The sequence below is a fragment of the Antarctobacter sp. genome (assembly GCF_048262615.1).
Taxonomy (GTDB): Bacteria; Pseudomonadota; Alphaproteobacteria; order Rhodobacterales; family Rhodobacteraceae; genus Antarctobacter.
Genome location: NZ_JBLXFB010000009.1, coordinates 115344 through 172539, shown reverse-complemented (window position 1 = coordinate 172539; position 57196 = coordinate 115344). Strand labels below are relative to the sequence as shown.

The window sequence follows — 57196 nt, the reverse complement described above, 5'->3', positions numbered from 1 at the left end:
CCACGGCCATCGAGAGCCAGGGCAACGCGCAGGCGGCCTGGCGCACCGATCCCACAAAGAACGGGCGCGGCGGGTCCATCGGGGATATCGGCACCCACGCCTATCATCTGGCCGGGTTTGTCACCGGGCTGAAACTTGACTGTCTGACCGCAGATCTGGCGACGTTTGTCGACGGGCGGGCGCTGGATGACAATGCGCATGTGATGATGCGCTACCAAGGCGGCGCGCGGGGCCTTTTGTGGTCCAGTCAGGTCGCGCTGGGCAATTCCAACGGTGTGCGCCTGCGGGTCTTTGGTGAAACCGGGTCGTTCCAGTGGTTTCAGGAACAGCCGAATGAATTGGTCTACGCGCCGCTTGACGGCCGGGTGCAGATCATCAAGCGCGGCGCGGGGGATGTCTCGGAGGATGCGCGCCAGCGTTCGCGGACGCCGCCGGGCCACCCCGAAGGATACCTCGAAGCCTTTGCCAATCTTTATGCCGGGTTCGCAGAAGCGATCCGGGCGCGGCGCGAAAACCGCGCGCCGGGTGTTCTGGGTCAAAACCTTCCGATGGCTCATGACGGTCTGAAAGGCGTGGCCTTTGTCGAGGCGGTGGTGGACTGCGCCGAAAGCGAAACGCCGATCTGGATAACGCCGGTCGCGATCTGACCGTTGCTGGCTGCGGGACACCCGCGCTCGTGCTGCGACGGGGTGTGGTGAGGCGCTTGCCCTGACCACACCCCCTGCTGCGGGTCATCCCGGATAACAGGCCTGCCCTACAGGCCGAGATCCAGCAGCGCGCTGCGCATGACCTCGGCGTCGGCGTCGATGCCGGACCAGTATTTGAGGCCGATCACGCCCTGACCAACCAGCATGCCCAAGCCATCGGCGGTCTTGCAGCCGCGCGCCTGCGCCGCCTTGAGAAAGGTGGTCAGCGGCGGGTTATGGATGCCGTCGGCCACGACCATGTCCGCTGTCAGGCTATTGTGGTCGATGTCCGGGGTGGCGTCGACATGCGGGTACAGCCCGATGGAGGTGGCGTTGACCACAATGCCGGTGCCAGCCGGGACAGAGTAGGTGCGGTCCCATGGCTGATACTCGGCGCTGGCCGGGGTCTTGTCGGTGATCAGGCGGGCCACCGCCTCGCCCCGGTCGCGGCTGCGGTTGACGATGGTGATATGGGCGACGCCCGCCAGCGCCAGTTCGACCGCGACGGCCCGTGCCGCGCCGCCAGCGCCCAGCAGCACCGCGCGCTGGCCCGCAGGATCGGTGACGTCGGACAACGCCCGGACAAAGCCCTTGCCGTCGGTGTTCTCGCCGATCAGGCGACCGTCGTCTTGCCGCACGACGGTATTGACCGCGCCGATGATCTCTGCCGACTGGCCCAGCCCGTCGAGATGGTCGATCACCGCCACCTTGTGCGGGATCGAGCAGTTGAACCCGCGCCAGCGCATCGCCCGCGCGCCCTTGACCGCATCGCCAAGGTCCTCTGGCGCGACTTCGCAGTTGATGTAGCGCCAGTTCAGCCCGTGGTGGCGGTAGGCCGCTTCGATCATCGCCACCGTGGGGTTTTCGCCTGCGGGCATGGCAAAAGAGCCGGTCAGCGGGTGCAGGAAATCGTGGGTCATTGGGGTTTACTCCTGTGTCAGGCGGCCTTGTGTGCGGCGAGGGTGCGGCTGAGATAGGTGCCGACCCGCAGCGCCTGTGCAGCGACGGTCAGCGCGGGGTTCACGGCGGCGGAGGACGGGAAGCACCCGGCATCCACGACGAAAAGGTTTGGATGGTCATGCGCCCGGCAGAGCGGGTCGAGCGCAGAGGTTGCCGGATCGTCGCCCATGCGGACCGTGCCGCATTGATGCGAGGGGGCCGTGATGCCGAAGGCATGGCGCAGGACAAGCGGAAAGCCGATCCGGCGCAGCACTCTGCGCGCGTGGCGCACAAACCGGTCATGGGCGTTCAGGTCCGCCGGGTGCCATGTCACCTCTGGCGTGCCATCCGGCAACAGCCGCACGCGGTTTTCGGCCAGCGGCGGATCCTCGGACATGATCAGCCAGTCTACACTGTGCCGCCCCAGCCAGTTGGCGGCGGGGCGCGGTGTGCGGGGATAGGTGGCGCGGATCATCGGCCCCTTGATGTTGCCCAGCATCTGGATATTGCCGCGCGCCAGCGGATCGCCGTCGATACCGTGATAGAAATCGTTCACCGACAGGGTCTTGGGAAAGTTGGTGTCATTGACGGTGCCCGGCAGGACACCCATCAGCCCGGTCAGGTGGTGGTTCATCAGGTAGCGACCGACCACGCCGGAGCGGTTGGCAAGCCCGTCGGGACACCGCTCGGAGGCGGACCGCAGCAGGATCAGCGCCGAATTGATCGCCCCGGCGCTGAGGACAAACAGCGGGGCGGCGATCCGGCTGACCTTACCGTTGCTGTCAACCTCGGCGGCGACGATCTTTTGGCCGTCCGCATCGTGGATCAGGCGCATCACCTTTGCGCCGGTGCGTATCTCAACATTCGGTAGTCCCTGAAGACGGCTCAGCACCCGCGTTTCGGCATCGCCCTTGGCCCCGAACCGGCAGCCGAATGCATCGCAGGTGCCGCAGCGCTGGCATTTGCCGCCGGGACCGTAATCAATCGCTGCGGGCATGTGGAACGGTCTCAGCCCGGCCTTTGACAGCCGCTCTGCCATGCGTCCGATCAGCGGTTCATGCGGCACCGGGGCGTGGCTGTAGCCGCCGCTGCGGGGCGGCTCTGTCGGGTCTTGCCCCGCCAGCCCGCGCACGCCGAACAGGCGTTCGGCCTCTGCGTAATGCGGCTCCAGATCGGCATAGCGGATCGGCCACGCGGGCGAGATGGCATCCTCATGCGCCGTTTCGGCAAAATCGCTTTCGCGGAACCGGAACATGGCGGTGCCGTAAAACTTGGTGTGACCACCGAGGAAATAGTATTGACCGGGGCGATAGCGGCGCCCGGTCTCGTCCTGCCACTGCTCATGGGTGCGATAGCGGTTTTGCACAAACACCGCTTCGGCATCTGTCAGCTCGGGCTCATTGGGGAGCTGTTCGCCACGTTCAAGGATCAGCACGCGCAGTCCGGCGTCCGCCAGTTTCAGCGCCACGGACGCGCCGCCTACGCCGCTGCCGATCACCACCACATCCGGATTTTCGAAGGTTTTGTGCATATCCTCACCTCTTTTCGACAGCCAAGTTATCGCTGCCCTAGGCCTTGCGCCATTCCCGAGTCCGGTGAATTCTTGTACGATCACCGCATTCATCGCAAAGGGGCTGTCATGCGACCGTGGTTCGAGGCGGTGACTATACCGGACGGGCAATCCTGCCTGATCTACGACCGCAGGCTGCCGGAGTTCGCCTTCAACTGGCACTACCACCCGGAATATGAACTGACCCTGACGCTGGGCAGCCACGGCACGCGGTTCGTCGCCAGCGACGTGGCGCCCTATGCCGATGGCGATCTGGCGCTGATCGGGCCAAATGTCCCACATGCATGGCAGTCGCATCGTCTGGCAGAGGGGGCGGCAGAGCATCGCGCCATCGTCTGCTGGTTCACGGATGACTGGATTTGCAAGCTGCTGGACCTGATGCCGGAACTGGGCACTATCGGCCCGCTGCTGCGGGAATCCCAAAACGGCCTGTTGTTCGGGGCGGACACCTCGACGGCGATGAAGGCGCGGATGCTGCGGCTGTGTGAGCAGCCGCAGCCTGACCGCGCGCTGGGTCTGGTGCATTTGCTGCTGGATCTGGCGCGGGCAAAGGATCGCACAACCCTGTCGCCGGGGGCAATCACGCCATCGGATGTGCCGCGCGACAGGCGGCGGATGGAGCGCGTGCTGGCCCATGTCCACGCCCGGTTCGATGCGCCGATCAGGCTGGCCCCGCTTTGCGCGCTTGCCAATGTCACCGAAAGCCAATTACAGCGCATCTTCAAGCGCAGCACCGGGCTGTCGGTCAGTGAATATGTCACCCGTCTACGGGTTGGCCGCGCCTCGACCCTGCTAAGCCGTAGCGACCTGCCGATGGCGGATATCGCCGAGAAATGCGGCTTTCACGATGCGGCCTATTTCGCGCGAAAGTTTCGCGCGACGACCGGACGTTCGCCGACGGCCTATCGCCGGGAGTTCCAGTCCTCGGGGCCCGCGCTGCCGATCGGGGCCTTCCCGATGCGGCGCGACCGGACAGGATGAGGCAGTTCCTGTGTTGGCTCTGCCGAGGCGGCCGCCGGATCACCGATGTCCACCGCACCTTGTGTCTCAGGTTGTGATCCGGCGCGTTCTGGTCACAATACGTCGATGCCAAGGGCACGAAGGGCCGAACGCGCGTTGGGGGCAATGACAGGATGTGGTGTGTTTCGGTTCCTTAAATCGGTCTTTGCCAAGCCAAAGCAAAGCAGACTGGCGCAGGCCCTGAACCGTATCGACACGGCGGCAGAGGCATTCCGCAGCGCCGCCGAGACCTGTGGCCCGCCGCAGTCGCAACTGTTCTGGCGGCTGGCCGGGGCCACCTCTGACCTGCGCAACCGGATCAAGGCGGACCCCGCGCAGATCACCCCTCTGAGAAAGCTCATCTTTTTCTTCATTCCGAAGATGTCAGAGCTGTGCACCAGATGGGCCAGACTGGCCGCGTCGCACCCGTTGGAAACGCCGGATCACCGCGCGCTGGAAGAGTTTCAGTCCTATCTGGCCCTGATCCGGGCCGCAGAGCAAAGCTGTCTTTCGCAGCAATACGGCGATCTCCAAGCCTCTATGGAGACGATGGAACAGCAACTGGACAGGCACGGGTCGTGACCCGGCGGGCTGATTTCTCGACCATGTCGTTTTGCCATCCGTGGCGCAGCTATCAGGCCCGGCTGCTGGCCGAGATGGATGACCACCTGAGCGATGAGAAGCTGCATTTCGTGGCCGCTCCGGGTGCGGGAAAGACCGTGCTGGGGCTGGAGATCATCCGGCGTCTGGGGCGCAGGACGCTGATCCTTGCCCCCAGCCTGCTGGTGCGTGACCAATGGATCGCACGGTTGGTGCATGACTATCTGGGCGGCGCGGTTCCCGACTGGATCGACACGGACATCATGTCGGATGCGCCGGTTCGGGTCAGCACCTATCAGAACATCCACACCAGCCGGACAAAACAATTGCCGCCGTTTGACCTGCTTTGTCTGGATGAGGCGCATCACCTGCGCCGTTCGTGGTGGCGGACCCTGACGCGGCTGGCAGAAGGCAACGCCTGTATGACGCTGTCGCTGACCGCGACGCCGCCCTATGACGTCACTGCCTCTGAATGGGGGAATTACACGGCGCTGTGCGGCCCCGTGGATGCAGAGATTTCGGTGCCCGAACTGGTGCGCAGCGGGGATCTGTGCCCGCATCAGGATCTTGTCTATCTGGCACCTGCCGCCAACGGGCAGGTCTATCAGGACAATCTGGAGACCGAGCGCGCGCTGTTTGACAATCTGGCAAGGGACGCCACGCTGATCGACCGCCTGCGCGCCGATCCGTGGATCGTTGAGACCGGGTTGCATGTTCATGCCATTCTGGAAAACCCGGTGCGGTTCAGCGCGATGCTGGTTTATCTGCGCCACAACGGCTGCCCGGTTCCGCCCTATGCCAAGCGCGTCTTGCAGGTGAACGATGCGGATTGGCCGGCGCTGGATTGGGAGTGGCTGCTGACGCTGTTCCGCGCGTTCCCGCAAGAGCACTTGCCGCCCGGCCTGTTGGCCCGGCTAAAGCGGGCGGGCGCGCTGCGCAATGACACGCTGACCCTGCCGCCGCCCGCCTTTGCCGACCGCCTGCGTCTGCTCAAGAACGATCAGGCCAAGCTGGACGCGATGCCGGAGATCTACGCCACCGAACGCGCGGCCAAGGGCGACGCGCTGCGCATGGCGATCCTGCTGGACCGGATCGGCAAGACAAACCTGCGCCTGCCCGACGCGCCGCCAGAGTTCAACACTCTGGGGGTGTTCCGGCACCTGTTGGACAGGGTCGGCCCTACCCGGATGGCGGTTCTCACCGGGCAGTTCGCGATCCTGCCAAAGGATGTGTCAGAGGGGTTGGACGGGCAAGAGGTGCCGGGGGCGGCTGGCTACGCCCTTGTCGACGGGGCGCAGCATGTCACCGCTGTGGACCGGGCAAACCGGGCGTTCTCTGCGGGCGCGGTCGAGATCATCATTGGCACCCAGTCCTTTCTGGGGCAGGGCTGGGATGCGCCTGCGCTCAATGCGCTTGTCCTAGGCACCGGGTTGAAAAGCTTTGTGGCGGTCAATCAGTTGCGGGGCAGGGCGCTGCGCAGCTTTTCCGAACAGCCTGAAAAGACCTCGCATATCTGGCATATGGCCGTGGTGCCGCACCAGCGGGCCGAAGGCGAAGACGTTGACCGTCTGCGCAGCCGGTTCGCGTGTTTTGTCCGGCTGGACCGGGATGAGGGGGCGATCCATTCGGATTTCGATCTGGCAGAGGACGTCGTGGGCCAGAACACACTGGCCAAGACCCGCGCGCGGACCTGCGCCACGCTGGCCGCCGAATGGCAGGCCGCCTTGGTCACGCAGAACGGTCTGGCGGCACACCTGAGAACACACACCATCCTGCCCTTGCGGCACAGGTTGCAGTCCCTGCCGGTGCCCGCGATGTCCTTTTGGGGGCGTCTTGCGGTGGAATTTGGCCGCGCGCCTTCGGTGTCGCAGACCCGCAGGGTGGTCGACCGCATCGCCAGGATGACAATCGCCAGCCTGTCAGAGCTTGGCGACCTGCCGCCCGTGACCCGCGATCTGGCCCCGATTGTCACGTGGGACGGGACCGCGTGGCAGGTTGGGATCACCGCGACATGCAAGCTGGACGAAGCGATCTTTCACGAGGTCTTTCAACAGATATTCAACCCGGTTGACGGCCCCCGCTACGTGATTTCGGTCCACTCCGGACTGCTGCACAAGAGTTTTCAGTATTTCGCGGTGCCGGATCGGTTTGGGTCACACAAAGACCGCGCCACCGTTTTCTGGCGGAACTGGCGGGCCTACATTGGCCGTGGCACCTTGGTCTATACGCGCACCGTTGCGGGCCGGGGCGTATTGCAGGCCGCCAGATTGAGCAGTTCTGGCCGGGAAACCCAGAGCCGAACCCGGTGGCATTAACCTGAGCAGCCGCAGTCGCAACAGGGCTGGCGCAATCGCTACTCCGAAACAATCCGCTGTTCAGAGGGGGTCGGGATCGGATGGACCCGTTTGGCGATCTGGAACAGCCCGTCGATGTAATCCGTCTGCGCATCGTCAAGACGCACGCCAAGAGTGATACTCTTGTGCAATCCCTGCGGCCCGACGCGGATTGTGGTGATCGGCATGCCGGTTGCGTCTTCGCGGATCAGCCAGTCTGGCAATACGCTGACGCCCCGCGCGGCGGCGACCAGTTGCAGCATCAGGTCGGTGCTTTCGACCCCGATCTGGCGCGCGGGGCGACAGTCCGCAGGGACCAGAAACCGGGAATAGATATCCAGCCGGTCCGGCGTGACCGGAACGGTCAGCAGGTCTTCGCCCATCAGATCCTCCGGCACGATGAACTTTCGCCCGGCTAGCCGATGGCCGGTGTGGACCGCCAGCAAGAGTTCCTGATCGAAAACCGGCGTGAAATGGAGGTCAGGCAGTTTCACCGGGTCCGGTGTGACCAGCACGTCGATTTCATGGGCCTGCAACGCCGCGATCCCGTCAAAGCGGAACGCGGTGCGCACCTCCAGATCGACGTCGGGCCATGCGGCCAGATAGGGCGCGGTCACGCGCATGAGCCATTTTTGGCAAGGATGACACTCCATCCCGATGCGCATGGCGCCGCGCCGTCCGCGCGCAATGTCGGCAAGCACGCGTTCGGCATGTTCAAGTTCCGGCACCATGCGCTCGGCGAGGTCGCGCAGATACGCGCCAGCCTGCGTGAGTTCCAGACTGCGCCCCTTCTTGCGCCAGACCTTGACTTGATGGCGGTCTTCAAGCTTGGCAATGGCGTGGCTGACCGCCGACTGGCTGAGGTTCATCCGGTCCGCCGCCGCGGTGACGCTGCCGGTACGGTTGACTTCGCGGATGATGGTCAGGTGCTGGCGGTCGATCATTATGAATATCCTGCATGGGTCGATGATTTCATACCATTTCTGCTCATGGGATGTCTTTGCTATTTCCGGGCCAGCCGATCCAAACCCTGAAAACGGAGCCCGCCATGACCGCCGCCGCCAAGAGATCCCGGTTCGACGAAGTCATCGACCGCCGGGCCACCAATTCTATGAAATGGGACGGGGCGCGGATGCTGCTGGCACCCCAAGAGGCCGCCGCCGATCCGCTGCCGATGTGGGTGGCGGACATGGATTTCCGCGCCCCGAAACCGGTGCGTGACGCGCTTGTCAGGGCGGCGGAAAACGGTGTCTTCGGTTATCCGGCCGGGGCCAGCAAATCCTATGTCGCGGCGGTCACGGGTTGGCAGCAAAGCCGTTTCGGGTGGGAGGTCGCGCCGGACTGGGTTGTGCAGACCAGCGGCGTCACCACCGCGATCAAGACCATTGTGCAGGGGTTTTCGGCCCCCGGCGACAGCATCCTGATGCAACCGCCAGTCTATGGCCATTTCCGCGATGACGTGCTGTTGAACGGTCGGTCCCCGGTCAATGCGCCGCTCACGCGGACCGAGGACGGCTATTGCTTTGACGAGAAAGTGTTCGAGGCGGCGATCCGCCCGAATACCAAGATCTTCATCCTGTCGCACCCGCACAACCCCACCGGCAATGTCTGGACCGAGGATGAACTGCGCGCGATGGGCGAGATCTGCGCCCGGCACGGCATCCTTGTCATCGCGGATGAGATTCATCAGGATCTGGTCATGAACGCCGCCCGTCGGCACATTCCCTTTGCAAGCCTGAGCCACGATTTCGCGCAGAATTCAATCACCTGTACGGCTCCGTCCAAGACCTTCAACCTGCCGGGCCTGCAAAGCGCGAACCTGTTCATCCCGAACCCACGCCTGCGCGATGCGTTCAAACGGCAATACGACCGCAACATGTTCCCGCTGGTGAACGTCATGGGCATGGTTGCGGCCGAAGCGGCCTATACACACTGCGCGGCATGGCTGGATGAGTTGATTGCCTATGTGCGGGCAAACCATCTTCATTTCGCCACGGCTGTCGCGGATATGGGTGCCGGGCTGCGCGTTCTGCCTGCGGACTCGCTGTACCTTGGCTGGATGGATTGCCGGTCGCTGGGTCTGGATGCGGATACGCTCAACCGGTTCATGTTGACCGAGGCTCGGCTCTGGTTGGACAAGGGGCAGAAATTCGGCGCGGAGGGGCGCGGCTACATGCGGGTGAACCTTGGCTGCCCGCGTGCCACCATCGACGAGGCTGTCCGGCGGCTCGGGCGTGCCGTGGACGGGCGCAGGCAAGCCGCGTGACCGCAACCTGTCACGTCATGGAGGGACCGCGCGCCACATTGCAGGCCCGGTGCCCGAGGTCCGCAAGGCCACCACGATATTCGGCAAGCTTGTATTGTTCGGTGCTCTGGCGAATGGGGCGCGTCGGACTGGGCGTGTCGGACTGGGCGGCGTCAGCCACCCCATGTGTCGGACAGCGTAAAGCCCTGCGGGAAAGGGTCGGTGGGATCAAGGCCGATCTGGGACATGCCGTAGATCCAGCATTGCCCGGATACACGGTTGCGTGTGGCGGTATAGGGGCCGACCTTGGTCAGGCCCAGAAACTCTGTGGTGAACTCGCCCCCGATGATCGAGCGAGAGGTGATCACGTCACCGGGCGTGGCGTGTCCGGTGGCGTGGCGCGCGGCCATGCTGGCATTCGATCCGGTGCCGCATGGCGACCTGTCCGCGCGCCCCGGTCGCAGGGTTGTGCAGGTGCGCAGCGCGCCATCGGGATCGGTGTCGCGAAACATCACGTAGGCCAGTCCGTTCAGGGCGGGGATCGACGGATGCGGCGCCGTCTCCTGTTCCGCGATCCGATTGCGCAGGGCGACACCGATGGTCGCCAGATCGCGCGCGTTTTCCGGCGCGATGGTCAGACCGACCTGAGCCACATCCACCAGCGCGTAGAACACCCCGCCAAAGCAGAGGTCATAGCCGACAGAACCGTGGTCGGCAGTCTCGACCGAGCCGGTTTTCGCAAGGAAAGACGGCGGCATGTCCAGCGCCACCCGCGTGACCTTGCCGCCCGCGCACGTCGCGGTGGCGCGCACCAGCCCGGCGGCGGTGTCGAACGTCACGACGGTTTCCGGCGCGGCCATCGGGATCATGCCGGTTTCCAGCAGGGCGGTAGTGGCGCACATGGCGTTTGACCCTGACATGGCATGCGCCTGATCCGGTTGCAGGATGATCAGCCCGACGTCCGCCGCCGGATCGCAGGCGGGGGTCAGCAGGCAAAACGACCCGGCCGGGCCAGAGCGCGGCTCAGAGCATAGGAACCGGCGCAGGCTGTCGTCGACCCTGTTCAGGTGATCGAGCTTTTCGGCCATGGTTGCGCCGGGGATGTCCAGAACGCCGCCGGTCACAACCCGGCCAATTTCACCGGCGCAGTGCACATCAACGGTTTGAAGGGTCCGGGTCCAGTGCATGATGGCCTCCTATGCCACGGCCTGTGCGCCGGTGATTTCCACCACCGAACCGCATAGATACCCGGCCTCGTCCGAGGCCAGAAAAGCCACGAGGGCCGCAATCTCCGCCGCCTCGCCAATCCGTCCGTACGGGACAAGCCGGTTCAGGTCTTCGATGCTGCGGCCAGAGCGGGCAAGGTTCGATTCCAGCATCGGGGTGCGCACCTCTCCGGGGGCTATACCATTCACGCGGATCTTGTCCGGCGCGTAGTCGCGCGCGAGGTTTTTGGTAAAGGCGACGACCGCCGCCTTGGTCGTGTTGTAGGCCAGATGGTCCGGCGCGGGGTGCAGCCCCCATTGCGAGGCGGTGTTGACGATGGCACCGCCGCCCTGCCGTTGCATGACCGGAACGACCGCCTGACACATGTGGAACAGCGCGTCGATATTGACCGCAAAGGACAGGCGCCAGTCTGCGGGCGTCAATTCCATCAGCGGCCCGCGCCGCATCAGGCCCGCATTGTTGCACAGTATGTCGATGCCATCCCCGGCGATCTGGTCCACAAAGGCATGTATGGCCTGCGGATCGGTCAGGTCGACATCATGCGCGGTGCCGCCGATCTCGGCCGCAAGCGCGTCGCCCGCCGCCTTTGCGGTGTCCAGAATGCGCACCAATGCGCCCTCGGACGCAAGGCGACGACAGATCGCCTCGCCGATCCCGCCGGCGCCGCCGGTCACGATGGCTGTCTTTCCTTGGAAACGTTGCATGGGTTACCTCATCTGACTTGCGCCGTTGACATCCAGCACCGCGCCCGAGAGCGAGGTTTGCGATGGCCGCAGGACAAAGGCCACAAGCTCGGCTATTTCCTCGGGCGTGGCCATGCGCCCGACAGGGATACCCGACAGCGCCGCCGCCGCGCCGTGCTCTCGGACATAGGCATCCGACATCTCGGTCTTGACCCAGCCGGGCGCAATGGCGACAGCCGTCACGCCAGAGGGGCCAAAGCCGCGCGCGATGCTCTGCGTCAGGTTCACCAATGCGGCCTTTGTTGCGCCGTAGGACATGGCCTCGGCCCGATAGCCGCCCTGCGCCGCACGGGACGCGATATTGACGATTCTGCCGCCGCCCCGGCCAAGGAAATGCCGGACAGCGGCGCGGCAGAGATCCGCTGCGGCCATCAGGTTGACCTGAAGATCGCCATGCCAGACGCGGTGCCAGTCCTCCAGCGACTGGTCCACCGAGGACGGTGTCAGAATACCGGCGTTGTTGATCAGCGTGTCGATCCGCCCCGCCGCGTCCTCGGCGGCCTGCCAGAGCGCGGTCGGTGAGGCGGGATCGGACAGGTCGGCGGGCAGGGCCATCGCCCCATGGCCAAGCTCTTTGGCCAGCGCCCCTGCCTTTGAGGCGTCGCTTCGGAACTGCAATACGACGCGGGCCCCGTCACTGGCCAGTTCCCGCGCTATTGCCTGCCCGATGGCTCCTGTCGCCCCGGTGAGAAGGACGGTTTGCCGCTTTAGCCGCATCGTTCTAGCCCTTAATATACCAGCCCCAGGGTTTGGAGCGGTCCCAAGTCGTGATTTGCTTTGTTTCCAGGTAGTTGTTGAGGCCCCAGACGCCCAGTTCACGGCCGATCCCCGATTTCTTGTAGCCGCCCCACGGGGCTTGTGTGAATGTCGGTTGCGAGCAGTTGATCCAGACAATCCCGGCGCGGAAGGCACGGGCAACACGTTCGGCCCGCGCGGTATCGGCTGACATCACCGCCGCCGCGAGACCGTAGTCAGAGCGGTTGGCCAAGTCGACGGCCTCTGCCTCGGTGGTAAACGGACGAACGCAGACAACAGGTCCAAAGATTTCCTCGGTCCAGACCCAACTGTCGAGCGGAGCATCGGCAAGGATCGTGGGTTCGACATAGCAGCCATGTTCCAAGCCGTCCGGAACGCCACCGCCGACGACGACGCGGGCCCCCGCGTCGCGCCCTGTCTGGATCGCGGCCAGCACTTTCTCGTGCTGCGCTTTGTTGACCAGCGGGCCAAGCAGCACGCCCTCTTCCAGCCCGTGGCCGATCTTGATCTTTCTCGTTTCCACTACCAGCCGCGCCATCACCGCGTCGTAGATCGGCGCTTCGATCAGAACCCGCGAGGTCGCGGAGCAGACTTCGCCCTGATTCCAGAAGATGCCGAACAATATCCATTCGACGGCCTCGTCGATCGGGGTGTCGGCAAAGACCACCAGAGGGGATTTGCCGCCCAGTTCCAGCGAGAGGGTTTTTACATCCTTTGCCGCCGTGGCCATGATCCGCGAGCCGGTCGGCACCGACCCGGTAAAGGCCAGCTTGTCCACCAGCGGGTGTTCGGTCAGCGGTTGGCCCGCTTCGGCACCAAAGCCCGTCACGATGTTCAGGGCCCCTGCGGGCAGACCGGCCTTGTTGGCGATCTCACCAAGCTCCAAGGCTGTCAGAGGGGTAACTTCGGACGGTTTCAGAACAATCGTGCAGCCCGCCGCCAAGGCGGGGGCAACCTTCCAGGAGGCCATGAGCATCGGGAAATTCCACGGAATGATCGCCCCGGCGACCCCCACGGGTTCCTTGACCGCTTTCGAGGTAAAACCGTCCATCCCTAGATCGACGGTTTCCTCGGCTTCGGTGTCCAGCCGTTCTGCGAGGTCAGCGTAAAAGTGAAAGACGGCTGCCGTGTCCTCGATGTCCCAGACGGCCTCGGGCAGGGGTTTGCCGTTGTCCAGAACCTCCATACGGGCCAGCGCATCGGTGCGCGCCGCTATCTCGTCGCCCATCCGCCGCAGCACCTCGGCGCGCTGCACCCCGGTCATGCGCGGCCATGGGCCGGTGTCAAAGGCCGCGCGCGCGGCCTTGACGGCGGCGTCTATGTCCTTGGCCCCGCCCCGCGCAACCCTGTGCACCACGTTGTTGTTCGATGGATCGACCACGTCAAACATTTCGCCGGTGGCCGCGTCCACATAGTCGCCGTTAATGAAAAGCCGGTGTTTCATGGGTCTTCCTTACATGTGCCGTGTCACGCCGCCGTCGACGCGCAGGGATTGTCCGGTGATGTAGCTGGAGTCGTCCGTCAGCAGGAACGCCGCGACTTTGGCCTGCTCCTCGGCCCGTGCAAGGCGTCCCAGCGCGCTCATGTCGGCGAATTTCTGCGGCAGATCGAGACTGTCGGTGAAGCCCGGCAAAAGGCAGTTCATGCGGATGTTCGCAGGGCCGTAACGGTCTGAGTACAGCTTTGTGAACGACGAAACGCCGACGCGGTAGACCGATGAGGTCGGAAAGGTCAGCGAGGGTTCGAAGGCGGAAAAGGTGGTGATATTGACGATGGCACCGCCGCCCTGCGCCTCCATGACGGGTGTCAGCACCTTTGCCGTCCGGATGACAGGCTTCAGAACCATGTCGTTGGCGCGGTCCCAGTCGTCTTCGGAGATTTCCAGCAGGTCGCCTTTGGGCGGGCCGCCGACATGGATCAGGCAGGCGTCGATGCGACCATAGGTTTTCATGGCCAGGTCAAAGACGGCCTGCGTGTCCTCGGCGTTTTCGGCGCGGCCCCGGCTGGCCACCCCGCCCAACGCGGCGGCAAGGGTTTCACAGGATTGCGACGGGGACATCAGCGCCAGCTTGTATCCCCTGCTGTGCATTTCGCGCGCCGTGGCGGCCCCCATGCCGCGCCCGCCGCCAATGATCAGGCATACCCTTTCAGTCATGAACCTCTCCTCAGAACCTGTCGATACGGTAAGGGTGCAGGTCGAGCTCGGGGCGTTCGCCCGCGATCAACTGCCCCATGAGTTTCGCCGTCGTCGCGGCATAGGTCAGGCCAAGGTGGCCGTGCCCCGTGGCGTAATAGACGCCGGGTGTCTTTGCGCTGGCGGATATGACCGGCACGGTATCGGCCATCGCCGGTCGGTGGCCCATCCATTCGGAGGTGTCGTTCAAACGCAGGTTCGGCAGCGCCTCACGCGCGCGTCGGACCGTGATTTTCGCGCGCCGCCAGTCCGGCGGTGTCTCCAGCCCCGCCATCTCTACCGTGCCGCCGATACGGATGCCGCCCGCAGTGGGCGACACCATGAAGGCCTTGGCGGGCCAGATGATCGAATGGCGCAGGGTCACGCCGGGGTCCATGACCTGCGTGTGATACCCGCGTTCGGTCTCCAGCGGGATCGGCTCATCAAGTTGCTTTGCCAGTTTTGCGGTGAATGCGCCTGCGGCCAAGACGGCCTCGGCGCAGGGCAGGACGCGCCCATCGCTGAGCCGCACCGCCGTGATGTGGCCGGAGCGTTCAAAGCCGGAGACCTCGCCACCTTCGACCCGACCGCCCAGTGCCTCGAACCGGTCCACCAGCCGCGTCACGATCCGCAGGGGATCGCGCACCGTGCGGTTGTCGGGCAGGCGCAGCGCCTTGGTGATGGTGCTGTCAATCTGGGGCTCAAGATCATGCAGTTGGTTCCGGTCCAGCACGTCATAGGCAAAGCCAAAGCGGTCCAGCACGTCAATACGTTCGGCGTCGGCCCTGAACTCGGCATCATTGGCATAAAGAGACAGGCAGCCGGTGTCGGAAAGATCCTCCGACAGGTCTATGTCGCGCAGCATTTGCTGGGTATCGGCAAGCGCGCGGGAACAAAGCGCGGCACCTTGTGCCTCGAGCGCGCGCAGCTTTGCCGGGCGCGACGCCAGAAGGAAGCGCCAGAACCACGGCACCAGTCGCGGCATATGGGCGGGACGGACACAGATCGGGCCCTCGGGGTCGATCAGCCAGCCGGGAATGTGCCGCCAGACCGAGGGGCGCGAGGCGGGCATGAACTCTGTCACGGCTATGGACGCCATGTTGCCAAAGGACGCGCCCCGGCCCGGCGCTGCGCGGTCGATCAGGATGACCTGACGACCGCGCCGTTGCAGGTCAAGGGCAATGGCCGCGCCAATCACGCCGGCGCCGATCACAAGAGTGGGTTTCGGGTTTGACACGTCCGTTGTCCTGTCAGTCGGAGGGCATTGGGCCCCCCGCACGGGTTACATTGCAAGGATGGGGGCCATTGCGGCCTTGAAGTCGGCCATTTCGGCGTCGGTCAAGGGTCCAAGCGGTGCGCGGCATGCGCCCACCGGCATGCCCTGTAGCTCTGCGCCGTACTTGATCTTCTGCACGAACTTGCCGGACTCGAGGATGTTCATGGCGCGATAGAGCGTTTTCATCAACTCCTTGGCCGCCGCCAAATCGCCCGCCTTGTAGAGCCGGTCGAGATCACAGCACGCCTTGGCCATGCAGTTCGAAGGGCCGCAAATCCAGCAGTCCGCCCCCCAGATCATGAAATCGAGCGCGATGTCGTCCGAGCCCGAGACAAGCTGGATCTTGCCTTCGTACCGCGAGGCGATGTCGATGGCGCGTTGCAGCACGCCCGAACTTTCCTTGATGCCGATGACGCGCGGGTTGTCCGCGAAATGGTCCATCAGTTCAAAGGAGATGTCCGCACCGTCCTTGGCCGGGTAGCTGTACAGCACAAGGTTCACGTCGACCTCTGCCAGCACGGTCTCATAGTGTGTGATCAACTCGTCCTGTGTGGGCCGGGTGTAGAACGGCGGTGCCAGCAGCACGTTGTCATAGCCAATGTCCTTGGCCAGGGCCGTTTGCTCGATCACCTCGCGGGTGGCGGGTGCATTGGTGCCCGCGATCAGGATTTCGTCCTCGTTGGCAAAATCCTTGACGAATTGCAGGACCGCGCGGCGCTCTTCGGTGGTCTGGCTGAAATACTCTCCGGTGGACCCGTTCGGCACCCAGCCGGTCACCCCCGCCTCGCGGAAGTGCGTCAGCAGTTGGCCGAAGGCGTCGAAGTCGATCCTGTTGTCGGCATCGAAGGGCGTGACAAGCGCCGGCATCACGCCGGACAGTTTGACGTTAAAGCTCATTTGGCTTTCCTTTCATCCTTGTAGGGCAGGTATCCGCGCCGTTCGACGGTGGGGAAGGCATCGCCCCGGCGCACGTAGTTGGTGTTCTGTCGCAGCGGTCGGGGTGTGAAATCCCAGATTTCCTCGCGCCCGGTCGAAAGCGCCTTGTCGACGATCTTGCGCGCGGTCTGGCTGGCGACGACCTCACCGGGCAGGGTGTCGAGCGACCATGTCCGCTCGGCCAGATCCGTCAGGCGGGTTTCGTCCGGATCACCCGTGCCCGCGAGATTGGTCAGTTCCAGAGGGTCGGCATCAAGGTCGAACAACTGCGGGGGGTAGGCCCGCGACATGACCAGCTTTTTGGAGCCGTCCCGCACGCAGACCCGCGGCGCGGCGGTGCCGCCGTCGATGTGTTCGGCAAAGACCGGACCGCGCAGCGCCTCGCCGCGCAATGCGGGCAACAGGCTGCGGCCGTCGAGAGGGGTCTTGATGGTTTCCACGGGGATCGCCGCGATGTCGCACAGTGTCGGGAATATGTCGACAAGACTTGCGGGCGCGGAAACGCGGGCCGGGGCGCAGTCGGGATGCGCCACGATCAGCGGCACCTGTATCGCCGGGTTGTAGAGGGTTTTCTTGAACCACATCCCGCGTTCGCCAATCATGTCACCATGGTCAGAGGCAAAAAGCACCACCGTGTTCTGACCGTAACCGCTGTCCTGAAGGGCGGTCATCAGCCGCCCGAAAAGGTCATCGACATAGGAAATCATGGCGTAATAGCCGTGCCGGGCGTTGCGGTAATCTGCGTCGCTCAGGGTGCATTTGTCCTGACCGTAGTGATAATAAAGCGACCTGCTGTGCGGGTCGCGGTCTTCGACCGGGACATGCGGCACGCGCGGCGCGTCGATGTCCGGATCTGAATAGCGGTCCCAATAGGCGCGGGTGGTGACATAAGGGTCGTGCGGATGGGTCAGGGACACGGTCATCAGGAACGGCCGGGCATCCTCGCCGCGTGCGCGGGAATAGAGTTCCCGGATGGCATGATGAATCACATCCTCGTCGTAGTCGATCTGCATCGACCGGGCGACCGGTCCGGCATCGCGCACCGTGTCGATGGTGGAAACGCCGAATTCATAGGCGCGCTCATCGTCTTCGGCCAGGTTTCCGAAGCTGGGTTCGGGGGTCCACGACATATCGGCGGGGTAGATTTCCGTGGTCAGGCGCTCTTCGAAGCCGTGGAACTGGTCGGGGCCGACAAAATGCATCTTGCCGGAGATGCAGGTGTAATACCCCTGCGCGCGCAGGTAATGCGCAAAGGTCGGCGTCGCTGCGGTGAATTCGGCGCCGTTGTCATAGGCGCCGACACGGGACGGCAACCGGCCCGACATCATCCCAAAGCGTGAGGGCGCGCAGAGCGGATAGTTGCACCATGCGTTTTCGAACACTGTCCCGCGCGCAGCCAGCGCGTCGATGTGCGGGGTCTTGCAGACTTTGCCGCCATAGGCGCTGAGCACGAAGGACGTCAGTTGATCGACCATGAAAAGGAGGATGTTCGGCTTTTCCATCATTCAATGTCCAACGATCTGGCTGAGAAAGGTTTTGGTCCGTTCGTTCTGCGGATTGTCAAAGAACTGATCGGGCGGGCCCTGTTCGATGATCTCTCCTGCGGCCATAAAGATCACCCGGTCGGCGACCTGCCGGGCAAACCCCATTTCATGGGTGACGCAGACCATGGTCATGCCGTCGCGCGCGAGGCCCACCATGACGTCAAGCACCTCCGAGATCATTTCCGGGTCCAGCGCCGAGGTCGGCTCGTCAAAAAGCATGATCTCGGGGGCCATGCACAGGGCGCGGGCGATGGCGACGCGTTGTTGCTGGCCGCCGGAAAGTTCGCCGGGGTACTTGTGCGCCTGTTCGGGGATCTTGACCCGTTCGAGATAACGCATGGCGGTCTTTTCCGCCTCGGTGCGACCGATCTTGCGCGCCAGCACCGGGGCGAGCGTGCAGTTTTCCAGCACGGTCATATGCGGAAAGAGGTTGAAGTTCTGGAACACCATCCCCGCGTCGCGGCGGATTTCGTCGATGTGATCGACGTTGTCGTCCAGCCGTGTGCCCATCACCTCAATGTCGCCTGAATGATGCTCTTCAAGGCGATTGATGCAGCGGATCAATGTGGATTTGCCAGAGCCGGACGGCCCGCAGATCACCACCTTTTCACCTGTGGCGACGTCGAGGTTGATGTTCTTCAACGCGTGAAACGCGCCGTAGAACTTGTTCATGTTCGCGATGTGTATGGCTGGTTCGGTCATGGGTGTGCTCCCTTAGCGGCGGCCGACGCCAAGACGGCGTTCGAGATAGGCGCCGTAGCGCGACAACGAGAAGACAAAGACGAAGAAGATCAGGCCGACAAAGACGTACATTTCGATGGTGGCAAAGTTCCAGTCGGCGGTGCCCGAGGCGGCCCGGCCGGAGGCCATCACGTCAAAGAAACCGATGATCGTGACCAGAGAGGTTTCCTTGAAGGTGATGACAAACTGATTGATCGTCGGCGGCAGGGCATTGCGGAAGGCCTGTGGCAGGATGATGTAGCCGATGCGGTGCCAGTAGTTCAGCCCCAGTGCCTTGGCGGCTTCTTCCTGTCCGCCGGGCAAGGCCTGCATGCCGCCGCGGATGATCTCGGCCTGATAGCAGGCAAAGAACAGCGCGTAGCCGACGATCACCCGATATAGCTTATCCCCGATTGCCCAATCCGGCAGGACAAAGGGCATCACGATGGCGAAGGTGAACATGATCGACAACAGCGGCAGCGAGCGGATCGCATCGATCACCAGCGCCATGGTGCGGGCAATCCAGGGCAGGTTGGAGCGGCGCAACAGCGCAAAAATGATGGCGAGCGGCATCCCCAGCAGGCAAACGGCGGCAAAGATGAAGATTGTCAGGGACAACCCGCCCCAGTTCTGCTCGGAGACGTCGGACAGTCCGAAATAACCGCCGCGCATCAGCACGTAGAAGATGCCAAAGCCGGCAATCCAGAGCGGCGGCAGGCGGCGCGCCGACCAGAACCACGGCACGCAGGACAGGACCGCCACGACAACCATCACGATGCAGGCAACGCCAGAGCGCCACTGTTGTTCGAACGGGTAGAGACCAAAGAGCACGATCCGCCACCGCGTGCTGACGACCGACCAGCAGGCGCCACCCTCCGGGTTCTCACGGCAGATGTCCCTGGCGTTTGGGGCAAAGGTGGCTTTCAGCAGGGCCCAGTCGATCAGCGCCCACAGCACCCAGGCTGCGAATGCGGCGAAGACAAGCGTGACAACCGTATCACGGGGCGTGGCGAAATAACGGGCGCGGAGCCGGGTGACCATGGTCTGTCGGGGCAATGCGGCGGGGATCACAGGGTGCGACATGGCTCAGATCCTCAATTGGGTGCCACGGAGCTTGATCACGTCATTCACGCGGTTCAGCACCCAGGCCATTGTGTAGTTGATGATCAGGAAGCCCCCCATCAGGATCGCGATGAGTTCCAGCGTTTGACCGCTCTGGTTGATCGAGGTTGAGATGATCATGAAGAAGTCGGTAAAGCTGATGGCGATGCCGATGGTCGTGGCCTTGAACAGCCAGACATACTGGTTGATCAGCGTCGGCATGACGATGCGGATGGCAAGGGGCAGGCGGATGCGGCTGAAGATCTGCCAGTTGGTCAGGCCAAGCGCATGTCCCGCCTCGCTCTGTCCGGTCGGCACGGCGTTGAAGCCGGCGCGCACGATCTCGGCGATATAGCTGGCACCATAGATCGAGATGGCAAGGACGCAGGCCATCAGTTCCGGCGAGATGCGGATGCCGTCGCGGTAGTTCAGCCCCTTTTGCCGGGGAATGCTGAACAGCGAGGTCTCGGGGAGGCGTCCGAGCCAGAGCACAACGACCGAGAGACCAAGCGCCAGCGCCCAGAGCGCCAGCCGCTCGTGTCGCGATTGTCTGAGGGGCAGGTCCGGCCAGCGCTTTGCCTTCAACCGGAGAGACAGGCCACAGGCGGCCAGCAGGATCAGGACCATGGCAAGGGCCGACCCGCCAGAGACGTTCAGGCCGGGCACATAAATGCCGCGCCCGGTCAGGGCGATCCCGCCAACAAGCGGTTCGGCGTCACGCGGCGACGGCAGGGCGAGCAGCAGAGTGTACCAAAAGAGCAGCTGGAGGATCAGCGGCACATTGCGAAACAGCTCGACAAAGGATGTGCCCATGAGTTCGGCCATGCCGTTGCCCGAGGTGCGCATGACCCCGACCGTGATGCCGATCACCGTGGCGAGAGGCAGGGCAATGGCACCAAGGAACAGCGAGTTCAGGAGGCCGACGAGGATCGCCTTCCAATAGGGCGACGAGGTGCTGTACTCGATCAGTGAAAAGTTGATGCGCCACCCGGTCGAGCGCTCCAGGAACCCGAACCCCGAGGTCATTCCCTGCGTTTCGAGGTTGGCGCGCGCGGTCATGACAAAGACGACAATCATCAGCACGATGGACCCGACGAAGGCGGATTGAAGGGCACCGTCACGGACACGTCGGTTCTTTAGGATCGCAGTCATGGTCTACTCCTCCCGAGCGGCAAACTGGATGGCCATTTGTGTTGTGGGGTGGTCGGCCCGGTCCCGGTCCGGAAACCGGGCCGACAGGGTCATCAGTCGATGATGAAGGGGTAGAAAACGCCGCCAGCGTTATAGAGCGCGTTGATGCCGCGATCGAGCTTGTAAGGCGATTTCGAGCCGAGGTTCCGCTCATAGATCTCGGAGAAGTTGCCGACTTCCTTGATCATGTTGTAGGCCCAGTCGTTGGACAGGCCGAGGCGGTCGCCGTATCCGGGCGTGACGCCCAGAAACTTGGCGACGGTTTCGGTCGGCGGATTGGCCTTGATGTCATCGACGTTGTCCGAGGTGATCCCTTCCAACTCCGCGAACCACAGCGAGGACAACATCCAGTTCTGAACGTCCAGCCAGTCCGCATCGCCTTCGGGGACAATGATGCCTTCGGCCTCTAGGGCAATCACGTCGGGCAGGATGGTGTGGTTGTCGGCCCCATCGGGCGCGTCGACACGACCGGCGGCAAGGCTGGGGGCCCATTCGACAATCGCGTCACAGCGGCCATCGTAATAGGCATTGCGCAACTCGTCGCCGTTTTCGAAGGTCAGCAATTCGGCGTCGATGTCGTGCGCCTGTAGATAGGTCGCGGTCGCACGCTCTGTCGAGGTGCCCGCGCCAACACAGATCGAGCCGCCGTCCAGATCAGCCAGCGTGGTCGCGCCAAGTTCGGTGCGTGTCATGGCCTGAAACGCGCCGATGAAATACGGCGTCGAATAGGCGAGGTTCAGTTCCGTATCGCGGCTTTGCGTCCAGCCGGACACCTTGATGACGACATCGATGTCGCCGGATTGCAGGGCGGGCCAACGCTGTGCCCAGGAGATCGGAACAATTTCCAGGTGCCCCTCGGAGGTGCCGAACATCCCCGCCGACAACGCGCGACAAAGGTCAATGTCGACACCCTTCCAGTTGCCCGTGTCGTCGACTTCGGCAAAGCCGAGGAACGACCCGTTGTGGCCCGAGCACATCAGTGTTCCGCGCTCCAGAACGGTCTTCAGGCGGCTGTTGTCGGCAACCTGCGCCTGAGCCAGCGACGCCGACGCGACAAGCGCGGTTGTCGTCAATGCAAGTTTCGAAAAGAGTGTCATTATCTTCTCCCTGTGTCGACACTATGTGTGCAGAATACTTGTCGACATAATGACGACACGTCAATAGTGTTGTTTGGAGCAAGGTTGGGGCATATGGGAATCATGCTTTGCCTCGGAGGTGATGAAATGGTTAAAAAACAAACTGATACGGTGAAGCATGCCAAGGGACGCGGGTCGCGATTTGTCTATGAGGCGCTGAAGCGGGAGATCCTTTCCCTTGTGCTCGAACCCGGCACGCCGCTCGATGAAACCAGCTTGTCAGAGCGATTCGCCATGTCCCGGTCGCCAGTGCGCGAGGCGCTTGTCCGGCTCTCGGCCGAGGGGTTGGTCGATATGCTGTCGAACCGGTCGACCCTTGTGGCGCCGATCAATCTGGCGGTGTTCCCCCGCTACGTCGAAGCCTTGGATTTCCTGCAACGGATCAATACGCGGCTTGCGGCGCAAAACCGGACAGAGCCGGAAATTGCGCTGATGACACGTGAGGCGCGGGCGTTCGACCGGGCCTGCGCCGCCAATGATTATCTGGCAATGTCAGCGACCAACCGTGATTTCCACATGGCAATCGCCCATGCGGGCAAGAACCCATACCTCGCGCGATCCTACGGTCAATTGCTGGACGAGGGGCGGCGTATGCTGCACATGCATTTCGACTATGTCAGGGCGTCCAGCGGCGACAGCCTGCTGGGGTCAGAACATCTGGAAATGATCGAAGCGATCCGGGTGAAAGACGTGGACCTTGCGGACCGCCTTGCGCATGCACACACCCGCCAGTTCCACGCCCGGTTCGTGGAATTCCTGAGCGCAAAATACAGCGACGACTTTGATTTCGACCTGTCCACACTGTCCATAAGCGCCTGATCCGGCGCGGCTGTCAGGTCCCGTAGCGCTGGGCGGTCAGACCGTCGAGCGGGATTTCCGGAGCGCGGTCAAGGACGACATCGGCAACGGCCCGTCCCGACCCGCAGGCCATCGTCCAGCCCAGCGTTCCGTGTCCGGTGTTCAGGAACAGGTTGTCATAGCGCGACGCGCCAAGGACCGGCGTCCCGTCCGGGGTCATCGGACGCAACCCGGTCCAGCCTTCGGCCTTGCTCAGGTCTCCGCCGTCGGGAAACAGGTCGTTGATGACATGGCGCACGGTATCTGTTGCGTGCGGGCCCAGCCGGTTCGAATAACCGGCGATTTCCGCCGTGCCCGCCACGCGAATCCGGTCCCCTAGCCGGGTGATGGCCACCTTGTGCGTCTCGTCCATGATCGTCGATTGCGGTGCCTGCGCGTCTTCGGTCACCGGCAGGGTGACCGAGTACCCTTTGACCGGATACACCGGCAGCCGAACGCCAATCGGGTTCAGCAGGCGCGGGCCATAGCTGCCCAAGGCGCAGACATATCTGTCGCCAGTGATCCTGCCGGCCATTTCGGTCTCGACCCCGGCCACTTGGCCGTTCTCGACGGCAATGCCCCGGATCGATTGGCCGTACTGGAATTCCACGCCCATCTCGGCGCATTTTTCCGCGAGGGCCATGGTGAACATCCGGCAATCGCCGGTCCGGTCGGCGGTCAGTTGCAGGCCGCCCACGAACTTTTCGCGCACCGAGGCCAGCGCGGGCTCTGCGGCGATACAGCCGTCACGGTCCAGCACCTCGAACGGTGAATCGTATTCCGCAAGGATGTCCTGATCGGCCTTTGAGGATTTCAGCTGCTTGGCGGTCCGGAACAATTGCAGCGTTCCCTGCGCGCGCCCGTCGTATTCGATCCCGGTCTCGGCGATCAGATCGGGCATCACATCACGCGAATAGTTGGAGATGCGCACCATCCGGCTTTTGTTGATGCGATAGCTGTCCTCGTTGCAGTTGCGCAGCATCTGCAACCCCCAGCCCCACATGGTCGGGCTGATCAACGGCCAGATGAACAGGGGGCGGCGTTTCATGAACAGCCATTTCAGCGCCTTCACCGGAACGCCCGGCGCCGCCCAGGGCGAGGTCATGCCATAGGAAAGTTCGCCCGCGTTGGCATAGCTGGTCTCAAGCCCCGGTCCGGACTGCCGGTCCAGCACGGTGACCTCGGCCCCGCCTTTTGCCAGATAATAGGCGGTCGTGACACCGATCACGCCCGCCCCCATCACGATCACTTTCATGGCTGCACTCTCCGTCAGGTTTCAGCAGGCGGCGGTAACGATGATTTCGACCTTCAGTTCTGGCCGCGCGAGGCGGGCTTCGCCACAGGCACGGGCCGGGGCCTGCCCCTCAGGCACCCAAGCGTCCCAGACCTCGTTCATCGCGGCGAAATCTTTCATGTCCGCCAGCCAGATCACCACCTGAAGCATACGGTCGCGCGAAGACCCGGCCTTGTCCAGCAAAGCCTCGACGCGGGACAGGCAGTCGCGCGTCTGTTCGGCCACGGTTGCGCCATCGCCGACCTGACCGCACAAATAGGCGACTCCGTTGTGCTTGACGATGCGGCTCATCCGGGTGCCGGTGTCTATTCGTTCGATCATCTGGTCTTCCTCGATGTTGTTTTGGCAATTTGGTCAAACAGCGGGCGCGCCCGGATCGGGCCGGACGCGCGGGATCACCTTGCGGTGCGTTTCCTGACACGCGATCCCGTTCGGGACAATCAGGTCAGCCGGCGCAGGATAGCAGCCAATTTGCCGAACAGGGTCTGGATTTCGTCTTTACTGATGATGAACGGCGGCGACAGGGCAATAATGTCCCCCGTCACGCGGATCATCAGGCCGTCGTCCCAGGCCATCTTCATCGCTTCGGTCCCACGGGCGCCCGGCGCTCCGGGGCGCGGTGCCAGTTCGATGCCGGCCACAAGCCCGAGATTGCGCAGGTCGATCACGTTGGGCAGGCCCCTGAGGCTGTGAACCGCCTCTTCCCAGTGCGGCGCAAGGCTGGCCGCGCGGGCAAACATGTCATTCCGGCGATAGGTTTCCAGCGTCGCCAAAGCGGCGGCAACGGCCATCGGGTGCGCAGAGTAGGTGTAGCCGTGGAACAGCTCGATCGGGGCGGTCGCCGTTTCCATTGCGGATTGATAGATATCCGCGCTCACAATCACGGCGCCCATGGGAATGACACCGTTGGTCAGCCCTTTGGCTGTGGTGATGATATCCGGTTTGACGTCAAAGTATTCGGCCGCGCTGGCCGCGCCAAGGCGTCCGTAGGCGGTGATGACCTCGTCAAAGATCAGCAGGATTCCATAGCGATCACAGATGTCGCGCAGACGTTTGAGATAGCCGATGGGCGGCATAAGCACGCCGGTCGAACCGGCCATGGGTTCGACGATAACCGCCGCGATGGTCGACGGATCGTGCAATTCGGCGATGTGGATCAGGTCATCGGCCAATTCCGCCCCATGCTCGGGGCATCCGCGCGAAAAGGCGTTGCGTCCAAGGTCGTGGGTGTGGCGCAGATGATCGACCCCGGTCAGCAGCGTCCCGAAATGTTTGCGGTTGTTGACGATACCGCCAACGGAAATGCCACCAAACCCGGTGCCGTGATACCCCCGTTCGCGCCCGATCAGCCGTGTCCGCGCGCCATCGCCGCGCATCCGGTGGTGGTGCAGCGCGATCTTCAGCGCGGTATCGACGGACTCCGATCCGGAATTGGTGAAAAAGACATGTTCCAGTCCCTCGGGAAACAGTGCCGCAACCTGGGAGGCCAGTTCGAATGCCTGCGGTGTGCCAAAGTTGAAATGCGGCGCATAGTCGAGCGTTGCAATCTGCCGCTGCACCGCTTCCACGATCAGCGGGTCATTGTGACCTGCGTTGACGCACCACAGCCCCGCTGTCGCGTCCATGATCTGACGTCCGTCGCCGCTGGTGTAGTACATGCCGTCCGCGCCGGTGATCATGCGCGGGTCCGTTGCGAATGCGCGGTTTGCCGAGAACGGCATCCAGAAGCGCGAGAAATCGTTTGGCGTGGCGGGGCGGTTCATCGGCGTTTCCCTTCGCGGAAGTTTCAGGCCGAGGTTGTCGCCGCGCTTTGAATTTCGATCAATCCTGATTTGTGGCCGCATCTCAGGCTGTTGAAAAGAAGATGATTTCACGCTAAACGCTTTGGATCGAAAGCGGAAAATCGCCCCATGAGCCAGACCACTCCTCACGACTCTCTTGTCGCCCGCCGTCTCCGAGTCGTGCGTCAGGCCCACGGCCTGTCGCAGCGGGAACTTGCACGGCGCACGGGTGTCGGCAGCGGCACGATCAGCCAGATTGAATCGATGGCGACCCAGCCCTCGGTTTCGGTCCTGAAGAAGATCCTCGACGGTATCCCGATGGATCTTGCCACCTTTTTCAGCTTTGAAATGATGGCGGCGGAATCGCCGGTGTTCCGCAAGGAGGAACATGTCGACATCGGCGCGCCGGGATTGAAATACCTGTTGTTGGCCGCCGCGCGGCCAAACCGCCACCTTCAGATGCTGCACGAATTCTATCAGCCGGGGAGCGGTTCGGGCCGCCGTGCCCTGTCACACGACGGCGAGGAATGTGCGATCGTGATTTCCGGACGTTTGGAGGTGACCGTCGGTGACCAGACATATGTGCTGGAACGTGGCGACGGCTATTATTTCAGCAGTTCAACGCCGCACCGGTTTCACAATCCCGGACCGCAGGTTTGCGAAGTGGTCAGCAGTTGTACCCCGGCAACGTTCTGATCTGCAAAGTGGCGATTTGATTCAGAGACATTCATTGGATCGGCCATACCTCGGTTCAGGCCGGTTTATCCTTCTTGCCCGGTTTCCCGAATAAGCGTCGGGCTGTTTCGGCACGGTTCCTGAATGCCCGCTGCTTCCGTCCGGATATCCGGGGTGCGCGAAACGGCGCAGGTCGGAGCGCAAATCGGCGCTGGCAAAGCCCGTCAGTCACCGATTGCGCCGAGAGTCGGTTAGCGGGAGGGATTGCACGCCACCGCCATGACAAGACCGCCGCTGCCAATCTTATGCTCATAGGTGAAATCTTTTGGCAGATACATCGCGTCGCCGGGCCGGAAAGAGTGTTTGCGACCGTCGGGCGTGACCTGTTCAGAGCCACCGTGCAGGCAGAACAGAACGCTTTCGTGAATTCCGTCACCGACCGCGGTATGTTCAAAACCGGCCTTGAAAGTGGTGATATGGAAAGAGAAAGAGGACCCCTGATTGGCATTTGTTATCAGGCGATGGGTATATTCGATACCTTCCTTCAGCCAGATTTGCTCAACATCTTCCTGACGGCTCCATTCGATCCGGTCGCCCATGAGTATATTCCTTTTCAATGTGGTGCCGCCATACAGAAAGAGGAAGGCAGCACCGTGGTCAATAAAGGATTGATCCCCATAAGTTTTTCCTATGCGGCCATTGCCGGGCTATGGCGCGCCTGCCGGTCGGGGTCCGCTGTGGAGCCGCGATAGTTTATTCAAATGACCCCAGCGCCAATTGAACGGGGTGCCGGGCCGGATAATGTGCGACCCTGCGCATGTCCGGAAACATCCGTAAACGCGCGCTGCCGCTTCATCCGCGGAGTGCGGGCCTGTTGGCCGACGCGACGGTCGGGAACAGGTTGCAACCGGCTCCGGCAATCTTGTTATGGCCTTGCACGACGGTGATGCGCTACCTTGGCGTATCCCCGAACCGCGCAGCCAACTGGCCAAACGCGGAAGCCCTGATCACGTGAGCGCTATGAACGTCGATTTCCGTAAGTTGCAAAGCTTCGTCAAGATCGTGGACGCGGGCAGCATCTCGCGTGCCGCGGGACTTTTGAACACCGCGCAACCGGCGCTCAGTCAGCAGCTGGCGGCGCTGGAGCAGTATTTTGGCGAGCAATTGCTGATCCGGTCCAACAGTGGGGTGTCCCCGACGCAGGCCGGGCTGGTGCTGTACCGGCACGCGCATTTCATTCTCAAGCATCTGGAGCAGGTGTCCTATGACGTGGGACGGGCCTCTTCGGATCTCGCGGGGCATGTCTCTGTCGGGCTGGCCACCTATTCGACCACCTCGGTTCTGTCGTTGCCGATCATTCAGGAGGTGCAGCGTCTGCATCCGGGGATCACGCTTTATATCAACGACAGTTTTGGCCAGATCCTGTCGGAACTGGTCATGAGCGGACGCATGGACATGGCGATGATCTATGCCAGTCAGCCGATCAAGGGCACGCAACTGACACCTTTGTTTTCCGAAGAGTTGTTTCTTGTGACGCCGGAAGATCATCCGCAGATCGGCGAGCCCGACACGCCGGTCGAGTTGCAGAAACTGGCGAATGTCCGACTGGTTTTGCCGGGGCGGGATCACTTCTTGCGCAAGCTGATCGATCAGGCCTTTGGGCGCGTGCGGATAGAGCCCAACGTGGTGGCGGAAATCGATTCCGTCGGGGCCCTTGCGGCGGCGGTCGAGGCGGGCATCGGGTCCAGCATTTTGCCGATGTCTGTGGCGCGCGGCACGGCCGGGCTTGAAAGCGCGCCGATCCGGCGTCTTGTCCGCCCCACCATCGAGGCACGGGTGTCGATATGCACGCCAGATCCAATGCCCATGAGCGAGCCTGCGCTGGCGGTCAAGGCGGTGTTGCTGAAGGTTGTGGCCGAATTGCTGGAAACCGGACCTGAGGGCCTGACGGCGATCTGACCACGCCCCCCCCATCACAAAATGCGATAGCCCCAGACAGTCTCTGTTGTGGGCAACGGGCGGCGGCTTTCGGCAGTGTGAGGGTATGTGACAGGCCCATGACACGCAGCGCCAGATGGTGCCGGAAGCCGGTCACAGGTTCAACGATAGGGAATACTGATATGACCGGTTTCAAGAAACGCGCATTTCTGCGCGCCAGTACACTTGCGCTTTGTTCCGTTCTGGCCCTTCCGAGCCTGGCCCAGGCCGAGGACATTCTGATCGGACTGATTTCGCCCAACTCCGGCGCCAATGCGCGGTACGGCGCTTTTGCGCAGCGCGGGGCGCGGCTTGCGGTGGATGAGATCAATGCCGCCGGCGGAATCGACGGACGCCTGCTGAAAATCGTGCCTGCCGACAGCGTCTGCACGCCGGTCGAGGGGGTGTCGGCCACGCAGCGCCTGATAAGTCAGGACAAGGTCGATTTCATCATCGGCGATATCTGTTCGTCGGTCACACTGGCGATGCAGCCACTGGTTGAAGATGCCGGCATTGTGCTGGTCAATGCCGCCTCATCGAACCCCGAGATCACCTACAAGGCCGGTGTCGGCGGCTTTAAACATTCCTTCCGCAATTATCCCACCGATGAGATCCGCGCCAAGGCGGTTGCGGAATACGCGGTCGGAAAAGGGCTGACCAAATACGCGGTTCTGTCGGTGGACAGCGACTATGGACGCGGCGCGATCGCCTATACCAAGAAATACCTCGCCGAATTGGGGGCCGAGATCGTCACCGAGGACTACTACAAGGAGGGTGAGGTCGATTTCCGCTCGGTTTTGACCAAGATCCGCAAGTCCGGTGCCGACAGCATCATGATCTATGGACTGGCGGACACAACGCCGATCATTGCACGCCAGATGATCGAGACCGGCCTCGCGGGCAAGCTGCCGCTGCTGGGCAATGGCGAGTTCTCGGCCGCCGCGACAATCGCCGCCGCACCCAAAGCGATGGAGGCCGCCATCGAGGCGGCGGCATGGTTGCCGGCGCATGACAGCGACGGATCGAAGGCCTTCGTTGCCACCTACATGCAGAAATACGATGGCGAAGAGCCCAACAACCACGCCTATGGCCATTGGGAAACCGTGCATCTGCTGGCCAGCGCCATCGACGCCGCTGACAGCACCGAGGCCGACGCTGTGATCGCGGCCCTTGAGACGATCAATTTCCAGAGCCCGATGGGCACGATCACCTTTGACGACCATCACCAGGCCATCCGGCCGATGCTGATGCTTGAGATCCGGCAGGGCGCGCCGGTGATCACTGGCGCGGTGGCGGGCGTCGTCTCTTACACCGGCAACTGAGCACCAGCGGGATAGGGCAGGCTATGATTTCCACCATACTGGAACAGGTCCTCAACGGCATATCGACAGGGGCGGTCTATGCGATCGTCGCGGTTGGCATGACGATGATCTTCGGCGTTCTGCGCGCCATCAACTTCGCACATGGCGAGTACTACATGCTCGGCACGTTCGGCGGTTGGTTCGCAATCAGCGCCTTTGGCCTGCCCTATCCCCTGGCTGTCGTGATCGGCGTGGTTGCGACGATGTTCATTGCCTATGTTATCGGTCGTCTGGTCATGCAGCGCATGATCGGCGTGCCCGAAGAGGCCAGCGTCGTGGCGACGCTGGGCATTGCGCTTATCCTTCAGAACACCGTGATTCTGGTGTTCGGCGGCAGCTACAAGTTCTTTTCGGCAGGCTATATCGAGCCGGTGTTCTTTGGCGAAATCGGCATTGCCCAGCAACGTTTGCTGATCATCGCCCTTTGTGTGCTGGTCTTTGTCGGGCTGGAACTGCTGGTGACGTTCAGCCGCATGGGCAAGGCGATGCGCGCGGTGTCGCAGAATGTCGAAGCCTGCGCGGTGGTGGGGATCGACGTGCGCACCGTCGTGCTGTCGACCTTTGTTCTGGGCACCGGGCTGGCCGCCTTTTCCGGCATCCTGACCGCGCCGGTCAACGTTTCTGTTTACGGCGGCATGGGTGAGATCATCACCTTCAAGACGCTGCCGATCATCGTCATGGGCGGGTTGGGCAACGTGCGCGGCACCCTTGTTGCGGCGATGATCCTCGGCATCGCCGAAAGCTTTGTCGCCGGGAATTTCGGTCTGCAATACCGCGACTCCGTCGGGTTTGTGACCCTGATCCTCATGCTGCTTTGGCGGCCGCACGGACTGTTCTCTGCCAAGGCACGATTTTGATCCCGGCGCGACCGACTTCAACCCGACAGGACCAACTGATGACCAATTCTCACTCTCTCGCCCGTACGATCACACCCCGCACCCGCGATTTGCGCTGGCCCGTTTCGGCGGCGCTGGTGGGGCTGGCCCTTTCGGCGCCGCTGTTTCTGGGCACCTATGCGGTACATGCGCTTGTGGTGGCGATGATCTTTCTGCTCCCGGCACATGGGCTGAATCTGCTGGTCGGCTATACCGGGATGCTGTCGCTGGCGCAGGCCGCCTTTTTCGGGATCGGAGCCTATTGCGCCGCGCTGATGTCGACCCATTTCGGCACCTCTTTCCCGGTCAACCTCGTGGCGTCGGTGGTTGTGGCCATGGCGGTGGCGGTGCCGCTGGGCATCCCCGCGTTGCAACTGCGCGCGACCTCTTTTGTCATGTGTACCCTTGGCTTTGTCATTATCACCCAGGCCATCGCCAAAAACTGGATCAGTGTGACCCGTGGCGACATGGGGTTGTCCGGGCTGGAAAAGCCGACCGTCGCGTTTTTCGGCTGGAGCTGGACGGCCGGAAGCGCGCAGGAAGCCTATTACCTTGCGTTGGCCACGGCGGCGCTTGCGACATTTGTGTTCTGGCTCATCGTGCGCTCGCCCGCTGGGCGCAACCTTGTCGCCATCCGCGAGAATGAGACATTGGCGGAATCGCTGGGGGTTCCGACGTGGCGCTACCGGCTGGCGGCTTTCGTGATCGCAGCGGGGTTCGCCGGGGCAGGTGGCACGCTTTACGCACAGTACATTTCGGTCGCGAGCCCGCTGATGTTCCAGACGCTTTATACCACGACGATGCTGATCATCGTTCTGGGTGGCGGCGCGGGGTCGATCTCGGGCGTGGTCTTTGGGTCGGTGCTGTTTGTGGCGCTCTCCGAAGGGCTTCGGGTCGCGCCAGAGATGCGTATGATCGCCTATGGCTTTTGCCTGTTGGTGCTGGTCTTTCGCTTTCCGCGCGGTTTTGCCCCCTATCTCGCCCTGATCTGGGACCGGATCGGCGGTATCACCCGCAAGGAGGGGTCGGCATGAGCGCGGCGGTTTCTGTACTGGACGTCAAGGGCCTCAGCAAAAGTTACGGCGCGGTCAAGGCCGTCGACAATGTCGACCTGCATATCGACCACGGTGAGATCCTTGGCCTGATCGGACCCAACGGGTCGGGGAAGTCGACCTTCTTTGACTGCACCACCGGCCTTGCCGAGCCTGACCGGGGCAGGGTCTCGCTCGAAGGGCAGGACATTTCGAAATGGTCGCTCAACCGCATCGCCCGCGAGGGCCGGATGCTGCGCAGTTTTCAGAAAACCGTGGTGTTCAAAAAGCTGGACGTCGAAGAAAACCTTGTCATCGCGGGGCAGATGTTCACCTTTTCCGGTGTGCTGCCGACCTTCGGCGTCGGCCGCGCCACCCGGTCCAAGGTCGCGGGACTGCGAGAACATGCCCGCGAATTGATCAAACTGGTCGGTCTGGAACATGTCGCGCACATGCCTGCGGGCAACCTGTCTGGCGGCCAGCAAAAACTGATCCAGTTCGCGTCGATGCTGATGCCCGATCCGCGGCTGATCATGCTGGACGAGCCGATGGCCGGCATCAACCCCAAGCTGATCGAGAAGGTGGTGGAGACCATCGAATATGCCAACCAGAAGATGGGCGTCACCTTTCTGATCATCGAACACAACATCGACGTGGTCACCAGCCTGTGTTCGCGGGTCATCGTGCTGGATCGGGGGCGCAAGCTTTGCGAGGGCACACCGGCCCAGGTCATTGCCAACGACGATGTACGGGAGGCTTACCTTGGCGGCTGAACACAACATTCTTTCCATGCGGGATCTTCGGGCGGGCTACGCCACGCTCGACATCCTGAACGGCGTCACGCTTGACATTCCGCAGGGTGAATTCGTTGCCCTGATGGGGCCGAACGGGGCCGGGAAATCGACCCTGCTGAAGACCATTTTCGGCATGACCACTTTCAAGGGCGGATGCATCGAATGGCGCGGCAAACAGATAGCCGGACTGTCGTCGCGCCGGGTGTTGGCAGAGGGGATTTCCTATGTGCCGCAGGGGCGGTGCAACTTCCCGCTGATGAGTGTGCAGGAAAATCTGGAAATGGCGGCCTACACGATCCGCGATTCCGGGGTGAAGGCCGACCGCGACTACGTCTACGACCTGTTCCCGGCACTCAGGGAGCGCCGCGCCACATTGGCTGGCAATATGTCCGGCGGCGAGCAGCAACTGCTCGAAGTTGCCATGGCTGTGCTGCAACGGCCCAAGGTGCTTTTGGTCGATGAGCCTTCGGTCGGGCTTTCGCCGGCGGCCATTGGCGTCGTCTTTCGGGAACTGCTGCGGCTGCGGGCCGAAGGGCTGACCATTTTGCTGGTGGAACAGAACACCCGCAAGGCCATGGAAGTTGCAGACCGCGCGGTGATCCTGCGGCTGGGAGAGGTGATCTGGGACGGCAAGCCCTCGGGCATCTCGCACGAGGAACTGGGCGACCTGTTCCTGACAGGTCGGCTGCGCGGCGAGGCCCGCCATAACGAAACGCTATCGGACTAGAATCTGTTGATGTTGGCCCCGAACAGATGGCCGGGGCTAGAGTCAATCCAACGAAACGGCGCGACGCCCGTACCTGACAGACACTGCGAAAGACCGGCACCGGCTTTCGCGGCAGGGACGGCTTTGCCAGAGAGATCAGGAAGACGACATGGCCAAACTCGCATTCGATACCGGCGGTACATTCACCGACTTCGCCCTGCTGGACGACAGCGGAGAACTGCACCTGCACAAGGTGCTTTCGACCCCGCTGAACCCGGCGGACGCGGTGATTCAGGGGGTCAGCGATCTGCTGGAACGCTTCCGGGGCAGTGTCGACCGCGACGGTTTGCAGATCCTCGGCGCGACCACCGTTGTGACAAACGCCGTGCTAGAGCGGCGCGGTGCGGAAACCGCGTTGATCGCGACCGAAGGGTTCGAGGATATCCTGCGCATCCGGAACGAAGGGCGCTATGATCTTTATGATCTCAAGTTGCAGTATCCCGATCCGCTGGTCGGCCGCGACGATACCTTTGGCGCGCCCGAGCGGTTGACCGCCACCGGGGTGACGATCCGCGATCTGGACGAGGACCGCATCCGGGAACTGGGCACGAAACTGACCGAACGCGGCATCAAGTCGGTCGCGGTCTGCCTGTTGCATGCCTACAAATACCCGCGCCACGAACAGCGGGTGCGCGAACTGCTGGCCGAGACCGCGCCGGATGTCTACGTGACGGTTTCGTCGGACGTCTGCCCCGAGGTGCGTGAGTTCGACCGCGCCTCAACCACGGTTGCCAATGCCTATACCCGTCCCCTGATGGAGCGGCACGTTGAGGAACTGGCCCGCGCCTTTGGCGAGCGGGGGATCGACCGTGACCTGCTGTGGATGACCTCGTCGGGTGGCCTTGTGCCCAGCCCGCGCGCTGCCAAACTGCCGGTGCGGTTGATCGAGTCCGGCCCCGCCGCGGGTGCTGTGGCCGCAGCCGAATTCGGGCGGATCGCCGGTGAGACCAGCGTCCTGTCCTTCGACATGGGCGGCACCACGGCGAAGCTGTGCCTCATTCCCAACGGAGAGCCGACCATCAGCACCGAGCTTGAGGTCGCGCACTACCACCGCTTCCGCAAGGGATCGGGCTTTCCGTTGAAAATCCAGTCCATCCACATGATCGAGATCGGGGCGGGCGGCGGGTCCATCGCCGCCAAGAATGCGCTGGGCTTGCTCAATGTCGGCCCCCGCTCTGCCGGTGCCTTGCCCGGACCGGCGGCCTACCAGCGCGGCGGCACCGAGGCGACCGTGACCGATGCCGATATCGTGCTGGGCTACATGGGGACGGAAAACTTTGTAGGGGGCAGCTTCAAGGTCTCCAAGGACGCGGCGATCGCGGCGGTCGACAAGCTGGCTGCCGACCTTGGCGTAAGCCGCGAGCGTTGCGCATGGGGGATTCATGACCTGGTGAACGAGGCCATGTCAAAAGCCGCCGCCATGCATGCCACCGACCTTGGCGTCGATCCGCGACAACTGCCGATGGTGGCTTTTGGGGGGGCCGGTCCGGTGCACGCCTATGGCATCGCCCGCAAACTGGGGATCTCGCGCATCATCTGTCCCACCGGGGCGGGCGTCACCTCTGCCCTGGGACTCATGATCGCCCCGGTCGCGGTCGACGTTTCCGCCTCCAGCCCGATGGCGCTGGCGAAATGGGACGGTGCGACGGTCAAGTCGATGCTGGCCGGGCTGGCGCAACAGGGCGAAGACGTGGTCATCGCCACCGGCGTCGCGCCGGAAACCATCGACTATCGCTACAGTGTCGATATGCGCCACGTTGGACAGGGTCACGAAATCAGCGTTGTATTGCCTGATCTCGACCTGCCTGAGGACCAGTTCCTGGCCGAACTGGAGGCGCGATTCTATGCCCACTACATCGAGCTTTTTGGCCGCAAGGTTGAAAACTCGGGCATGGAGATCATGACCTGGCGGTTGCGGGTCAGCGGCGAGAAGGCCAGCGCCAAGCGCCCGGTGGCCGAAGTTGTCGGACCCAAGCCGCTGAAGGGGCACCGCAAGGTCTATTTCGACACCTTGGGCGAGACCGTCGATACCCCGGTTTACGACCATTACGCGCTGCCAGTGAACGAGGTGTTCAACGGTCCGGCAATCATCGAACAGCGGGAGTCCAGCATCGTGATGGGCCCCGAAGGCAAGGCGCATGTCGATGCAAAGGGCAACCTGATCATCGACATCGAGGAGAAATGAGCATGCTGAAACTGACAACCGACCTGACCGACCCGATCACGCTTCAGGTGATGTGGAACCGGCTGATCTTTATCGCCGACCAGGCCGATACCGTGCTGGGCCGCACCGCTTTTTCACCGATTGTCCGCGAAAACCACGATTACGTCACCGTGCTGCTGGACAGCCGTGGGCGGGCGCTTGCGCAATGCACCTGGTCGATCCCGGTCTTCATCTCGTCATTGCCCGCCGCCGCCCAGCAATACTTCCTCAAGAAGTTCACACCGGACATGCTGGTCGAAGGCGATGTGCTGGCGACCAACGATCCCGAGATCGGCACCGGCCATCTGCCCGACGTCACGATGATCACGCCGATTTTCCGCAATGGACGGATCATCGCCTATGCCGGGTCCATCGCGCACCTGCCTGACATCGGTGGCCGGCCGCTGCATTCCGAAGCCAGCGACATCTTCGAGGAAGGTATCCGCTTTCCGATCGTCAAACTGCACAAGGCGGGCGAGCCCAATCAGGACGTACTGGACATGATTGCCGCGTCGGTGCGGTTGCCAACCGAGGTCAAGGGCGATCTTGACTCCATGGTCGCTGCCAACAAGGTGATGGGCCGCGAGTTGCTGCGCTTTCTCGATGAATATGGGCTCGACGAGATCGACACGCTGGCCGACGTGATCCACGACATGTCCGAGCGCCAGACCCGGTCCGCGATCCGCAACTGGCCGAACGGCACCTACCGGTCCGAGGTCACTCTGGACGGATACGGCGACGACATCCTGCTCAAGGCCGAGGTTGAGGTGAAAGACGACAGCGTGCATGTCGATTATGCCGGGTCATCTGCCCAAGTGCTGAACTCGATCAACTGCCGCACCAATTACCGCTATGCGCACACCGCCTATGCGTTGAAATGCCTGCTCGATCCCGAGACGCCCAACAACGAAGGCTGCATCGTGCCCTTCACCGACGAGGCGCCGGTGGGGTCGATCCTGAACCCACAGGCCTGGACAGCGGGTAACTCTCGCAACCTGATTGGGCATGTCATCCCTTCGATGATCTTCAAGGCGCTGGAGCAGGTCGCCCCGGACGAGGTCATTGGCGACAGCGGCGGCGCGCCGATCTGGGCCGCCAATTGCGTCGGCCAGCGCGCCGATGGCACGCAATACGGTTCGGTCCAGAATTTTCACGGCGGACAGGGGGGGCGTTCGGATTCCGACGGGCTGGACACGCTGTCCTTTCCTTCGAATTGCAAGGTCACCGCGGTCGAGATGTACGAACTGGTGGTGCCGGTGCTGACCGAATGCAAGGAACTGATCCCCGACAGCGGCGGGGCGGGCAAATTCCGTGGCGGGCTGGGCCAGCGCGCGGTGCTGCGCAATTTGGGCGAAACGCCGATGTCGGTCTACCTTGCCTCGGAACGCACGCGCATTCCTTGTTTCGGAGTTGTCGGCGGTCATGACGGACGGATCGGCAAGGTTCTGAAGAACGACCAGCCGCAGTTTCCCAAAGGCAAGATCACCTTGCAGAGCGGCGACCGCCTGACGCTGGAAACACCCGGCGGCGGCGGCTGGGGGAACCCGGCAGAGCGCGACCGGGCGCTGGTGGCGCGCGACCTCAAACTGGGGTTGGTCACACCCGGCGCGGCGGCGGAAATCTATGGATATGAAGCGGAGGAAGAATAATGGCACAGGCTGACACCGGAAAACTGGCTCTTGTCACCGGCGCGGGCTCGGGCATGGGCCGCGAAATAGCGCTGGGTCTTGCGGCCGCAGGACACGAGGTGGTCCTGTGCGGGCGTCGCCCCGGTCCGCTAGAGGACTTGGCCAAAGAGATCGGAAAGTCCGGCGGCAAAGCCCGTCCCGAAACGCTGGATATCACCGACCGCGATGCAATCGATGCACTGGTCAGGCGGTTGGAGGACGACGGACGGTCGGTAGAGATCCTGATCAACAACGCCGGCAGCGCCAGCAAGGTTCTTAATGCCCGCTGGCTACCGGAAGACGAGTTTGAGACAACTGTCCGCACCAACCTCACGGCGGTTTTCAATTTCTCGCAGGCGGTGCTTCCGGCGATGCTGGCAAAGGGCGAAGGAACCATCATCACCGTGTCCTCTCTGGCGGCTGTGAATCCCAATCTGCTGGGCGGGGCGGCCTATGGTGCGGCAAAGGCCGGGGTGCGCAATTTTATGGGATTCATGCACAATACCTATCGCCACCAAGGTATCCGGTCGATCTGCGTGCTGCCGGGCGAGGCCGATACCCCGATCCTGAACAACCGTGCCCGACCGCCCAGCGGGCAGGAACGCGCGCGGATGCTGGCGGCAGAGGACGTGGCCGCCGCGGTGCTGATGTGTGTGTCGCTGCCGCCTCGGGCGACGGTGCCTGAACTGCATATCTGCCCGACGTTCCAGCGCGACATTTCCGAGGATCTGGAAATCGCCCGCTGGCAAGGCGCGCCTTCGGACCTGCCGGACCTGCCGCCGAAATTCCGGGAGGGCGGCCAATGAACGGCGCAAAACTTCGCGCCCGCCTGAAAGCGGGTGAAACCCTGACCATGCTGAACACGCACCATGTGTCTTCGGGGCTGGCGCAGCGGATGACCGAACTGGGTGCCGATGCCTTGTTTCTCGATTGCGAACACGGGATGTGGAGCCATGACGACATCCGCAGCCATGCCCAGATCGCCCGTTCGGTCGGCGGGGCCGGAATCGTGCGGCCGCATTCGCATGAGCGACCGCTGATGATCCGTTACCTGAACGCTGGCGCCGACGGGCTGATGGTCCCGATGGTCGACACCGCCGAGCAGACGGCGGCAATCGTCGATGCGGTGCGGTATGCGCTGCCGACCTCCTACGAAAACCGTCTGGTCGTCTGCATGATCGAAACGCCCGAGGCGGTCGGCAATCTGGATGACATGCTGAAGGTCGACGGTGTCGACGTGTTCTTTGTCGGCCCTTCGGACCTGTCACAGAACATGGGCTATTCGCCCGCGCTGCCCGCAGGTGAGCCGCGTCCAAAAGAGGTGGTCGAAGCCATCGAAGAGGTCTTTGCCAAGACCCGCGCGGCGGGGCTGGCCACCGGCACGCTGGTACGCGAGGTCGACATCGCCCATTTCACCGGCAAGGGCGCGCAGTTCCTCTACATCCATTCCGACCCATTCCTGAAGGCCGGTTTGGAAAAGATGAAGGGGTTGATCGCCTCTTGATTGCAGGGGCGGTCGCGGGCAGACGACCCGGTCCGGGGATTTTCAGCGACTCAAGGTTTTGGCCTTGGGTCGCGTTTTGTTCAAGCGGTTGAAATGGAATACAAAAACCGCCCATAAGTTTCTTCAATGGCCCCATGCCGAAGCTATTCTGGCCGTTCTTCAAGCCCCCCCCTACGCTAGGTCATCAGCTCGATTTCCGGCCTTGTCGGGGTTTCCGGGCAGATGAGTTACACTCAAAAAAACAGGGAGTCCGACGTGCGCAACATCATGACACACCAATCCAAGGGACGGCTGGGCGGAACACTCCGCAGGCTTGTCACGGCCACTGCGCTGACTTCGACCATGGCGCTTTCCGCCATGGCGCAGGAAGTCACCGTGGTCATGGATCCGATTGCCTCGGAAAGCACACTGTACTGGGAAACAGAAGGTGCTTTCATGCTGCCCTCCTTGCAGGGACTTGTGGGCAACGATCCGGCAACCGGAAAGTTCGACAACAGTGGCCTGGCGGAAAGCTGGGATGCAAACGCGGATTTGACCTCGTGGACGTTCAAGCTGAAGCCTGACGCAGAGTTCAGCGGCGGCTGGGGCAAGGTGACCGCCGCCGACGTGGTGCACAGCTTTGAGCTGCACACCGGCGAGGACAGCCGTCTCAGCGGTATCGGAAACCTGCGTGCGGCCACCGTGACAGCGGTGGACGACCATACCGTCCGCTTCGACTTCGATGCGCCGCAGGCCGATTTCCTGTTCCTGCTGGCCGGTCGCGGCGTGCTTGCGATCTACTCGAAGGCACAGTTCGATGCCGAGGGACTGGACGGATACAAGACCAAGCCCGCTGGCTCCTCCCCCTTTGTCTACGAGGGCACTGAACTGGGTCAGGGTATGACCTTTTCGACAGTGGATGACCATTGGTCGGGCAAAAGCGCCGACTACGACACACTTTCGATCCGCTTCGTCGGTGAGGCGGCGACAAAGCTTGCGATGCTTCTTTCCAAAGAAGCCGATATCGTCAGCCTTCCGCGCGAGCTTCAACCGCAGGCTCTGGATGCTGGCTTTGAGATCATCGGCTCTACCCAGGGGGCCAGCCAGACCGCGATGGTCTTTGGCGCGCTCTATACCGATCCCGACGGCGGCGAATTGCCAAAGGGCCTGCCGTGGGAAGATGTCCGGGTGCGCGAAGCGATGAACCGGGCACTGGATCGCGAACAGATGATGGACGTGCTCTATTCCGGACGCGCCTCAATGCTGCCGGTCTTCACCATGGATGAGCAGTATGAAGGGTACACCGCAGAGTTGGCCGAGAACTTTCCGGCGGCCTATGGCTATGATCCCGAGCGCGCCATCGCGCTTTTGGCAGAGGCCGGTTATCCGGATGCTTTCGACGATCCGGTTATTCCGATCATCCTGACCTCGTTGCCCGGCAACCCGGAGTTCCCGCTGATCTCGGAATTGGCGCAGGCCTTCTTTGAATCGGTCGGGCTTCAGACCGAGATGCGCGAAATGGACGGTGCCTCGATCCTTGCTGCACGGCGCGCCCGCAATGCGCCATGGATCATGCCGGTACGCAACGCACCGATCCGTCCGGCGCAGATCGGCTTGCAGGTCTATTTTTCGAAGGTGAACCGCCCGACCGCCTATGTCGACGATCCGGAAGTCAATGCGCTCTTTGACAAGCTCGCCGCCTCGACCGACATGGAAGAGCGCGACGCGCTGGCCTCGGAAATTTTCACCATGCTCTATGACGAGTACACTCATATCCCGCTGGCTAAAATCTTTGCGGAAGTGACCGTGAACCCCGAAACCATCAAGGGTTGGCAATTCCCCGGCTCGACTTCCAGTGGGCTGAGCCACTACCACCTGATCGAAACCGCCGAGTAAATCGGTGTCCAGAGGCGGCCTCACGCGGGCCGCCTCGTCCTGAAGGAGCGGTTGATGAAGAAGTATATCTGCATAAGGTTCGTCGAAAGTCTGGCCGCCATTCTGGTGATCACCATGATGGTCTTTGCCCTGACCCACATGTCGGGCAGCCCGGTCGACGCGCTTTTGCCGCAGGATGCGACACAAGAGCAGATCGATGCGCTTGTGCGCGCCTGGGGCCTCGATCAGCCGCTGGCGGTTCAGTATGTCACTTTTCTACAAAACGCCCTGGTCGGTGATTTTGGCGAGTCCCTGAAATGGCGCGGCTTTTCCGCCATGGGCGTGGTGCTCGACCGGTTCCCGCAGACGCTGTTTCTGGGGGGCGTCGCTGTCGCGCTGTCGGTGGTGGTTGCCATCCCGCTTGGGGTGATGGCGGCGATGAAGAAAGACGGTCCCGTCGACAAGGGCGCGCAACTGTTCTCGCTTTTCGGTCAGTCGGTGCCGCAATTCTGGTTTGCCATCCTGTTGATCTGGTTCTTTGCGGTTGCCCTGCAATTGCTGCCGACGTCCGGCTCTGGCAGCTGGAAGCATGTGATCCTTCCGGCGATCGCAATGGCCTGGTTCCAGATTGCCGCGCTTAGCCGTCTGACCCGGTCCGCCATGCTGGAAGTGCTGGACGAAGAATACATCAAGCTGGCCCGCGTCAAGGGCGTGAGTGAGCGGCGGGTGGTCTGGGTCCATGCCCTGCGCAATGCCGCCGTGGTGCCGCTGACCTATTTCGGCGTGCTGGCCGGTTCGGTTCTCACCGGCTCTGTCACCATCGAGACCGTGTTCTCTTGGCCCGGTCTCGGCTGGGTCGCGATTGAGGCGATCCGCGCCCGCGACTTTCCCGTGGTGCAGGCCGTCGTCGTGGTCTTCGCTGTCATCTACATCGTATCGAACTTTCTGGTGGATATCCTCAATGCCTATATCGACCCCCGTGTCCGGACCTGATGCCATGCCCGAACCGCGCCGCATATTTCCCTCATCGCGGTTCTGGGCCGAGGCGCGCAGCTGGCCGTTGGTGCCCATGGCAATCATCCTGCTGGTGCTGATCATACCCGGCTTCTTTGCGACGTACCTCGCGCCTTACGGGCCGATGGAAATCGACATGCGGTCGCGTCTCCAGCCCCCGGTGTTCTTTGGCGGAGACTGGACCCACGTTCTGGGCACTGACCGGCTGGGCCGCGACATCCTGAGCCGAACCATGCATGGTGCCTGGTATGCGATGTCGATTTCGGCCACGGGCATTGTGGCGGGCGTGGTGATCGGCAGCAGTCTTGGCCTGGTCGCCGGATATGCGCGCGGGTGGACGGACACGATCATCATGCGGCTGGTGGACATCTCTCTGGCGCTGCCGGCGATTCTTTTGGCACTGGCGCTGGCGGCGATGTTCGGGCCCAGTTTCCAGTCGGTGATCACTGTCGTCGTCTTTGTGCTATGGGCCTATTTCGCGCGTCAGGTCCGTGCCGAAGTTCTGTCGCTGCGCGAGCGCGATTTTGTGGCACGGGCGCGCGTCGCGGGTTCGTCACATTTCAAGATCCTTCGCAGACACATCTTTCCCAATGTGCTGAACACCGTTGTCGTGCTGGCCACACTCCAGGTCGGGATTGTGATCTCGCTCGAAGCCTCGTTGAGTTTTCTCGGCATCGGCATTCCGCGCCCGACGCCGACATGGGGCATCCTGGTGGCCGACGGGCGCGAACTGATCGTCTCGGCCTGGTGGATTTCATTTTTTCCGGGGCTGACCATCCTCTTGGTGGTGCTTTCGGTGAACCTCTTTGGCGATTGGCTGCGCAATCGTCTCGACCCCAAGACGAGGCAGATGCGATAATGAAGGATATGGACACAGACACCGTTCTGGACGTGCGCGACCTGACCACGACAATCTCGAACAAGCGTGGTGAGTTTGTCGCCGTCGACCGGGTCAGCCTGCATCTGAAACGCGGCGAGACACTGGGCCTTGTCGGGGAAAGCGGAAGCGGCAAGAGCCTGACCGGGTTGTCGCTGCTGCGGCTGGTGCCGAAACCGGCGGCGCGGGTGTCCGAAGGCGAAGTGGTGCTGGACGGCATCGACCTGTTGGGCCTTTCGGAAGAAGAGATGCGCAAGATCCGTGGCCGCAAGATCTCTATGATCCTGCAAGATCCGCAGACCTCGCTCAACCCGTCATTTACGGTGGGCCGCCAGATCATCGAGGCCCTGGAACTGCACACCGACACGCCGCGCCGGTCGCTGCGTGAAAAAGCCATCGACATGCTGCGCAAGGTGCGGGTGGCGGCGCCGGAACACCGGATCGACGCCTATCCCCACCAGATGAGCGGCGGCATGCGCCAGCGCGCGGTGGGTGCGGTGGCGATCTCCTGCGGGCCGGATGTCATCATCGCCGATGAGCCGACCACCTCGCTCGACGTGACGGTGCAGGCGCAATACATCCGGCTGTTGCAGCAATTGCAGCGCGAAACCGGCATGGGGATCATCTTTATCACCCATGATTTCGGCATCGTCGCCAAGGTCTGTCACCGGCTGGCGGTGATGTATGCCGGCCAGATTGTCGAAACCGGCCCGGTCGATCGCATCTTTGACAAACCCGGCCATCCCTATACCCGCGCGCTGCTTGACTCGGTACCGAAGTTGCATGGCCAGCAGGGGCGCCTGCCTTCGATCAGCGGCACGCCGCCGCCGCTGTGGGACCGGCCCAAGGGCTGCAAATTCTCGCCGCGCTGCGCTTTTGCCGACGACCGCTGCCGCACGCAGGAGCCGCCGGTGATCGACAGCACAGAGCCAGATGGCCGCGAGCACTGGGCCCGCTGCTGGAAACCGGAGGCCAAATGACCCGACCCATCTTGCAAGTCCGCGATCTGTCGCGCAGCTTTCCCGTGGGAAACAATCGTCACGTGCGCGCCGTCGAGGGCCTGAATTTCGAGGTTCCGGCAGGCCAGACCCTTGCCCTTGTGGGCGAGTCGGGCTGTGGCAAGACCACGACAACCAAGCTTATCCTGCGGCTCGACGCGCCGACCTCCGGTCAGGTTCTGGTGGACGGCGAGGACGTGCACGGGCTGCGCGGCGCACGTTTGCGCAACTACCGCGCCAAGGTGCAGGCGGTTTTTCAGGACCCCTGGGCCTCGCTCAGCCCACGGATGCGGGTACGCGATATCGTGGCCGAACCGCTGGAAGCGACACAGCGGCTCAGCCGAAAGGAAATCGACCGGCGTGTGCACGAGGTGCTGGATGCGGTCGGTCTGCGCGCCGATCAGGCCCGAAATTTCCCGCATGAGTTTTCGGGCGGTCAACGTCAGCGCATCGCCATTGCCAGCGCCCTGGTGTCAAAGCCTGAACTCATCGTGCTGGACGAGCCGGTGTCGGCACTTGATGTTTCGATCCGGTCGCAGATCATGAACCTCTTCAAGGATTTGCAGGACGAACTCGGCGTCAGTTACCTGTTGGTGGCGCATGATCTTGCCACCACGCGCTATCTCGCCGATTGGGTTGCGGTGATGTATCTGGGCCGCATCGTCGAATATGGACCGTCGGAACAGATATTTTCCGCGCCTCAGCATCCATACACCAAGGCCCTGTTTTCCGCAGCGCTGCCAAGCCACCCGTCGATGCCGGATACCGAGATCGTGCTCGAAGGCGAAATCCCGTCGCCATTGTCGCCACCGGACGGCTGCGCCTTTCATCCGCGTTGTCATCTCTGCCTCGGCGAGGTTTGCCAAAGTGACCGTCCCGAGGCGCAAGGGCCGGAAAACGGGGTCAGTCTCGCGTGTCATCGCGGGTTTGACTGGGGAACAACGGCCTAGCCCATCCAATGCCGTGACGCGCGAAATAGCACGGCGGGCATCGCGATCAGCGGGCAAATTTCTTTTGTGCGGTCCCCGGCCAGAACCAAAGCCGTTTGGCCGGGGACCGCGTCCGCCTTTGCAATTCACGGGGTCTGACCAGCGCCAGAAACCGGCCTTGAGGTGGCGAAACTGGCCCGCGCCAGTGTCAGCACCATTCAAAAAAATATTTCACCACGCATCGCGCGTGATCGACGGTTTGCCGCCCTCTCCCGTGGTGCGCATGTCGGATAACCCGTGGTCACGCGCCCGATTTTTGGCGTCCGGACCCGCTTTTGATGTCCGGTGTCTGGGCGGGCCTGCTCCATCGGATTTCACTATGGCCCTAGACCAACTCGGACGGAGCGAGCGCCAGCCGATGCGCTGTAGGCTGCCTGCGAGAACCAAGACATGCAGGAAACGGAGGCTGTCATGACCAGTGTCAAAATCGCCCGTCGCGTCACCGACATACGTGTATCCCCAAGCACGGTCGCTGCCCAGAAGGCTCGCGACCTGAAGGCCGAAGGCCGTGACATCGTTGATCTGACGGTGGGTGAGCCGGACTTCGACACGCCAGAGGCCATCAAGGAGGTCGCCATCGCCGCGATCCGTGCCGGAGAAACCAAGTACACGCCGGTGAACGGGACAATTGCGTTGCGCAAGGCGATCCAGCACGACTATTCCACCCGGCTTGGCATTGATTGCGCTCTGGATGCGATCTGCGTCGGGGGAGGGGCCAAGCAGATTCTGTTTCTTGCGCTGACCGCAACCGTCGAGAGCGGGGACGAAGTCATTATTCCGGCCCCCTATTGGGTGTCGTATCCCGACATGGTTGTGGCCAACGGCGGCACGCCGGTGATCGTGCGTTGCGATGAGGCCGCCCGATTCAAGCTTACCGCCGAGGCACTTGAGGCCGCAATCACTCCGGCAACGCGCTGGGTCGTGCTGAACTCTCCCTCCAACCCGACCGGCGTCGCCTATACCGCCGCCGAGCTGCGCGCCTTGGGCGAGGTCTTGTTGCGGCATCCTCATGTCATGGTGCTGTGCGATGAGATCTACGACCGTATCTGGTACGCCGATTTCCCGGTTCAGAGCATTGCCTCGGTCATGCCGGAACTGGCGGGTCGGGCGCTGGTGGTCAACGGTGTGTCAAAGTCCTACGCCATGACGGGCTGGCGGATCGGTTACGCCTCCGGTCCCAAGGTGCTGATCGACGCGATCAACAAGCTGCAATCCCAATCGTCGTCCTGCCCGTCCTCGATCAGTCAGGCTGCGGCGGCGGCGGCGCTGACGGGCGATCAGTCCAGTGTCGAGGCGACGGTGCAGGTCTACCGGGACCGCTGTGAGAAAACCTGGGAGCGGCTGAACGCGATCGACGGCCTGAGTTGCGTCAGGCCGGACGGGGCCTTTTATCTGTATCCGAACTGTGCCGGGGTGATCGGCAAGACGACGCCCGAAGGAAAAGTGATCGAAAACGATCTGGATTTTGTCATCTACCTTCTGGAAACGGCGGGCGTGGCATCAATCCATGGCGGGGCCTACGGACTCGAGCCGCATTTCCGCATCTCCACGGCAACCTCCATGGACATCCTCGAAGACGGCTGCGCGCGGATCGAAAAAGCCTGCAAGGCGCTGTCATGACCGGCACGCTTGCACAGATGTTCGGGCTGGCGGGCAAGCGTGCGCTTGTGACCGGATCTTCGCAGGGGATCGGATTGACGCTGGCGCGGGGGCTTGCGCAGGCGGGGGCGGCCGTGGTGCTGAACGGGCGCAACGCAGAGCGGGTCGCGGCGGCCTGCACGACCTTGCGCGACACCCTGCCGGACTCCGATATCGACAGTCTCGTTTTCGACGTGACAGACCATGACGCGGTGCAAGAGGCCATCAATGGTTTCGAGCGGGAAAACGGCGCTATCGATATTCTGGTGAACAATGCAGGGATGCAGCATCGCGCCCCGTTGGAGGATTTTCCGCCTGAGCGTTTCAATGCGCTGATGCAGACAAATATCGCATCGGTGTTTCATGTGGGACAGGCCGTTGCGCGTCACATGATCCGGCGGAAAGCGGGCAAGATCATCAACATCTGTTCGGTCCAGACTGCGCTCGCGCGGCCCGGCATCGCGCCCTACACCGCGACCAAAGGTGCGGTTGGCAACCTGACCAAGGGTATGGCCACGGACTGGGCGCGGCACGGCCTGCAATGCAACGCCATCGCGCCCGGTTATTTCGACACGCCGCTGAATGCGGCCCTTGTCGGCGATCCCGAGTTCACGTCCTGGCTCGAAAAACGCACGCCTGCGGGCCGTTGGGGCAAGACCGAGGAACTGGTCGGCGCTTGCGTCTTCCTTGCCTCGAATTCCGCCAGCTTTGTGAATGGCCATGTTCTCTATGTCGACGGCGCAATCAGCGTCTCCCTTTGAACCCGGCCCCCTTGTCACCATCGCTGTGTCCGGCTGTGGCATGGCCATCGCCGGAGAGGCGCTACACCCGTCGTCCCGCGACGAAACTGCCCTGCACCATCATGCGATCCTGCCGCTGATGCGAAGGCACGAACAAGGCACTCTGGAGGATGCGGCCGGATTGTGCGCGCCCTCAGAGGATCGAAAAGAAAGAAACCGAAATGAAGCCGACAATTTTGCAGATGGGTGCCTATCCGGAATGGGATGAGGGCCCCTTGAACGAAAACTATGATGTGCGCCGATATTTCGAAGCCCCCGACAGGCCGGCCTTTCTGGCTGACTGTGGCGCGGACATTCGCGCCATCGCCACACGCGGCGAACTGGGGGCAAGCAAAGACATTATTGACGCCTGTCCCAACCTTGAACTCATCTCTGTCTATGGCGTGGGCTACGACGCCGTTGATTTGACCGCCTGCCGTGCGCGTGGCGTGCGCGTGACCAATACACCTGACGTCCTGACCGGCGATGTGGCGGATCTGGCGGTGGCCATGATGCTGGCGGTTTCTCGCGGTCTGGTCGGCGCAGAGGCATGGGTGCGGAACGGAGATTGGGCAAACGTCGGAAACTACCCTTTGCAACACAGGGTTTGGGGCCAGCGGGCCGGAGTCCTTGGCCTTGGGCGCATCGGCTTCGAAGTCGCTAAACGCCTGCGCGGCTTTGACATGGAGATCGCGTATTCTGATATCTCCGAAAAACCCTATGCCCCCGATTGGACCTACGTGGCGGACCCCGTCGCGTTGGCCCAAAGGTCTGATTTCCTGTTTGTGACGCTGGCCGCCTCGGCAGAGACCCGCCACATCGTGAACAGCGAGGTGCTGGGGGCCCTTGGGTCCGATGCCGTGCTGATCAATGTTTCGCGCGCCTCCAATATCGACGAAGCGGCCCTGATCGACGCGTTGCAAACAAAACGTCTGGGCGCGGCGGCGCTGGACGTGTTCGAAGGCGAACCGGCGATTGACCCACGGTTTCTCACGCTGCCGAACCTGTTGCTTCAGCCGCATCAGGCCTCTGGCACCGTCGAGACACGAAAGGCGATGGGCGCTTTGGTCCGGCAGAATTTGGACGCGCATTTCGCAGGCGAAGCCCTGCTGACACCGGTTTTGTGAGGTCATCGTGAAAGCCATAGTGATACATGCCGCGCGAGATCTGCGCGTTCAGGAGTGGCCCGACGATGCACTTGGCGAAGGGCAGGTTCGGCTCCGGACGGCTGTGGGCGGGGTCTGCGGATCGGATCTGCATTACTACAATCACGGCGGGTTCGGCACTGTCCGGCTGCGCCAGCCGATGGTGCTGGGCCATGAGGTGTCTGGGGTTGTTGTTGAAACCGGTCCCGGAGTCACCGAACTGGCGCCGGGCGATCTGGTCGCCGTTTCGCCGTCGCGCCCCTGTGGTGCCTGTCGCTACTGCCGTGAAGGGCTGCCCAACCACTGCGAAAACATGCGGTTTTATGGATCGGCCATGCCATTTCCGCACATTCAGGGGGCTTTCCGTGAGGATCTGGTGGCCGATGTCGGCCAATGTGTCCGCGCCACGGGGCTGACCGCCGAAGCGGCGGCGATGGCAGAGCCGCTGTCTGTCGCGCTCCACGCTGTCCGGCGGGCCGGAGACCTTGTCGGCAAGCGGGTTCTTGTGACCGGCTGCGGCCCGATCGGCCTGCTGTCCATTCTTGCGGCCCGCATGGCCGGGGCCGAAGAGATCGTTGCCACCGACCTGTCCGATTTCACGCTTGCCACGGCGCGGAACATCGGGGCCGACCTGACCGTAAACACTGGCCGCAACCCCGATGGGCTTTCGTCGTTCGCCGCTGGCAAGGGCAGTTTTGACGTGCTCTTTGAATGCACGGGTGTCGCCGCCGCCGTTGCCTCGGCGATCCCGACCATGCGGCCACGGGGGATCGTGGTTCAGCTTGGCCTCGGGGGTGACATGCCGGTCGCCATGATGCTGGTGACCAGCAGGGAACTCGACCTGCGCGGTTCTTTCCGGTTCCATGCCGAATTCCCGACCGCCGTGGCGGCCATGCAAGCGGGCCGGATTGACGTGGCCCCTCTGATCACCCACTCCGTTCCGTTGTCCGAGGCTGTGCAGGCCTTTACAGCGGCGTCGGACCGCACCACGGCGATCAAGGCCCAGATCCGGTTCTCGTGACAGGGGGGCTTGGCGGGGCGGGGGCAATTCATTCCATTCGCGCAGGCCCTTGCCGCTGCCGCACTGGGCCGGCCTTTCGGGGCCGACGATGATGGCCAAGGCCCGCGTGCCTCGCGACGGGCGGCGGTTCGTTTGACCAACACCACCTGTCCGGGCGCGCAAAGCGCCCGGCTGCGCCCAAGCCCGAATGCTGTTTACACAACGTCAATAACTTCTAAAGCTAGGTGTCGGGTGCGGCTTGCAATGGCATCATCGGAAAAACGGGTTGTGAAAAAGAATGCGACGAACCGCCAGTCTTTCGAGACCCTCGTTGATGTCATTGATAGTCTCAACGATCTTCGGTGCCCTGTTGCTTTCGGGTCCGGCGCGCGCTCAGGCCAATGTGTTCGATCCCGGTTGGACCATGCAGCCCGGCCAGTCCGTCCTGAATTTCCAATCCGTAAAGAACCGCGTGATCGTCGAGACCGGCAGTTTCGCTTCGCTGCGTGGCAAGATCACCGCTACCGGTGACGTGACAATCGAAATTCCGCTCGAGTCCGTTGATACAAAGGTTGATCTGCGCAACGTGCGGATGCGGTTCATGTTCTTCGAAAGCTTCAAGTATCCGACGGCCACCGTAACCGCGAAACTGGATCCGGCGATGTTGGCGGATCTGCCGAAAGTGCGGCGCAAGCTGATGGATATTCCGGTTGTTCTGGACCTGCACGGGGTGCGCCGACAGCTCGAAACGCAGGCCATCGTGACTTTGCTGAGCGAAAATTCCGTCGCGGTGTCGACGAGCGTTCCGATTTCTGTCGCGGTCGAGGATTTCGGACTGACCGACGGCATGGAAAAGCTGACCGAAGCCTCTGGATTTGAAATCCTGCCCTCTGCGTTTGTTTCTTTCGACTTCGTGTTTTCGCGTGACGGGACCGCCGGACTGCCCGACGCCGCCGTGATCCGTCAGGAAGTGTCCCTGCGCAACAGTGCCGTCGAACTGGAGGGCAATCTGGACTACGACGCCTGCAAGGGTCGGTTCGAAATCCTGTCGCGCACCGGCAACATCTACTTCGGCTCGGGCAGTGCAAGCCTGCAATCGGACAGCCTGCCATTGCTGAATCAGGTGGTCGATATCGTGTCGCGCTGCCCCGGCATGACAATCGAGGTCGGTGGCCACACGGATGCCGACGGCGGCGCAGCCGCCAACCTGACGCTGTCCGAGGCGCGCGCCCGGTCCGTCACCGAACATCTTGTATCGGCTGGCGTTGATGCCCGCCGCATCCGGAGCGTCGGTTACGGCGAAGCGTCCCCCGTCGCGCCCAACGATACGACGCGCAACAAGGCCAAGAACCGCCGGATCGAATTTGCGGTGGTCGAAAGGTAAGCTATGCGCTGGAACCGACCGGCACTCTGGGGCAGAGCCGTCTTGGCAGTCTTGCTGGCTGTCCTGTCCTCGGGACCGCTGCATGCGGAAGAGCGCATTGCCCTTGTGATCGGCAACAGCCGCTACGCGAACCTGCTGACCCTTCCCAGCGCCGCGCGTGATGCCGGGGAACTGGCCGAGAACCTGCGGAACGTCGGCTTTGACGTACACCTGCTGACCGACGCCGACACCGACGCCGTGACCCGCGCGGCCGACGCCTTTGTTCAGCGACTGGATCAGGCGGATCGCGATGCCACCGGGCTGTTCTATTACGCGGGCTATGGCGTGCAGCATTCGGGCCTGAATTACCTGATGCCCGCGGATGTGGATCTTCAGGACCTTGACGACATCAGTACGGCGGCCCTTTCGGTCGACACGGTTCTGAACCGGATTGCGACCGTCGGCAACGCGACCAATATCGTCATTCTGGATGCAAGCCGCGCCCATCCCTTTGCTTTTCTTGCGGGGGCGGCGGACGAGGGGCTGGCAAAAATTGAGCCACCGTCCGGGGTTTTCCTGTCCTATGCTGCCGAACCGGGAAGCCTGTCATTCAGGGGCGGTCGCGGGGACAGTCTGTTTTCGGCCAGTCTGAACAGAGGTTTTGCGGACCGGACCGTTCCGATTGACCAGATGTTCGATGCGATCCGCGCAGAGGTCTTGGACTTGTCCGAGGGTCAACAAACGCCGTGGTTTTCCAATGGGTTGTCCAGCACGTTCCTGTTCGACGCACCGGTGGCCCCGGCCTCTGCTGATCTGACGGACGACGCATTGTGGCTGAAGGTTCAACAGTCCAAAGACCCGCAGGAGGTGGTGGCCTTCATCCGCAAACACCCGACCAGCGCGCATATCACCGCCGCCGGGGTGCTGCTGTCCGAGTTGTTGGTGCAGGACGATGCGACCCCCGGTGCGGACATCACGGCTTTGTCGACTATCGAGCCGGCCGAGACGCCGACCGTGCGGAAAACCGACACTTTGACCGCCGGAAGCAACCAGTCCACCGGCGTCCGGACCGATCAGAAAAAGGATTCCGTCTACTTCGGCATGAGCCTTGACGAGCTTTTGCTGCAATCCCCCTTGTACGCCCCCATCGAGGGGTTGCCCCAAGAACTGTGGCAAAACGAGGTCTGCGGCACCTGCCACAACTGGACGAAGCGGGATCTTTGCGATCAGGGCATGCGGTATCAGAACGAGGTCATAGGGTCGGGTCAGATTCATCCCCTTGGGGGGGCATTTCGGAGCAACTTGAAGGATTTCGCCGCCAGGGGCTGCAAGTAAGGACAGGCTGCCTTTGTAACGTCGCCGCGTCGGCAGGATCATGCCGGGGTGTCGGTCACTGTGCGCTGGACGTTCTTTGCGGCACAAGTCTTTGCCCACACAATCTGGACGGGAACGCATCGGCGGCGCTGATTTCTTCGGGTCTGCCTCTTCTGTCAGCCATATCGTGTTGTGGTCCCTGCCGGGTTTGGGCTACGAAGCGACCATTCATGAAAGAATAGCGACACTCCCAATGAAAATGCGCGATACATTCCTCAAGCCGATGCACCCGGAAGGGCGCAGGTTTGTAGCCATCTTCGCCGCCATTGCGGCTGCGTTGTTCCTTGTCTCTTCGATCCTTGGATGGGTGGGGGTCGGCCTGACCGTATGGTGTTACTACTTCTTCCGCGATCCAAAGCGGGTGACGCCGATCCGCGATGGCCTGATCGTCAGCCCCGCCGACGGGATCGTGTCGCTCATCGAAAAAGCCGTCCCGCCGCCAGAGCTTGGCATGTCGGATCAGGCTTTGACCCGGGTCAGCGTTTTCATGAGCGTCTTCAATTGCCATGTGAACCGCGCGCCTGCCGGGGGCAAGATTTCGGCGATTGCCTACCGACCGGGTAAGTTTTTCAATGCCTCGCTGGACAAGGCAAGCGCAGACAACGAACGCAACAGCCTGTGCATCGACATGGCGGATGGACGTCAGATTGCCGTTGTCCAGATTGCCGGATTGGTTGCGCGGCGGATCGTCTGCTTTTCCGCAGTGGGTGACGTTCTGAAAACCGGTGAGCGGTTTGGCCTGATACGGTTCGGGTCGCGGCTGGACGTCTATTTGCCAGAGGGTGTGCAGCCGTTGGTCAGTCTGGGACAAACCATGGTCGCAGGTGAGACGGTCGTGGCCGATCTGACCTCTGATGAGGCCGCGCGTTCAGGGCGGACAGATTGAACGATGTCTGAACTGCTGCCGGAAAAACGAAAAAAGATAAATGTTTTCCAGTTGTTACCCAACCTTCTGACCATCTCTGCCATTTGTGCGGGCCTCTCGGCCATTCGCTTTGGGTACGAGGGGAATTTCGAACTGGCCGTGCGTCTGGTATTGGCGGCCTGCGTTCTGGACGGACTGGACGGGCGGCTGGCACGTCTGATGAAAAGCGCGTCGCCGATTGGGGCGGAACTCGATTCTCTGGCGGATTTTCTCAATTTCGGCGTGGCCCCGGTGCTGATCATGTACAGTTGGGCCTTAAAGGATTTTTCCAGCGCGGGATGGATCGCGGTTCTGAGCTATACGATTTGCTGCGTCCTGCGACTGGCGCGGTTCAATGTCGATAGCCGGTCGGACACCAAGGGCCTTGGGGGCGATTTTTTCGTCGGCGTGCCTTCGCCCGCAGGCGCGGTGCTTGTGATGTTGCCGATGGTCGTCTCGTTTGTCTTTTCCGATCTGCCTCTGGCCCCGCCTGCGGTCATTGCCGCCCATATCTGTCTTGTCGGACTGTTGATGATCAGCCGAATTCCGACCTATGCGTTCAAGAAGCTTTCGATCGACCGGGGGAACGCCAAATTCTTCCTGCTGGGCGCGGGGCTGATGGCTGCGGCATTGTTCACCTATCTTTGGGCGACGCTTGCCCTGGTGACATTTGCCTATATCGGCAGCCTGATCTGGGCGCTTCGATCCGCACACAAATCCAAGAAATCCAGGGGGCAACGCCATGGAACCCAATGAAATCAAATCCTCGTACACGCGGTGGGCACCAGTGTATGACTATACCTTCGGGGCTGTCACAAATGTCGGACGGCGCGCGACGGTCGATTATATCAATGGACAGAGCGGGACGAGCGTTCTGGAGGTTGGCGTCGGGACCGGTCTTGCGCTCCGGTATTATCGTTCGGACCTTTGCGTGACGGGCGTTGATTTCAGCGAGGAAATGCTGGGAGAAGCGAAGGAAAAAGTCGCGCGGCTCGGGCTGAATCACGTCAAGGAACTGCGGCAGATGGATGCCCGGTATCTGGATTTTCCGGATGACCATTTCGACACGGTCGCCGCGATGCATCTGGTCTCTGTCGTGCCGGAGCCGGAACGCGTGATGGCCGAGATGGCGCGGGTCTGCAAACCCGGCGGCAAGATCGTGATCACCAACCACTTTGCCCGCGAAACCGGGTTCTTGGCGCGGGTCGAGCGGTTCTTTGCGCCTTTCGAAAACGTGTTGGGCTGGCATTCGGATTTTGAGATCAGCACGGTGCTGCAACACCCGAACCTGACCGTTGTCGAGAAAAAGCCCCTGCCGCCGATGGGCATGATGACGTTCCTCGTGCTTCAGAATGCCAGTGGGTGACGGGCCGGGACACCGCTAACGGCGACCACCTTTGGTGAACCGCTGTTATGGCCAGGCCGCAAAGGAGGACGGTTCGCTGTTTTCCTTGCGGCCATATGACTTGCGAAAGGCACCGGGGTTCTGGCCGGCTTCACGCTTGAAAAACCGCGTGAAATAGGCCGGATCCGCAAAGCCCAGACGAAAAGCAATCTGCGAGATCGGCATCCCGGTATTTGTCAGCAACTCCATCGCATCGCGCAACAGCAAGCGATGCAGGTAGCCCCGTGGCGACAGACCGGTCGCCCGTTTGACGGCCGAGCCCAGCCGATCACGACTGACATTCAGATCGCGCGCGTAATCCTCAACCGGGCGATGATCCCGCGCCCGCTGGGCAGCAAGCACGATAAAGCGCTCTGACAGGCCCTGCGGCGCGCCGCCAAGGTTGACGATATCCTTTCTGGCCAACCGCCAAAGGTGCAAAAGCAGCAGCGTCAGATAAGTCGAGGTCGCGATTTCCGCGCCCGGTTCGCCGATCTGGCGTTCCCGTGTAAACCCTTGCAGCGGGCGCGCCATTGCCCCGGACAGGTCCGCCGCAAGATCCAGATCTTGCGACAACGTGCGCTGCATCTGTTCGCCTATCGGCGTCGTCGGCATGGCCTGAAAAAGCGCACTGGCGGGAATAGACAACAGCGTGCCCCGCGTCCCGACTTCGGCGACCAGTTCACGCCCGCCGCCATCCGCGCACCAGACGATGCGCGGACCAGCGTGTTCCGACGTCGCCTCGGCGACGTTCCTGCGCAGATGGACAGACCCGTACTCTAGCCACAGCAGATGTGCCGCGCCTGCTGGCAACGTGTAGGCAACGCGCGAGAGCGGGCTTTTGATCAGGTACAGGCCCGGTGTGGGGCGGCTTTGTCGGGAAGGGCGGTAGGTGTTCGGCATTGCCAGACGATAGTTTCGTCAAACGGGCGGGAAATCAATCAAGAGTACAAAAAATGGCCCCAAGAGTGCATTTATGACGGGTGCCTTCAGCGTTTACCCTGCGTTTCAGCTTTGCCGCCCATGCAGTCGGGTTGGTCAAAGCGAAAAGAGGTCGGCATCCGATCGGCCGAAAGGGAGGAACTCATGATTGGTATTTCGCGGCGCGCAGCCCTGCGCGCGCTTTCCGTTGCCGTGACCTCATCACTGGCACTCAACGCGGGGGTCGCCGTGGCTCAGGGTGACACAGTCAAGATCGGCTATGCCGTGGCCCGGACCGGCCCAAACGCCACCGGCGCAGGCATCACCACGATCCCGAACTACGAGCTTTGGGTCGATACCGTGAACAAGGCTGGCGGGCTGAAAATGCCCGACGGAACGCAAAAGATGATCGAGGTGGTCGAATACGACAACCGGTCGGCCAACGAAGACCTTGTCCGGGCGATCGAACGCCTTGCCTCGCAGGACAAGGTCGATCTGATCCTGCCGCCCTGGGGCACCGGCGGCAACCTCGCCATCGCTCCGCTGATGGCCAAGTTTGGGTATCCGCAACTGGCGGTGACCGCCGTCACCGACAAGGCGCCCGATTTCGCCGCCCGGTGGGACCGCAGCTTTTGGATGCTTGGCGGTGGCCATGATTATGCCACCGGACTGGTCGATGTCCTGTCCAAGGCCCGCGACGCAGGGACGATCAACAACAAGGTCGCCGTTGTTTCCGTCGCCGACGGTTTCGGCATCGACCTGATCAAAGGGGCCCGCCCCGCCTTTGAAGAGGCCGGGTTCGAATTGGTCTATGACAAGTCCTATCCGCTGGGCACCTCCGACTTTGCCGCCATCATGAGCGAGGCGCAGGGTTCTGGCGCGGACAGCTTTGTCGCCTTTTCCTATCCGCCGGGGTCGTTCGGGATGACCAAGACGGCGCAGTCCATGGGCTATAACCCCAAGGTCTTTTACATCTCTGTCGGCGGCGCATTTCCGATCTATCCGGGCGTCGCGGACGGCAAGGCCGAGGGCGTCATGGCCATCGGCGGTGTGGATGCCGACAGCCCCGCCGTGCAGGACTATTTTGCCCGCCACACAGAGTTCGTGGGCAAGGCACCGGACAGCTGGGCCTCGACCATCACGTATGTGTCGCTGGAAATGCTGGCGCAGGCGGTTGAACGGGTCGGGCTGGATCACGCCGCCCTTGCCAAGGAACTGTCCGACGGCACCTTTGACACCGTGATCGGCGAGGTAAAGCTGGAGAACAACCAGCTGCGTGACCTGTGGTGGGTCGGCCAGTGGCAGGGCGGATCCTTTCGCGCGGTGAACCCGGCGGACAAAACCGGGGCCTCCGCGCCCGTCATCCCCAAGCCGGACTGGTAATCTGACACCCCGACCCGCGCAGCGCAGGCCGCGCGGGTCAACACGACTTAGGTATCCCAATGCTCACCACCACCCTTATCCTCGGCCTTGTGCTGGGCGGCACCTATGCGCTGCTCGCACTTGGTCTGACGCTGCAATACGGGATCGCCCGGATCATGAACCTCGCCTATGGCGAGTTCACACTGATCTCGGCGTTCTTCGTCGTCGCCCTGTTTCAGGGGATCGGTCTGTCGCCGCTGCTGTCGCTTCCGGTCATTGCCGTTGCGGGCTACGGATTTGGCTGGCTTTTGTATCAGGTGATGATGCGCCCGCTGGTGGCGCGGTCGGGCAGCAGCGGGCGGCTGGAGGTCGACAGCATCCTTGTGACCTTCGGACTGCTTTTCCTGATCCAGGGGGCGCTGCTGGTGACCTTTGGCGCAAACTTCACCTCGATCTCTTACCTTGATCAAGGCGTGACCGTGTTGGGCGTTTCCGTCGCGCTCAACCGTCTGATCGCCTTCGGTATCTGTGTGCTTGCAGGCGGGGCGCTGGTGTTTGCCCTGCGGACAACGACATGGGGTCTCAAGATGCGTGCCGTCGCCCTGACGCCGGGCTCTGCCCCGCTGGTGGGGATCGACGTGAACCGGGTCGCGC

At 62.5% G+C, this 57196-nt stretch carries 53 protein-coding genes (2 of these 53 only partly in view); 33 read left to right on the top strand and 20 right to left on the bottom strand.

Annotated features, from left to right (window positions below; translation table 11 throughout):
* On the top strand, positions 1-647 hold the 3' portion of the coding sequence (locus ACN0S5_RS12345; protein ID WP_417208627.1) for a Gfo/Idh/MocA family protein. The gene continues 487 nt to the left of window position 1, outside the view; only the last 647 of its 1134 coding nucleotides appear in the window; its start codon lies beyond the left edge, outside the window; it ends in the stop codon at positions 645-647.
* A 107-nt stretch (positions 648-754) separates the two neighbouring features.
* Here the strand turns inward: ACN0S5_RS12345 and aroE are convergent, their stop codons facing one another.
* Positions 755-1606, bottom strand: a complete 852-nt coding sequence (gene aroE, locus ACN0S5_RS12340; protein ID WP_417208599.1) for a shikimate dehydrogenase — start codon at positions 1604-1606, stop codon at positions 755-757.
* Between the two features lie 17 nt (positions 1607-1623).
* Positions 1624-3156 carry a GMC oxidoreductase gene (locus ACN0S5_RS12335; protein WP_417208597.1) on the bottom strand — a complete coding sequence of 511 codons (1533 nt, stop codon included), beginning with the start codon at positions 3154-3156 and terminating at the stop codon, positions 1624-1626.
* Between the two features lie 108 nt (positions 3157-3264).
* On the opposite strand from ACN0S5_RS12335, the gene ACN0S5_RS12330 reads away from it, so the two are divergent.
* From ACN0S5_RS12330 to ACN0S5_RS12320, 3 genes are all read left to right on the top strand, one after another.
* Positions 3265-4176 (top strand): helix-turn-helix domain-containing protein, encoded by a 912-nt coding sequence (locus ACN0S5_RS12330; RefSeq protein WP_417208596.1) that lies wholly within the window; start codon positions 3265-3267, stop codon positions 4174-4176.
* 159 nt (positions 4177-4335) lie between these two features.
* Positions 4336-4776 carry a hypothetical protein gene (locus tag ACN0S5_RS12325; protein WP_417208594.1) on the top strand — a complete coding sequence of 147 codons (441 nt, stop codon included), beginning with the start codon at positions 4336-4338 and terminating at the stop codon, positions 4774-4776.
* Complete coding sequence (locus ACN0S5_RS12320) at positions 4773-7109, top strand: DEAD/DEAH box helicase family protein (RefSeq protein WP_417208593.1); 2337 nt, start codon at positions 4773-4775, stop codon at positions 7107-7109. Before ACN0S5_RS12325 ends, ACN0S5_RS12320 begins: the two co-directional genes overlap by 4 nt.
* Positions 7110-7147: 38 nt before the next feature.
* Here the strand turns inward: ACN0S5_RS12320 and ACN0S5_RS12315 are convergent, their stop codons facing one another.
* On the bottom strand, positions 7148-8071 hold the full coding sequence (locus tag ACN0S5_RS12315; protein ID WP_417208592.1) for a LysR family transcriptional regulator: 924 nt from the start codon (positions 8069-8071) through the stop codon (positions 7148-7150).
* A 104-nt stretch (positions 8072-8175) separates the two neighbouring features.
* Between ACN0S5_RS12315 and ACN0S5_RS12310 the strand changes: the two genes are divergently transcribed.
* Positions 8176-9393: a MalY/PatB family protein gene (locus ACN0S5_RS12310; protein ID WP_417208591.1), complete on the top strand. Its 1218-nt coding sequence runs from the start codon at positions 8176-8178 to the stop codon at positions 9391-9393.
* A 152-nt stretch (positions 9394-9545) separates the two neighbouring features.
* Here the strand turns inward: ACN0S5_RS12310 and ACN0S5_RS12305 are convergent, their stop codons facing one another.
* The 12 genes from ACN0S5_RS12305 to ACN0S5_RS12250 form a co-directional block, all read right to left on the bottom strand.
* On the bottom strand, positions 9546-10559 hold the full coding sequence (locus tag ACN0S5_RS12305; RefSeq protein ID WP_417208590.1) for a proline racemase family protein: 1014 nt from the start codon (positions 10557-10559) through the stop codon (positions 9546-9548).
* A gap of 9 nt (positions 10560-10568) precedes the next feature.
* A complete protein-coding gene (locus ACN0S5_RS12300) occupies positions 10569-11303 on the bottom strand; it encodes an SDR family NAD(P)-dependent oxidoreductase (RefSeq protein ID WP_417208588.1) in 735 nt (244 codons plus the stop codon).
* 3 nt (positions 11304-11306) lie between these two features.
* Entirely contained in the window at positions 11307-12059 is a 753-nt protein-coding gene (locus ACN0S5_RS12295) for an SDR family NAD(P)-dependent oxidoreductase (protein WP_417208586.1), read from the bottom strand.
* A gap of 4 nt (positions 12060-12063) precedes the next feature.
* Positions 12064-13542 carry an aldehyde dehydrogenase family protein gene (locus tag ACN0S5_RS12290; protein WP_417208584.1) on the bottom strand — a complete coding sequence of 493 codons (1479 nt, stop codon included), beginning with the start codon at positions 13540-13542 and terminating at the stop codon, positions 12064-12066.
* Positions 13543-13551: 9 nt separating this feature from the next.
* Entirely contained in the window at positions 13552-14253 is a 702-nt protein-coding gene (locus ACN0S5_RS12285) for an SDR family oxidoreductase (RefSeq protein ID WP_417208583.1), read from the bottom strand.
* Between the two features lie 10 nt (positions 14254-14263).
* The gene (locus tag ACN0S5_RS12280; protein ID WP_417208581.1) at positions 14264-15508 is read right to left on the bottom strand and encodes an NAD(P)/FAD-dependent oxidoreductase; all 1245 of its coding nucleotides are present in this window, start codon (positions 15506-15508) and stop codon (positions 14264-14266) included.
* 45 nt (positions 15509-15553) lie between these two features.
* The gene (locus tag ACN0S5_RS12275) at positions 15554-16444 is read right to left on the bottom strand and encodes a dihydrodipicolinate synthase family protein (RefSeq protein ID WP_417208580.1); all 891 of its coding nucleotides are present in this window, start codon (positions 16442-16444) and stop codon (positions 15554-15556) included.
* A complete protein-coding gene (betC, locus tag ACN0S5_RS12270) occupies positions 16441-17988 on the bottom strand; it encodes a choline-sulfatase (RefSeq protein WP_417208578.1) in 1548 nt (515 codons plus the stop codon). Before betC ends, ACN0S5_RS12275 begins: the two co-directional genes overlap by 4 nt.
* Positions 17989-18729 carry an amino acid ABC transporter ATP-binding protein gene (locus ACN0S5_RS12265; RefSeq protein ID WP_417208577.1) on the bottom strand — a complete coding sequence of 247 codons (741 nt, stop codon included), beginning with the start codon at positions 18727-18729 and terminating at the stop codon, positions 17989-17991.
* A 12-nt stretch (positions 18730-18741) separates the two neighbouring features.
* On the bottom strand, positions 18742-19830 hold the full coding sequence (locus ACN0S5_RS12260; protein ID WP_417208575.1) for an amino acid ABC transporter permease: 1089 nt from the start codon (positions 19828-19830) through the stop codon (positions 18742-18744).
* Between the two features lie 3 nt (positions 19831-19833).
* Positions 19834-21000, bottom strand: a complete 1167-nt coding sequence (locus ACN0S5_RS12255) for an amino acid ABC transporter permease (protein ID WP_417208574.1) — start codon at positions 20998-21000, stop codon at positions 19834-19836.
* A 92-nt stretch (positions 21001-21092) separates the two neighbouring features.
* Positions 21093-22136: a transporter substrate-binding domain-containing protein gene (locus ACN0S5_RS12250; RefSeq protein ID WP_417208573.1), complete on the bottom strand. Its 1044-nt coding sequence runs from the start codon at positions 22134-22136 to the stop codon at positions 21093-21095.
* Positions 22137-22262: 126 nt separating this feature from the next.
* Between ACN0S5_RS12250 and ACN0S5_RS12245 the strand changes: the two genes are divergently transcribed.
* The gene (locus ACN0S5_RS12245; RefSeq protein WP_417208572.1) at positions 22263-22994 is read left to right on the top strand and encodes a GntR family transcriptional regulator; all 732 of its coding nucleotides are present in this window, start codon (positions 22263-22265) and stop codon (positions 22992-22994) included.
* 13 nt (positions 22995-23007) lie between these two features.
* Here the strand turns inward: ACN0S5_RS12245 and ACN0S5_RS12240 are convergent, their stop codons facing one another.
* From ACN0S5_RS12240 to ACN0S5_RS12230, 3 genes are all read right to left on the bottom strand, one after another.
* Positions 23008-24267: a D-amino acid dehydrogenase gene (locus tag ACN0S5_RS12240; RefSeq protein WP_417208571.1), complete on the bottom strand. Its 1260-nt coding sequence runs from the start codon at positions 24265-24267 to the stop codon at positions 23008-23010.
* Between the two features lie 21 nt (positions 24268-24288).
* A complete protein-coding gene (locus ACN0S5_RS12235) occupies positions 24289-24627 on the bottom strand; it encodes a RidA family protein (RefSeq protein ID WP_417208570.1) in 339 nt (112 codons plus the stop codon).
* 119 nt (positions 24628-24746) lie between these two features.
* The gene (locus ACN0S5_RS12230; RefSeq protein WP_417208569.1) at positions 24747-26069 is read right to left on the bottom strand and encodes an aspartate aminotransferase family protein; all 1323 of its coding nucleotides are present in this window, start codon (positions 26067-26069) and stop codon (positions 24747-24749) included.
* 147 nt (positions 26070-26216) lie between these two features.
* Between ACN0S5_RS12230 and ACN0S5_RS12225 the strand changes: the two genes are divergently transcribed.
* Positions 26217-26783: a cupin domain-containing protein gene (locus ACN0S5_RS12225; RefSeq protein WP_417208567.1), complete on the top strand. Its 567-nt coding sequence runs from the start codon at positions 26217-26219 to the stop codon at positions 26781-26783.
* A gap of 230 nt (positions 26784-27013) precedes the next feature.
* On the opposite strand, the gene ACN0S5_RS12220 is transcribed toward ACN0S5_RS12225, so the two are convergent.
* Positions 27014-27361, bottom strand: a complete 348-nt coding sequence (locus ACN0S5_RS12220) for a hypothetical protein (RefSeq protein WP_417208566.1) — start codon at positions 27359-27361, stop codon at positions 27014-27016.
* Between the two features lie 421 nt (positions 27362-27782).
* On the opposite strand from ACN0S5_RS12220, the gene ACN0S5_RS12215 reads away from it, so the two are divergent.
* The 24 genes from ACN0S5_RS12215 (at position 27783) to ACN0S5_RS12100 (ending at position 54241) form a co-directional block, all read left to right on the top strand.
* Complete coding sequence (locus ACN0S5_RS12215) at positions 27783-28721, top strand: LysR substrate-binding domain-containing protein (protein WP_417208626.1); 939 nt, start codon at positions 27783-27785, stop codon at positions 28719-28721.
* A gap of 161 nt (positions 28722-28882) precedes the next feature.
* A complete protein-coding gene (locus ACN0S5_RS12210; protein ID WP_417208565.1) occupies positions 28883-30061 on the top strand; it encodes an ABC transporter substrate-binding protein in 1179 nt (392 codons plus the stop codon).
* 23 nt (positions 30062-30084) lie between these two features.
* Positions 30085-30957: a branched-chain amino acid ABC transporter permease gene (locus tag ACN0S5_RS12205; RefSeq protein WP_417208564.1), complete on the top strand. Its 873-nt coding sequence runs from the start codon at positions 30085-30087 to the stop codon at positions 30955-30957.
* A gap of 38 nt (positions 30958-30995) precedes the next feature.
* Complete coding sequence (locus tag ACN0S5_RS12200) at positions 30996-32009, top strand: branched-chain amino acid ABC transporter permease (RefSeq protein WP_417208563.1); 1014 nt, start codon at positions 30996-30998, stop codon at positions 32007-32009.
* A complete protein-coding gene (locus ACN0S5_RS12195) occupies positions 32006-32779 on the top strand; it encodes an ABC transporter ATP-binding protein (RefSeq protein ID WP_417208562.1) in 774 nt (257 codons plus the stop codon). Before ACN0S5_RS12200 ends, ACN0S5_RS12195 begins: the two co-directional genes overlap by 4 nt.
* Complete coding sequence (locus ACN0S5_RS12190; RefSeq protein WP_417208561.1) at positions 32769-33527, top strand: ABC transporter ATP-binding protein; 759 nt, start codon at positions 32769-32771, stop codon at positions 33525-33527. The genes ACN0S5_RS12195 and ACN0S5_RS12190 overlap by 11 nt, the downstream gene beginning before the upstream one ends.
* Positions 33528-33675: 148 nt before the next feature.
* Complete coding sequence (locus ACN0S5_RS12185; protein WP_417208560.1) at positions 33676-35751, top strand: hydantoinase/oxoprolinase family protein; 2076 nt, start codon at positions 33676-33678, stop codon at positions 35749-35751.
* A gap of 2 nt (positions 35752-35753) precedes the next feature.
* Positions 35754-37418: a hydantoinase B/oxoprolinase family protein gene (locus ACN0S5_RS12180; RefSeq protein ID WP_417208559.1), complete on the top strand. Its 1665-nt coding sequence runs from the start codon at positions 35754-35756 to the stop codon at positions 37416-37418.
* A complete protein-coding gene (locus ACN0S5_RS12175) occupies positions 37418-38242 on the top strand; it encodes an SDR family oxidoreductase (RefSeq protein ID WP_417208557.1) in 825 nt (274 codons plus the stop codon). The genes ACN0S5_RS12180 and ACN0S5_RS12175 overlap by 1 nt, the downstream gene beginning before the upstream one ends.
* The gene (locus tag ACN0S5_RS12170) at positions 38239-38940 is read left to right on the top strand and encodes an HpcH/HpaI aldolase family protein (RefSeq protein ID WP_417208556.1); all 702 of its coding nucleotides are present in this window, start codon (positions 38239-38241) and stop codon (positions 38938-38940) included. The genes ACN0S5_RS12175 and ACN0S5_RS12170 overlap by 4 nt, the downstream gene beginning before the upstream one ends.
* A 255-nt stretch (positions 38941-39195) precedes the next feature.
* Positions 39196-40815 carry an ABC transporter substrate-binding protein gene (locus ACN0S5_RS12165; RefSeq protein ID WP_417208555.1) on the top strand — a complete coding sequence of 540 codons (1620 nt, stop codon included), beginning with the start codon at positions 39196-39198 and terminating at the stop codon, positions 40813-40815.
* A 54-nt stretch (positions 40816-40869) separates the two neighbouring features.
* Positions 40870-41787, top strand: a complete 918-nt coding sequence (locus tag ACN0S5_RS12160) for an ABC transporter permease (protein ID WP_417208554.1) — start codon at positions 40870-40872, stop codon at positions 41785-41787.
* A 4-nt stretch (positions 41788-41791) separates the two neighbouring features.
* Positions 41792-42667, top strand: a complete 876-nt coding sequence (locus ACN0S5_RS12155; protein ID WP_417208553.1) for an ABC transporter permease — start codon at positions 41792-41794, stop codon at positions 42665-42667.
* The gene (locus ACN0S5_RS12150) at positions 42667-43665 is read left to right on the top strand and encodes an ABC transporter ATP-binding protein (protein ID WP_417208552.1); all 999 of its coding nucleotides are present in this window, start codon (positions 42667-42669) and stop codon (positions 43663-43665) included. The genes ACN0S5_RS12155 and ACN0S5_RS12150 overlap by 1 nt, the downstream gene beginning before the upstream one ends.
* On the top strand, positions 43662-44633 hold the full coding sequence (locus ACN0S5_RS12145; RefSeq protein ID WP_417208551.1) for an ABC transporter ATP-binding protein: 972 nt from the start codon (positions 43662-43664) through the stop codon (positions 44631-44633). The genes ACN0S5_RS12150 and ACN0S5_RS12145 overlap by 4 nt, the downstream gene beginning before the upstream one ends.
* A gap of 450 nt (positions 44634-45083) precedes the next feature.
* The gene (locus ACN0S5_RS12140; protein WP_417208550.1) at positions 45084-46292 is read left to right on the top strand and encodes an aspartate transaminase; all 1209 of its coding nucleotides are present in this window, start codon (positions 45084-45086) and stop codon (positions 46290-46292) included.
* Positions 46289-47071: an SDR family oxidoreductase gene (locus ACN0S5_RS12135; RefSeq protein ID WP_417208548.1), complete on the top strand. Its 783-nt coding sequence runs from the start codon at positions 46289-46291 to the stop codon at positions 47069-47071. Before ACN0S5_RS12140 ends, ACN0S5_RS12135 begins: the two co-directional genes overlap by 4 nt.
* Positions 47072-47271: 200 nt before the next feature.
* On the top strand, positions 47272-48216 hold the full coding sequence (locus ACN0S5_RS12130) for a 2-hydroxyacid dehydrogenase (protein ID WP_417208547.1): 945 nt from the start codon (positions 47272-47274) through the stop codon (positions 48214-48216).
* 7 nt (positions 48217-48223) lie between these two features.
* On the top strand, positions 48224-49255 hold the full coding sequence (locus ACN0S5_RS12125; protein ID WP_417208546.1) for an L-idonate 5-dehydrogenase: 1032 nt from the start codon (positions 48224-48226) through the stop codon (positions 49253-49255).
* A gap of 313 nt (positions 49256-49568) precedes the next feature.
* Positions 49569-50618, top strand: coding sequence for an OmpA family protein (locus ACN0S5_RS12120; protein ID WP_417208545.1), 1050 nt, complete (start codon positions 49569-49571; stop codon positions 50616-50618).
* 42 nt (positions 50619-50660) lie between these two features.
* Entirely contained in the window at positions 50661-51932 is a 1272-nt protein-coding gene (locus tag ACN0S5_RS12115; protein WP_417208544.1) for a caspase family protein, read from the top strand.
* A 232-nt stretch (positions 51933-52164) separates the two neighbouring features.
* Positions 52165-52857, top strand: a complete 693-nt coding sequence (locus tag ACN0S5_RS12110) for a phosphatidylserine decarboxylase (RefSeq protein WP_417208543.1) — start codon at positions 52165-52167, stop codon at positions 52855-52857.
* Between the two features lie 3 nt (positions 52858-52860).
* Positions 52861-53631, top strand: coding sequence for a CDP-diacylglycerol--serine O-phosphatidyltransferase (gene pssA, locus ACN0S5_RS12105; RefSeq protein WP_417208542.1), 771 nt, complete (start codon positions 52861-52863; stop codon positions 53629-53631).
* Positions 53618-54241, top strand: a complete 624-nt coding sequence (locus ACN0S5_RS12100; RefSeq protein WP_417208541.1) for a class I SAM-dependent methyltransferase — start codon at positions 53618-53620, stop codon at positions 54239-54241. The genes pssA and ACN0S5_RS12100 overlap by 14 nt, the downstream gene beginning before the upstream one ends.
* Before the next feature lie 45 nt (positions 54242-54286).
* On the opposite strand, the gene ACN0S5_RS12095 is transcribed toward ACN0S5_RS12100, so the two are convergent.
* A complete protein-coding gene (locus ACN0S5_RS12095; RefSeq protein WP_417208540.1) occupies positions 54287-55162 on the bottom strand; it encodes a helix-turn-helix domain-containing protein in 876 nt (291 codons plus the stop codon).
* Between the two features lie 183 nt (positions 55163-55345).
* Here ACN0S5_RS12095 and ACN0S5_RS12090 point away from each other — a divergent pair, with 183 nt between their 5' ends.
* A complete protein-coding gene (locus ACN0S5_RS12090) occupies positions 55346-56563 on the top strand; it encodes an amino acid ABC transporter substrate-binding protein (RefSeq protein ID WP_417208539.1) in 1218 nt (405 codons plus the stop codon).
* Positions 56564-56622: 59 nt separating this feature from the next.
* Positions 56623-57196, top strand: the 5' portion of a protein-coding gene (locus ACN0S5_RS12085; RefSeq protein ID WP_417208538.1) for a branched-chain amino acid ABC transporter permease. 296 nt of this gene lie beyond the right edge of the window; only the first 574 of its 870 coding nucleotides appear in the window; the start codon lies at positions 56623-56625; the stop codon falls past the right edge of the window.

Excerpts from the sequence above, each read along its gene's own strand:
- aroE (WP_417208599.1), bottom strand. The coding sequence starts at position 1,606 with ATGACCCACGATTTCCTGCACCCGCTGACCGGCTCTTTTGCCATGCCC.
- ACN0S5_RS12335 (WP_417208597.1), bottom strand. The coding sequence starts at position 3,156 with ATGCACAAAACCTTCGAAAATCCGGATGTGGTGGTGATCGGCAGCGGC.
- ACN0S5_RS12330 (WP_417208596.1), top strand. The coding sequence starts at position 3,265 with ATGCGACCGTGGTTCGAGGCGGTGACTATACCGGACGGGCAATCCTGC.
- ACN0S5_RS12315 (WP_417208592.1), bottom strand. The coding sequence starts at position 8,071 with ATGATCGACCGCCAGCACCTGACCATCATCCGCGAAGTCAACCGTACC.
- ACN0S5_RS12310 (WP_417208591.1), top strand. The coding sequence starts at position 8,176 with ATGACCGCCGCCGCCAAGAGATCCCGGTTCGACGAAGTCATCGACCGC.
- ACN0S5_RS12305 (WP_417208590.1), bottom strand. The coding sequence starts at position 10,559 with ATGCACTGGACCCGGACCCTTCAAACCGTTGATGTGCACTGCGCCGGT.
- ACN0S5_RS12300 (WP_417208588.1), bottom strand. The coding sequence starts at position 11,303 with ATGCAACGTTTCCAAGGAAAGACAGCCATCGTGACCGGCGGCGCCGGC.
- ACN0S5_RS12295 (WP_417208586.1), bottom strand. The coding sequence starts at position 12,059 with ATGCGGCTAAAGCGGCAAACCGTCCTTCTCACCGGGGCGACAGGAGCC.
- ACN0S5_RS12290 (WP_417208584.1), bottom strand. The coding sequence starts at position 13,542 with ATGAAACACCGGCTTTTCATTAACGGCGACTATGTGGACGCGGCCACC.
- ACN0S5_RS12285 (WP_417208583.1), bottom strand. The coding sequence starts at position 14,253 with ATGACTGAAAGGGTATGCCTGATCATTGGCGGCGGGCGCGGCATGGGG.
- ACN0S5_RS12275 (WP_417208580.1), bottom strand. The coding sequence starts at position 16,444 with ATGAGCTTTAACGTCAAACTGTCCGGCGTGATGCCGGCGCTTGTCACG.
- betC (WP_417208578.1), bottom strand. The coding sequence starts at position 17,988 with ATGATGGAAAAGCCGAACATCCTCCTTTTCATGGTCGATCAACTGACG.
- ACN0S5_RS12265 (WP_417208577.1), bottom strand. The coding sequence starts at position 18,729 with ATGACCGAACCAGCCATACACATCGCGAACATGAACAAGTTCTACGGC.
- ACN0S5_RS12260 (WP_417208575.1), bottom strand. The coding sequence starts at position 19,830 with ATGTCGCACCCTGTGATCCCCGCCGCATTGCCCCGACAGACCATGGTC.
- ACN0S5_RS12255 (WP_417208574.1), bottom strand. The coding sequence starts at position 21,000 with ATGACTGCGATCCTAAAGAACCGACGTGTCCGTGACGGTGCCCTTCAA.
- ACN0S5_RS12250 (WP_417208573.1), bottom strand. The coding sequence starts at position 22,136 with ATGACACTCTTTTCGAAACTTGCATTGACGACAACCGCGCTTGTCGCG.
- ACN0S5_RS12245 (WP_417208572.1), top strand. The coding sequence starts at position 22,263 with ATGGTTAAAAAACAAACTGATACGGTGAAGCATGCCAAGGGACGCGGG.
- ACN0S5_RS12240 (WP_417208571.1), bottom strand. The coding sequence starts at position 24,267 with ATGAAAGTGATCGTGATGGGGGCGGGCGTGATCGGTGTCACGACCGCC.
- ACN0S5_RS12235 (WP_417208570.1), bottom strand. The coding sequence starts at position 24,627 with ATGATCGAACGAATAGACACCGGCACCCGGATGAGCCGCATCGTCAAG.
- ACN0S5_RS12230 (WP_417208569.1), bottom strand. The coding sequence starts at position 26,069 with ATGAACCGCCCCGCCACGCCAAACGATTTCTCGCGCTTCTGGATGCCG.
- ACN0S5_RS12225 (WP_417208567.1), top strand. The coding sequence starts at position 26,217 with ATGAGCCAGACCACTCCTCACGACTCTCTTGTCGCCCGCCGTCTCCGA.
- ACN0S5_RS12220 (WP_417208566.1), bottom strand. The coding sequence starts at position 27,361 with ATGGGCGACCGGATCGAATGGAGCCGTCAGGAAGATGTTGAGCAAATC.
- ACN0S5_RS12215 (WP_417208626.1), top strand. The coding sequence starts at position 27,783 with ATGAACGTCGATTTCCGTAAGTTGCAAAGCTTCGTCAAGATCGTGGAC.
- ACN0S5_RS12210 (WP_417208565.1), top strand. The coding sequence starts at position 28,883 with ATGACCGGTTTCAAGAAACGCGCATTTCTGCGCGCCAGTACACTTGCG.
- ACN0S5_RS12205 (WP_417208564.1), top strand. The coding sequence starts at position 30,085 with ATGATTTCCACCATACTGGAACAGGTCCTCAACGGCATATCGACAGGG.
- ACN0S5_RS12200 (WP_417208563.1), top strand. The coding sequence starts at position 30,996 with ATGACCAATTCTCACTCTCTCGCCCGTACGATCACACCCCGCACCCGC.
- ACN0S5_RS12195 (WP_417208562.1), top strand. The coding sequence starts at position 32,006 with ATGAGCGCGGCGGTTTCTGTACTGGACGTCAAGGGCCTCAGCAAAAGT.
- ACN0S5_RS12185 (WP_417208560.1), top strand. The coding sequence starts at position 33,676 with ATGGCCAAACTCGCATTCGATACCGGCGGTACATTCACCGACTTCGCC.
- ACN0S5_RS12180 (WP_417208559.1), top strand. The coding sequence starts at position 35,754 with ATGCTGAAACTGACAACCGACCTGACCGACCCGATCACGCTTCAGGTG.
- ACN0S5_RS12175 (WP_417208557.1), top strand. The coding sequence starts at position 37,418 with ATGGCACAGGCTGACACCGGAAAACTGGCTCTTGTCACCGGCGCGGGC.
- ACN0S5_RS12170 (WP_417208556.1), top strand. The coding sequence starts at position 38,239 with ATGAACGGCGCAAAACTTCGCGCCCGCCTGAAAGCGGGTGAAACCCTG.
- ACN0S5_RS12160 (WP_417208554.1), top strand. The coding sequence starts at position 40,870 with ATGAAGAAGTATATCTGCATAAGGTTCGTCGAAAGTCTGGCCGCCATT.
- ACN0S5_RS12155 (WP_417208553.1), top strand. The coding sequence starts at position 41,792 with ATGCCCGAACCGCGCCGCATATTTCCCTCATCGCGGTTCTGGGCCGAG.
- ACN0S5_RS12150 (WP_417208552.1), top strand. The coding sequence starts at position 42,667 with ATGAAGGATATGGACACAGACACCGTTCTGGACGTGCGCGACCTGACC.
- ACN0S5_RS12145 (WP_417208551.1), top strand. The coding sequence starts at position 43,662 with ATGACCCGACCCATCTTGCAAGTCCGCGATCTGTCGCGCAGCTTTCCC.
- ACN0S5_RS12140 (WP_417208550.1), top strand. The coding sequence starts at position 45,084 with ATGACCAGTGTCAAAATCGCCCGTCGCGTCACCGACATACGTGTATCC.
- ACN0S5_RS12135 (WP_417208548.1), top strand. The coding sequence starts at position 46,289 with ATGACCGGCACGCTTGCACAGATGTTCGGGCTGGCGGGCAAGCGTGCG.
- ACN0S5_RS12130 (WP_417208547.1), top strand. The coding sequence starts at position 47,272 with ATGAAGCCGACAATTTTGCAGATGGGTGCCTATCCGGAATGGGATGAG.
- ACN0S5_RS12120 (WP_417208545.1), top strand. The coding sequence starts at position 49,569 with ATGTCATTGATAGTCTCAACGATCTTCGGTGCCCTGTTGCTTTCGGGT.
- ACN0S5_RS12110 (WP_417208543.1), top strand. The coding sequence starts at position 52,165 with ATGAAAATGCGCGATACATTCCTCAAGCCGATGCACCCGGAAGGGCGC.
- pssA (WP_417208542.1), top strand. The coding sequence starts at position 52,861 with ATGTCTGAACTGCTGCCGGAAAAACGAAAAAAGATAAATGTTTTCCAG.
- ACN0S5_RS12100 (WP_417208541.1), top strand. The coding sequence starts at position 53,618 with ATGGAACCCAATGAAATCAAATCCTCGTACACGCGGTGGGCACCAGTG.
- ACN0S5_RS12095 (WP_417208540.1), bottom strand. The coding sequence starts at position 55,162 with ATGCCGAACACCTACCGCCCTTCCCGACAAAGCCGCCCCACACCGGGC.
- ACN0S5_RS12090 (WP_417208539.1), top strand. The coding sequence starts at position 55,346 with ATGATTGGTATTTCGCGGCGCGCAGCCCTGCGCGCGCTTTCCGTTGCC.